53 protein-coding genes and 2 tRNA genes (2 of these 55 only partly in view) are annotated in these 56,500 nt (G+C 65.1%); 32 read left to right on the top strand and 23 right to left on the bottom strand.

Annotated elements, in window-relative coordinates; all coding sequences use genetic code 11:
• The 3 genes from M2339_RS08205 to M2339_RS08195 form a co-directional block, all read right to left on the bottom strand.
• A protein-coding gene (locus M2339_RS08205) for a translocation/assembly module TamB domain-containing protein (RefSeq protein WP_264586947.1) crosses the window boundary here: on the bottom strand, positions 1–3,560 show its 5' portion. The gene continues 703 nt to the left of window position 1, outside the view; only the first 3,560 of its 4,263 coding nucleotides appear in the window; it begins with the start codon at positions 3,558–3,560; its stop codon lies off the left edge, out of view.
• Positions 3,560–5,719 carry an autotransporter assembly complex protein TamA gene (locus M2339_RS08200; protein WP_264606291.1) on the bottom strand — a complete coding sequence of 720 codons (2,160 nt, stop codon included), beginning with the start codon at positions 5,717–5,719 and terminating at the stop codon, positions 3,560–3,562. Before M2339_RS08200 ends, M2339_RS08205 begins: the two co-directional genes overlap by 1 nt.
• A gap of 220 nt (positions 5,720–5,939) precedes the next feature.
• On the bottom strand, positions 5,940–6,458 hold the full coding sequence (locus M2339_RS08195; RefSeq protein ID WP_264586949.1) for a hypothetical protein: 519 nt from the start codon (positions 6,456–6,458) through the stop codon (positions 5,940–5,942).
• A 173-nt stretch (positions 6,459–6,631) separates the two neighbouring features.
• Here M2339_RS08195 and M2339_RS08190 point away from each other — a divergent pair, with 173 nt between their 5' ends.
• Together M2339_RS08190 and M2339_RS08185 are read left to right on the top strand one after the other, a co-directional pair.
• The gene (locus M2339_RS08190) at positions 6,632–8,071 is read left to right on the top strand and encodes an FAD-binding oxidoreductase (RefSeq protein WP_264586950.1); all 1,440 of its coding nucleotides are present in this window, start codon (positions 6,632–6,634) and stop codon (positions 8,069–8,071) included.
• An 86-nt stretch (positions 8,072–8,157) separates the two neighbouring features.
• Entirely contained in the window at positions 8,158–8,937 is a 780-nt protein-coding gene (locus tag M2339_RS08185; RefSeq protein WP_181559273.1) for a SapC family protein, read from the top strand.
• A 258-nt stretch (positions 8,938–9,195) separates the two neighbouring features.
• On the opposite strand, the gene M2339_RS08180 is transcribed toward M2339_RS08185, so the two are convergent.
• Positions 9,196–10,005: an N-formylglutamate amidohydrolase gene (locus tag M2339_RS08180; protein ID WP_264586951.1), complete on the bottom strand. Its 810-nt coding sequence runs from the start codon at positions 10,003–10,005 to the stop codon at positions 9,196–9,198.
• Positions 10,006–10,239: 234 nt separating this feature from the next.
• Here M2339_RS08180 and cpdR point away from each other — a divergent pair, with 234 nt between their 5' ends.
• Both cpdR and M2339_RS08170 read left to right on the top strand, forming a co-directional pair.
• Entirely contained in the window at positions 10,240–10,617 is a 378-nt protein-coding gene (cpdR, locus tag M2339_RS08175) for a cell cycle two-component system response regulator CpdR (RefSeq protein ID WP_264588333.1), read from the top strand.
• 53 nt (positions 10,618–10,670) lie between these two features.
• Positions 10,671–10,745, top strand: a tRNA-Val gene (locus tag M2339_RS08170).
• Between the two features lie 93 nt (positions 10,746–10,838).
• Here the strand turns inward: M2339_RS08170 and M2339_RS08165 are convergent.
• The gene (locus M2339_RS08165) at positions 10,839–11,270 is read right to left on the bottom strand and encodes a DOPA 4,5-dioxygenase family protein (RefSeq protein WP_264586952.1); all 432 of its coding nucleotides are present in this window, start codon (positions 11,268–11,270) and stop codon (positions 10,839–10,841) included.
• 187 nt (positions 11,271–11,457) lie between these two features.
• Here M2339_RS08165 and M2339_RS08160 point away from each other — a divergent pair, with 187 nt between their 5' ends.
• From M2339_RS08160 to bioB, 3 genes are read left to right on the top strand one after another with little or no spacing between them, the layout of a single operon-like run.
• Positions 11,458–12,732, top strand: coding sequence for an O-acetylhomoserine aminocarboxypropyltransferase (locus tag M2339_RS08160; protein ID WP_264586953.1), 1,275 nt, complete (start codon positions 11,458–11,460; stop codon positions 12,730–12,732).
• Positions 12,733–12,763: 31 nt separating this feature from the next.
• Positions 12,764–13,582, top strand: a complete 819-nt coding sequence (locus M2339_RS08155; RefSeq protein WP_264606290.1) for a heme-dependent oxidative N-demethylase family protein — start codon at positions 12,764–12,766, stop codon at positions 13,580–13,582.
• A 16-nt stretch (positions 13,583–13,598) separates the two neighbouring features.
• Positions 13,599–14,630, top strand: coding sequence for a biotin synthase BioB (bioB, locus tag M2339_RS08150; RefSeq protein ID WP_181559277.1), 1,032 nt, complete (start codon positions 13,599–13,601; stop codon positions 14,628–14,630).
• Positions 14,631–14,657: 27 nt separating this feature from the next.
• Here bioB and M2339_RS08145 read toward each other — a convergent pair whose 3' ends face one another.
• The gene (locus M2339_RS08145) at positions 14,658–15,341 is read right to left on the bottom strand and encodes a CDP-alcohol phosphatidyltransferase family protein (protein ID WP_264577516.1); all 684 of its coding nucleotides are present in this window, start codon (positions 15,339–15,341) and stop codon (positions 14,658–14,660) included.
• 179 nt (positions 15,342–15,520) lie between these two features.
• On the opposite strand from M2339_RS08145, the gene M2339_RS08140 reads away from it, so the two are divergent.
• The 7 genes from M2339_RS08140 to M2339_RS08110 all read left to right on the top strand — a co-directional run bounded on the left by M2339_RS08140 (position 15,521) and on the right by M2339_RS08110 (position 24,022).
• Positions 15,521–16,882 carry an exopolysaccharide biosynthesis polyprenyl glycosylphosphotransferase gene (locus tag M2339_RS08140; protein ID WP_264586955.1) on the top strand — a complete coding sequence of 454 codons (1,362 nt, stop codon included), beginning with the start codon at positions 15,521–15,523 and terminating at the stop codon, positions 16,880–16,882.
• Positions 16,883–17,011: 129 nt separating this feature from the next.
• The gene (locus M2339_RS08135) at positions 17,012–18,151 is read left to right on the top strand and encodes a glycosyltransferase (protein ID WP_264586956.1); all 1,140 of its coding nucleotides are present in this window, start codon (positions 17,012–17,014) and stop codon (positions 18,149–18,151) included.
• Positions 18,152–18,217: 66 nt separating this feature from the next.
• Positions 18,218–18,958, top strand: a complete 741-nt coding sequence (locus M2339_RS08130) for a class I SAM-dependent methyltransferase (protein WP_264572504.1) — start codon at positions 18,218–18,220, stop codon at positions 18,956–18,958.
• Positions 18,959–18,974: 16 nt separating this feature from the next.
• Entirely contained in the window at positions 18,975–20,315 is a 1,341-nt protein-coding gene (locus tag M2339_RS08125) for a hypothetical protein (protein WP_264586957.1), read from the top strand.
• Positions 20,312–21,496, top strand: coding sequence for a glycosyltransferase family 4 protein (locus M2339_RS08120; RefSeq protein ID WP_264606289.1), 1,185 nt, complete (start codon positions 20,312–20,314; stop codon positions 21,494–21,496). Before M2339_RS08125 ends, M2339_RS08120 begins: the two co-directional genes overlap by 4 nt.
• Before the next feature lie 5 nt (positions 21,497–21,501).
• Positions 21,502–22,266, top strand: coding sequence for an FkbM family methyltransferase (locus tag M2339_RS08115; RefSeq protein ID WP_264586001.1), 765 nt, complete (start codon positions 21,502–21,504; stop codon positions 22,264–22,266).
• Positions 22,250–24,022 (top strand): MFS transporter, encoded by a 1,773-nt coding sequence (locus tag M2339_RS08110; RefSeq protein WP_264586959.1) that lies wholly within the window; start codon positions 22,250–22,252, stop codon positions 24,020–24,022. The genes M2339_RS08115 and M2339_RS08110 overlap by 17 nt, the downstream gene beginning before the upstream one ends.
• Positions 24,023–24,031: 9 nt before the next feature.
• Here the strand turns inward: M2339_RS08110 and M2339_RS08105 are convergent, their stop codons facing one another.
• Positions 24,032–24,649 carry a YceI family protein gene (locus tag M2339_RS08105; protein WP_181559284.1) on the bottom strand — a complete coding sequence of 206 codons (618 nt, stop codon included), beginning with the start codon at positions 24,647–24,649 and terminating at the stop codon, positions 24,032–24,034.
• 115 nt (positions 24,650–24,764) lie between these two features.
• Positions 24,765–25,514: a sulfite exporter TauE/SafE family protein gene (locus tag M2339_RS08100; protein WP_181559285.1), complete on the bottom strand. Its 750-nt coding sequence runs from the start codon at positions 25,512–25,514 to the stop codon at positions 24,765–24,767.
• A gap of 282 nt (positions 25,515–25,796) precedes the next feature.
• Here M2339_RS08100 and M2339_RS08095 point away from each other — a divergent pair, with 282 nt between their 5' ends.
• The 3 genes from M2339_RS08095 to M2339_RS08085 all read left to right on the top strand — a co-directional run bounded on the left by M2339_RS08095 (position 25,797) and on the right by M2339_RS08085 (position 27,605).
• Entirely contained in the window at positions 25,797–25,976 is a 180-nt protein-coding gene (locus tag M2339_RS08095) for a hypothetical protein (protein WP_264586960.1), read from the top strand.
• A 3-nt stretch (positions 25,977–25,979) separates the two neighbouring features.
• Positions 25,980–26,981, top strand: coding sequence for a TerC family protein (locus M2339_RS08090; protein WP_264586961.1), 1,002 nt, complete (start codon positions 25,980–25,982; stop codon positions 26,979–26,981).
• An 84-nt stretch (positions 26,982–27,065) separates the two neighbouring features.
• Positions 27,066–27,605, top strand: coding sequence for a mismatch-specific DNA-glycosylase (locus M2339_RS08085; RefSeq protein ID WP_264586962.1), 540 nt, complete (start codon positions 27,066–27,068; stop codon positions 27,603–27,605).
• A 59-nt stretch (positions 27,606–27,664) separates the two neighbouring features.
• Here the strand turns inward: M2339_RS08085 and ilvC are convergent, their stop codons facing one another.
• The 6 genes from ilvC to miaA form a co-directional block, all read right to left on the bottom strand.
• Entirely contained in the window at positions 27,665–28,684 is a 1,020-nt protein-coding gene (gene ilvC / locus M2339_RS08080; protein ID WP_181559289.1) for a ketol-acid reductoisomerase, read from the bottom strand.
• Between the two features lie 156 nt (positions 28,685–28,840).
• The gene (gene ilvN, locus M2339_RS08075) at positions 28,841–29,353 is read right to left on the bottom strand and encodes an acetolactate synthase small subunit (RefSeq protein WP_264586963.1); all 513 of its coding nucleotides are present in this window, start codon (positions 29,351–29,353) and stop codon (positions 28,841–28,843) included.
• Between the two features lie 49 nt (positions 29,354–29,402).
• A complete protein-coding gene (locus tag M2339_RS08070; protein ID WP_264584783.1) occupies positions 29,403–29,765 on the bottom strand; it encodes a hypothetical protein in 363 nt (120 codons plus the stop codon).
• Positions 29,765–31,510: an acetolactate synthase 3 large subunit gene (locus tag M2339_RS08065; RefSeq protein ID WP_264586964.1), complete on the bottom strand. Its 1,746-nt coding sequence runs from the start codon at positions 31,508–31,510 to the stop codon at positions 29,765–29,767. Before M2339_RS08065 ends, M2339_RS08070 begins: the two co-directional genes overlap by 1 nt.
• A gap of 243 nt (positions 31,511–31,753) precedes the next feature.
• Entirely contained in the window at positions 31,754–32,959 is a 1,206-nt protein-coding gene (locus tag M2339_RS08060) for a collagen-binding domain-containing protein (protein ID WP_264572515.1), read from the bottom strand.
• A gap of 129 nt (positions 32,960–33,088) precedes the next feature.
• Positions 33,089–34,042 (bottom strand): tRNA (adenosine(37)-N6)-dimethylallyltransferase MiaA, encoded by a 954-nt coding sequence (gene miaA / locus M2339_RS08055; RefSeq protein ID WP_264586965.1) that lies wholly within the window; start codon positions 34,040–34,042, stop codon positions 33,089–33,091.
• Between miaA and serB the strand changes: the two genes are divergently transcribed.
• The 4 genes from serB to M2339_RS08035 all read left to right on the top strand — a co-directional run bounded on the left by serB (position 34,041) and on the right by M2339_RS08035 (position 37,762).
• Positions 34,041–34,949 carry a phosphoserine phosphatase SerB gene (gene serB, locus M2339_RS08050; RefSeq protein ID WP_264586966.1) on the top strand — a complete coding sequence of 303 codons (909 nt, stop codon included), beginning with the start codon at positions 34,041–34,043 and terminating at the stop codon, positions 34,947–34,949. The genes miaA and serB overlap by 2 nt on opposite strands.
• Positions 34,950–35,049: 100 nt before the next feature.
• Complete coding sequence (locus tag M2339_RS08045; RefSeq protein WP_181561377.1) at positions 35,050–35,757, top strand: ParA family protein; 708 nt, start codon at positions 35,050–35,052, stop codon at positions 35,755–35,757.
• Between the two features lie 14 nt (positions 35,758–35,771).
• A complete protein-coding gene (locus M2339_RS08040; protein ID WP_264606288.1) occupies positions 35,772–36,311 on the top strand; it encodes a hypothetical protein in 540 nt (179 codons plus the stop codon).
• Between the two features lie 5 nt (positions 36,312–36,316).
• A complete protein-coding gene (locus tag M2339_RS08035) occupies positions 36,317–37,762 on the top strand; it encodes an SPOR domain-containing protein (protein ID WP_264586968.1) in 1,446 nt (481 codons plus the stop codon).
• Between the two features lie 21 nt (positions 37,763–37,783).
• On the opposite strand, the gene M2339_RS08030 is transcribed toward M2339_RS08035, so the two are convergent.
• The 5 genes from M2339_RS08030 to M2339_RS08010 are packed head-to-tail and all read right to left on the bottom strand — an operon-like array spanning position 37,784 to position 41,923.
• Positions 37,784–39,007, bottom strand: a complete 1,224-nt coding sequence (locus M2339_RS08030; protein ID WP_264586969.1) for a dihydroorotase — start codon at positions 39,005–39,007, stop codon at positions 37,784–37,786.
• A complete protein-coding gene (locus tag M2339_RS08025; protein WP_264569985.1) occupies positions 38,998–39,987 on the bottom strand; it encodes an aspartate carbamoyltransferase catalytic subunit in 990 nt (329 codons plus the stop codon). The genes M2339_RS08030 and M2339_RS08025 overlap by 10 nt, the downstream gene beginning before the upstream one ends.
• A gap of 49 nt (positions 39,988–40,036) precedes the next feature.
• Positions 40,037–40,327 carry a DUF1294 domain-containing protein gene (locus M2339_RS08020; RefSeq protein WP_264572522.1) on the bottom strand — a complete coding sequence of 97 codons (291 nt, stop codon included), beginning with the start codon at positions 40,325–40,327 and terminating at the stop codon, positions 40,037–40,039.
• Between the two features lie 7 nt (positions 40,328–40,334).
• Positions 40,335–40,811: a Holliday junction resolvase RuvX gene (ruvX, locus tag M2339_RS08015; protein ID WP_181561379.1), complete on the bottom strand. Its 477-nt coding sequence runs from the start codon at positions 40,809–40,811 to the stop codon at positions 40,335–40,337.
• A complete protein-coding gene (locus M2339_RS08010) occupies positions 40,811–41,923 on the bottom strand; it encodes a DUF3089 domain-containing protein (RefSeq protein WP_264586970.1) in 1,113 nt (370 codons plus the stop codon). The genes ruvX and M2339_RS08010 overlap by 1 nt, the downstream gene beginning before the upstream one ends.
• A 180-nt stretch (positions 41,924–42,103) precedes the next feature.
• Between M2339_RS08010 and M2339_RS08005 the strand changes: the two genes are divergently transcribed.
• The 4 genes from M2339_RS08005 to gatB all read left to right on the top strand — a co-directional run bounded on the left by M2339_RS08005 (position 42,104) and on the right by gatB (position 47,444).
• Positions 42,104–43,921: a DUF4153 domain-containing protein gene (locus tag M2339_RS08005; protein WP_264606287.1), complete on the top strand. Its 1,818-nt coding sequence runs from the start codon at positions 42,104–42,106 to the stop codon at positions 43,919–43,921.
• A gap of 33 nt (positions 43,922–43,954) precedes the next feature.
• A complete protein-coding gene (gatC, locus tag M2339_RS08000) occupies positions 43,955–44,242 on the top strand; it encodes an Asp-tRNA(Asn)/Glu-tRNA(Gln) amidotransferase subunit GatC (protein WP_264572525.1) in 288 nt (95 codons plus the stop codon).
• Positions 44,243–44,363: 121 nt separating this feature from the next.
• Positions 44,364–45,845: an Asp-tRNA(Asn)/Glu-tRNA(Gln) amidotransferase subunit GatA gene (gene gatA, locus M2339_RS07995; protein WP_264586972.1), complete on the top strand. Its 1,482-nt coding sequence runs from the start codon at positions 44,364–44,366 to the stop codon at positions 45,843–45,845.
• 96 nt (positions 45,846–45,941) lie between these two features.
• The gene (gene gatB, locus M2339_RS07990) at positions 45,942–47,444 is read left to right on the top strand and encodes an Asp-tRNA(Asn)/Glu-tRNA(Gln) amidotransferase subunit GatB (RefSeq protein ID WP_264586973.1); all 1,503 of its coding nucleotides are present in this window, start codon (positions 45,942–45,944) and stop codon (positions 47,442–47,444) included.
• A gap of 44 nt (positions 47,445–47,488) precedes the next feature.
• Here gatB and M2339_RS07985 read toward each other — a convergent pair whose 3' ends face one another.
• Positions 47,489–47,680 (bottom strand): hypothetical protein, encoded by a 192-nt coding sequence (locus M2339_RS07985; RefSeq protein WP_264606286.1) that lies wholly within the window; start codon positions 47,678–47,680, stop codon positions 47,489–47,491.
• Positions 47,681–47,809: 129 nt separating this feature from the next.
• On the opposite strand from M2339_RS07985, the gene M2339_RS07980 reads away from it, so the two are divergent.
• The 6 genes from M2339_RS07980 (at position 47,810) to clpX (ending at position 54,205) form a co-directional block, all read left to right on the top strand.
• Positions 47,810–47,894 (top strand) — tRNA-Leu (locus tag M2339_RS07980).
• Between the two features lie 68 nt (positions 47,895–47,962).
• On the top strand, positions 47,963–49,549 hold the full coding sequence (tig, locus tag M2339_RS07975; RefSeq protein ID WP_264586974.1) for a trigger factor: 1,587 nt from the start codon (positions 47,963–47,965) through the stop codon (positions 49,547–49,549).
• A 174-nt stretch (positions 49,550–49,723) separates the two neighbouring features.
• On the top strand, positions 49,724–50,680 hold the full coding sequence (locus tag M2339_RS07970; protein ID WP_264586975.1) for a glycosyltransferase family 2 protein: 957 nt from the start codon (positions 49,724–49,726) through the stop codon (positions 50,678–50,680).
• A gap of 70 nt (positions 50,681–50,750) precedes the next feature.
• Positions 50,751–51,944 carry an acyltransferase family protein gene (locus M2339_RS07965; RefSeq protein ID WP_264586976.1) on the top strand — a complete coding sequence of 398 codons (1,194 nt, stop codon included), beginning with the start codon at positions 50,751–50,753 and terminating at the stop codon, positions 51,942–51,944.
• Between the two features lie 11 nt (positions 51,945–51,955).
• Positions 51,956–52,588 carry an ATP-dependent Clp endopeptidase proteolytic subunit ClpP gene (gene clpP / locus M2339_RS07960; RefSeq protein ID WP_181559305.1) on the top strand — a complete coding sequence of 211 codons (633 nt, stop codon included), beginning with the start codon at positions 51,956–51,958 and terminating at the stop codon, positions 52,586–52,588.
• A gap of 348 nt (positions 52,589–52,936) precedes the next feature.
• Positions 52,937–54,205, top strand: coding sequence for an ATP-dependent Clp protease ATP-binding subunit ClpX (gene clpX / locus M2339_RS07955; protein WP_181559306.1), 1,269 nt, complete (start codon positions 52,937–52,939; stop codon positions 54,203–54,205).
• 85 nt (positions 54,206–54,290) lie between these two features.
• Here the strand turns inward: clpX and M2339_RS07950 are convergent, their stop codons facing one another.
• The 3 genes from M2339_RS07950 to M2339_RS07940 form a co-directional block, all read right to left on the bottom strand.
• A complete protein-coding gene (locus M2339_RS07950; protein WP_181559307.1) occupies positions 54,291–54,779 on the bottom strand; it encodes a DUF3237 domain-containing protein in 489 nt (162 codons plus the stop codon).
• Positions 54,780–54,873: 94 nt separating this feature from the next.
• A complete protein-coding gene (locus M2339_RS07945) occupies positions 54,874–55,365 on the bottom strand; it encodes a DUF3237 domain-containing protein (protein ID WP_264572533.1) in 492 nt (163 codons plus the stop codon).
• A gap of 28 nt (positions 55,366–55,393) precedes the next feature.
• Positions 55,394–55,792 carry a nuclear transport factor 2 family protein gene (locus tag M2339_RS07940; RefSeq protein ID WP_264586977.1) on the bottom strand — a complete coding sequence of 133 codons (399 nt, stop codon included), beginning with the start codon at positions 55,790–55,792 and terminating at the stop codon, positions 55,394–55,396.
• 255 nt (positions 55,793–56,047) lie between these two features.
• On the opposite strand from M2339_RS07940, the gene M2339_RS07935 reads away from it, so the two are divergent.
• Positions 56,048–56,500, top strand: partial view of a MarR family winged helix-turn-helix transcriptional regulator gene (locus M2339_RS07935; protein ID WP_264606285.1) — the start only. It continues 471 nt past the right edge of the window; 453 of the gene's 924 nt are visible here — the first part of the coding sequence; it begins with the start codon at positions 56,048–56,050; its stop codon lies beyond the right edge, outside the window.

Here is a 56,500-nt window from a genome sequence, read left to right as displayed (position 1 = left end):
AGCCGCCAGTCAGAAGGTATGGTCTTCATCGGCTCGGGCGCGCCGGAGATGCGCTCGCGCTTGAGCGTCGGCTTGCGCCGCACGCCGGTCAGCGTCGGGACTTCCGCGCTGCCCTGGAAGACGATGCGATAGCGCGTCTCGGGCAGGGTGAGGCGCCCCGTGATCGTCGGCGGCTGGTTGGGGCCGTTGACCACCTGGATCTGGCCGGTCGCCCGCGCCTGCAGGCCATCGCTGCGCGCCAGCTGCGCATTGTTCATGTCGATGCCGAGCTGGATCGGGAAGCCCTGATCGGAATTGAGGGAGACCGATCCGCTGGCGCTGACCGTGCCATTGCCGGCATTGGCGGTGAGGCTCTCGACCTCCAGCCGGTCGTTGGTGAAGCGCCCGCGCACGGCCATGTTGGTGAGGCGGGTGCCGTAGCTGGTGTTCTCATAGGTGAGGTTGCTCGCACGCACGACCCCCGTGAGTTGCGGCGACCGGACCCGTCCGCTGAAATCAGCGGCGACCCCGACTGGCCCCTTGAGACTCTGGTCCGGCAGCGCAGCTAGTGAGAACAGCACGTCGGCCGGCCCGTTGTAGCGCAAGCCGCCGGACAGAGGCGCGGCGAGCAGGCGGGTCGACCAGCTACCCGCGCCCGGCCCGAGCGGCTGGAGGCTGACCTTCATCCGGCCGATCGCGGCGCCGCGCCGGCGGATGAGCGCATTCGCCTCGCCACCTTGCGGGATCAGCCGGCCGGCGAACTGGATATCGACCGGTTCGGAGACGGCCGCGAGGCTGGTGCGGGTGAAATCGTCGATCGTCAGGCGGGCGTCGGCGGCGGGGAAGGCCGTCTCGCTGGCCTGGGTGAAGTCGAGACTGCCGGTGGCCTTTCCGCCGAGGCCAAGGCCGGGCACGAAGGGATTGGCGATGGCGAGGTTGAGTTCCTGCATCCTGGCCTGCACGGCAATGCCGCCACCATAATGGCCGGCAAGGTGCAAGGTGCCTCCGCCGACCGTGAGCCGCGTCGGGGCGAGCGTATAGCGTCCGTTCGATGGCACGATGCGCATCGGCGAGCTTGTCTTGACGTCGACGCCGTTGAAGCGACCGTCCAGCGCGAGCTGCCACAGGTCCCGCGCCATGCGGGCGTTGGCAGCCAGGCGGAACGGATAGCGCGTGCGCCCCTCGACCAGCAGCTTCGCCTGACCGCCCCCGTCGCGATAGTTCAGCGTGCCGCGCGCGACCGCGATGGTGAGATCGCCCATCCGCGTGCCGGCAAGCTGCGCATCGGCAACGACCTGCGGCTGCTCGGTCAACAGAATGTCCGCCTTGATGAGCGCCTGCTCCACAGTGAGGCCGGCCTTGCCGGGCAGGCTGGCGTTGCGCGCGGTGGCATCTACCAGCGCGCGCTGCACGGGGCCCTGCGCGGAAAGCGCAACCCGCCCATTGATGCCGGACCCATCGGCCAGCAATGTACCCTCGAACGGGCCGGCGCGGCTTTGCGAGATGCGCCCGGAGAGGCCGACGCCGCCGAAGCTCGTGCCTTGGCGCACATCGACGGTCAAAGGCCCGCGCGCAGTCATTACAGCCAGATTGAGGTCCAGCGGTCCGTAGTCGGAGGCGCCTTCGCCCTGCACCAGATAGGTGCCGTTGTCGCCCCGCACGGTCGCCGTCAGATTGGCGAGGCCAATGCCAAGGCCCGGCCGCTCGGCTGCCAGCCGGACCAGCGGGCGATTGACCGTGCCGGTCACCTCGACGCCCAGCGGGCCATATTGATCCGAGCTTCCGCGCCCGGAGAAGCGCACGCTGCCGTCCGCGCCGTAGTGACCGCGCGCGCCGGTCATGCGGAATTGTGGCGCCGAGACGTTCAGCCGCTCGACTCTGGCCACGCCATTGCTGTCATAACCGACATCCGCGACGATCAACGCGTTGCCGCCAAGGAAGCTTTGCAGCCCGTCGTTCAGCAGGCGTGTCGAGCGCGCGGTGACGCGGCCGCCGAGGCGGAAAGAACCGTTCTGGCCGGTTTTGAGGTCCATGTCGGTTTGGAGGTTGAAGATGCCCACGCTCTCGACCTGATAGCCATTCACCCGGCCATTCAGGGCGCCTGTGTAGAGCGCGGTGTTGAGGTCGGCCACGATCACGGCGGTGGCGTCGATCCGGTCGGACCGCAGCCGCATATTATCCGAGAGGATGCGGCCATTGGCATAAGCCAGGTCGCCGTCCAGGCTGACATTGGTGAGCAGTGGCTCGATGCTGGCATTGACGCCGCTGATCCGCCGGGCGCGTCCCTCGACGGGGATCATCCAGCGGTCCTTGTCCAGCGTCGCGCTGCCCGAGACGGCGAGGCCTTCGATCAGCGTGGCGCCAAAGCCAATCTGGCGGGCGTTCACGCCATAGCGGATCGTCGGCGCGACGAAGGCGCCGTTGAGCGTGGCGTTCATCGCGATATCCGCGCCGCGCAGATTCTCCGCGATCACGCTGGGCTTGGTGAGCCGGAAGGCGAGATCGAGATTCTCCATGCGGCTGGCACCCAGATCGATGAGGCCTTGGGCGCCGAAGGTGAAGTTGTCGCTGGCCAGGCCGCCACGAATCTGGGCGCGGCGGTCTGCGAGGGCAGCGGTCATGTCGATTTGCGTCACCGGCTCGAGCATGGCGCGAGCCGGGCCGGTGAGGAAAAGCCCGGGCCGCAAGGGGCCACGCACCGTGAAGGTGCCGTCGCGGCCCGTGATCGCGACATTGGCAAGGCTTTCGCTGCCCATCCGGCCCGTCAGCTTGCCGGTCCAGCTCTGCCAGTCCCCCTTGCCGGCCAGCGCGATGGCTGTCGGCTGGGCGATGCCGGTGTAGCTTGCCAGCAAGCCCTGCGCCGGGGCGGTCACGCGCAGATCGACCGCCAGGCGGTTGGATTCCGGTACCGCGTCGAGCAGCAGCGCCAGCCTGTCACCACCCGCAACGCCCGGCGCCACAATGGCGCGCCCGTCCGCCTTGATCCGCGCGCGGCGGTCCGCAATGTGGACCGTACCGGCGAGGCCGAGCAGGTGCTTGCGGCCGGTCACCGGGGTGTCGATCTGCAGGCGGCCAATGTCGAGCCGGTTCACGTCAATGTCGAGATCGGGCAGCAGCGGCCCATCGCTGGATGGCGTCGGCTTGAATTCCGGCGAGCGATGCAGCCGGGCGGCCGGGATCAACAGGGAGCGGATGTCGACATGGCTGCGCGCATAGGCGAGCGGCCGCCAGTCCATCTCGATGAGCGGCGCGCTCAGGAACACGCCCTTTGTGTCCCGCACCTCTACATTGCGCAGGCGCATGGCGCCGAAGATCGAGCCGTCGATCCGCCCAATGCCGATCGACATGCCATTCTCGAACTTGAGTCCGGTGATCTGCCGGGTGACGAACCCCCGCCCACTGTCACTGTTCAGCCAGGCATAGCCGCCAATGATGACGGCCAGCAGCAAGGCGAGCAGCGCCCCAAGGCCGATCAGCACGCGGCGCGGCCAATTCCGGCGGCGGACGATCACGGTTTCGGCAGTCGTCTCTTCCGGCATATCCGAGGCGATCGGCGCGGGGGGTGGGGTCGGATCAGCCATCAGAAAGCCTGCCCGATGGAGACATAGACGGAGATACGGGATTCTCCCGGCTGGCGGTTGATCGGTGTGGCGACATCGAGCCGCATCGGGCCGAAATTGGTGTAGAAGCGCCCGCCTATGCCGACGCCGAAGCGCCAATCGTCAAAGCGTGGCACCTGGCTGGTATAGACCTGCCCGCCATCGATGAAGCCGACAATGCCATAATCGCCGAAGCGATAGCGCACTTCCGCCGCGGCCTCGACGAGGCTGCGGCCGCCAATGGGCCGGGCATCGGGATCCTTGGGGCCGAGTTCCTGATAGCCAAAGCCGCGCACCGATCCGCCGCCACCGCCGTAGAAGCGCCGCGAGGGTGCGATCTGCTCACGCGCCGCGCCGCCGATCATACCGACGCGCGCGCGGCCCGCCAGCACGAAGCCGTCCGAGATGGGGTAGTAGCCCGTGCCTTCCAGCATCGCGCGGGCGTAGGTTTGTGCGCCGCTGCCGAGCGATGCTTCCGGCGAGAGCCAGGCGGAGATCCGGAAGCCACGGGTCGGGTCGAGCAGGGAGTTGGATGTGTCGAACGTCACCTGACCCGGCAGCGCCGCGACATAATAGGTCCGCCGGCGCAGCTCACCGGCGTCGAAATTATAGTCCTGCTCGTTGGAGCCGAGCAGCTCGAAGCCGAAATTGTAGGTCAGCCGCTTCTGCCAGATGGGCGTGCTTTCGTAGGCGATGCGGCCATAAAGACGGCCCGTGAACGCCTCGAACGCGTCGAAATTGCTGTGCCGGGCATCGATACCCAGTTCCACGCTGCGGTCCCGCTTGCCGGCATTCGAGCGACGGAAGGAGACGCCGAGGCCTTGCTCCAATGTGCCGGCCGTACCCTGAACAATGAGCGCGCCCTCGGGTGGGAACATGTTCCGGTGCGTCCAGCTCCCCTCGACCTTGACGCCCTGGCCCGTGCCATAGCCGGCTTGGGCGGCGAGGGTGCGGGCGGGGCCGGCCTCCTGATTGACGACGAGGGTCGCATAGTCCGTGCCGTCGCCCGCGGGCTCGCCGCTCGGGCGGGGCGTCACGGATCCCACGGAGAGCAGCCCGGTGGCGATCAGCGCCTGACGCAGATCATCGATCTTGCGGCTGTCATACAGTTCCCCTTTGCGGAAGCGGGCGATCTTCTGGATATGGTCCGGCTCGAACACCGGCTTCTCGCCCTCGACGACGATGTCGCCGAAGCTGCTGCGGGGGCCGGGGGTGATCGGCAGCGTGTAGTCGCCGGCCTCCGTTTCCGGATCGAGCACGATATCGCGCTGGCCGACATTCACGAACGGATAGCCGTTCTCGGGCAAGGTCACGGCGATATTGGCTTCGGCGCTGAGAATGCGTTCGGCGACGATGGGGTCGCCAGTGCGGGGCCGGAAGGCGCGGGTGATGAGATCCTCGGGCTGCACCGGCGGCGCATCGAACCGGATCTCGCCCAGATGATAGCGCGGGCCTGGCGTGGCCTGCAGGATGACCGTGATCGGCCCCTTGCTGTCCTGCTCGGGAAGCTCCAGCGAACCCCGCACCGTGGCATCGAAAAAGCCCTGCGAGGACAGGATATCGACCAGCAATTTCTGGTCTTCCTCCAGCCGGGCATTGATCATGGCGCCATTGTCGGCCTTGCCATCGCCATCTTCGAGGGCGGAGAGCGACTTGAACTGGCTGACAATGTCCCCGCCATCCACGGGCAGCACCGGGCCGGCACCGTCCAGCGCGGAGAGACCCTCGATCTTGTAGCTGTAGCGCAGCGAAGGGGCGGGGCCCTCGTCAGCCTCGGTATACTGGCTCTCGTCGAAGGTTTCGACGTCGAAGGCGTTGAGCGGGGTGAGAGGCCGGTCGAGCTCCTCATCCAGTTCCGGCGGAGCGGGCAGGCCCTCATCCGCCGCCGATTGTTCGGCGGGGGTCGGCTCGGCGCTCACGCTGGCATCGCGGCCAGTGCTGGCCGCGCGCCGGTCTGCCTCGGCTTCCCATGCCTGGACGCTGCCGAGCGGGGCGCTTTCATCGATCGGCGGAATGCTAGCGTCGAACTCTTCGTCAGAAATGATCGGCTCAACAGGAGCCCCGTCTGAACTCCGCATCGGCTGCGTCTGCTCGGTCGCTGGGGTCTGGGCCTGTGCGGGATAGGCGAGCAGACACAGCATCCCGGCACTCGCCAGCAAGCTTCCACGCCAGGCTTTTCCAAAGTTCTGCGTGCTTGGCTTCAAGCCTGCCTTCGGTAATCTTAGTCGCAACGACGGCTCCCCTGTCGCGATTGACGCGACGTCCGCGAGCCTTGAGGCTCCCCGTCATGATAATGCGGCGGTGGCGATATGGTTTCTGGCCTCGAACGCGGGAAGCGGAATTCCGCCCGCTTATCGGCAGTTATCGGTCAGATCGCGCGCGTCTTTGGTCGTCATCAGGATCGGCGCGCACGACCTGGGGCGTGAGGCGCGAGAAGCGCTCGATCTCGCAGGCGGAGCCATTGCGAGCATGCAGCATGTCCCGCCCGGCGCACAGCACCCCATCCTTGTCGGGCGAGATGTAGAAGCCGGAATAGAAGTCCGCCGCCCGGCAGGCCCGCCCCAGATGGGCGCGGTAGCGCTCGGTGTTGCTCACCACCATCGTCACGCCATCGGCATGCGTCACCACCGCCGCGCGGATCAGGTTGAGCGGCAGGCAACGCGGACCGCGACCTTCCTTCCACTGGATGACCGGCGGCGCCGGTGCGGCTGTCCGGGGTTGCGCCGGCATGGTCGGGATGCGGATGATCACTCGCTGTTCGATGGAGAGCTGGGCGAGCTGGACCTGCTCCATGCGCGCCATGCGGCTCATCTCCGGGCCCGCCACGCGCTGCTCGGCCTCTACGGCCTGCGATGCGCCCAAAAGCAGGAGCGGCAGCAAAATAGTTGGCGACGATGCTGGCAATGAACTGACCCCAGGGGAGGAAAATGCCCTAACCCTTACCGCTTGAACAGCCGATTAATTGTATGATCAACAACGAAGGCGCGCGCTTCGCAAGCATTTTTGCGCGCAGATGGTGGTCATGCGGCGGCGCAGAGGGCATATAGGCGGGCATGATCTCCGAGACAGTTCTGGACGCCTTTCGTGCGATTGCCGGCCCCCGTGGCCTGATAGAGGATCGCGATCTGATCGTGCCTTGGCTGGGTGACTGGCGTGGCAAATATCATGGCGAGACGGCGGCCATTTTGACGCCGCGATCCACGCAGGAGGTGGCCGCGATGGTCCGCTGCGCGCACGATCATGGCGTCCCCTTGGTGCCGCAGGGCGGGAATACCTCCATGGTCGGCGGCGCCACACCCCCGGCCGATGGCAGCGCCCTCATCCTCTCACTCCGCGCGATGAACCGGATTCGCGCGATCGATCCTGCCGCCAATCTCGCCGTGTGCGAGGCAGGTGTCATTCTCTCGACGCTGCATGAGGCGGCAGCGGCGGTCGGCCGGCGGTTTCCGCTGAGCCTGGGCGCCAAGGGATCGGCAACGGTCGGCGGGCTCGTCTCCACCAATGCCGGCGGGACGCAGGTGCTGCGGCACGGGACGATGCGCGCACTGGTGGAGGGCATCGAGGCGGTGCTGCCGGATGGCTCGATCCACGATGGGATTGCCGCGCTCAAGAAGGACAATCGCGGTTACGATCTCAAGCAGCTGCTCATCGGGGCGGAAGGAACGCTGGGGATCGTGACCGCCGCGAGCCTTCGTCTAGTGCCCGCGATTGCCGATCGGGCCGTGGCTTGGGCCGGCGTGGAAGACCCCGCGCAGGCGCTGGCGCTGTTGCGATTTCTCGAACGGCGCCTCGGGTCCGTCGTCGAGGGATTCGAGGTGATGGCGCGCGACACGCTCGGCCATGTGCTCGATGTGATCCCCGATACGCGCGCGCCAATCGAGACCCGCACGCCGTGGAATGCGCTGATCGAGGTGGATCTGGACGCGGCCGACGAGGAAGAGAGCGCGGCTGCCCGGCTGGAGGCCACTCTGGCCGAGGCCTTCGAACAAGGTCTGGTCGTCGATGCGGCCATCGCCGCCAGCGAGGCGCAGACTGAGGCATTCTGGAAGCTGCGGGAAAGCGGATCGGAGGCGGAGCGGGCGCAAGGCCCCGCGCTGCAGTTCGATGTGAGTGTGCCGATTGCGGACATGCCCCGCTTCATGATCGAGGCGGCAGCGGCGTGCGAGGCGCGGTTCCCGGGGGCGACGGCTTCGTCCTTCGGGCACCTTGGCGATGGCAATGTGCACTTCCATGTCCGCGCGCCGGCCGGCACTGGCCCGGGGCAGGGGGCAGACTGGCTCGGCACGCACGGGGAAGAGGCGACACGCTTCGTCAACGACATCGTCGTGGCGATGCACGGATCGATCTCGGCCGAGCACGGGATCGGCCAGATGAAGATCGCGGAGTTTGCACGTCTTACGCCACCCGCCCAGCTGAATGCGGTGCGGGCGATCAAGCGGGCGTTCGATCCACAGGGCCTATTCAATCCCGGCAAGCTTGTGCCCCTTGCCTAGGCCCGAGCGGCCCTTTATGGCCGGGCGTCATTCAGCCGGCCCATCGGGAACGGGCTGATCCATGTCCGCTTCAGGAGACCGATGTCATGGCCAGCGCGCCACAAGCCCAGAATTTGCCTCTGCTTTACAACGATCTGGTGCCGCTCAATGTAGAGCAGCACGGCAAGTATACGCTGCGCAACTATGACACCGCGCCGCATATCGTGGGCGTCCACGCGGTCCCGCTGACGCTCGACGAGTTCGCGCAGGCCCAGCGTTTCCTGCCGATCGTGTTCTCCAGCGGCCCCAATCCCGTGCCGCTGGCGCTGATGGGCCTCAACGAGGGCGTCAACACGCTGGTCGACAGCGAGGGCAAGCTGCGCCGCGAGGACGGCTATGTTCCCGCCTATATCCGTCGCTACCCCTGGATGCTGGTGCGCCTGCGTCCGGATTCCGACGAGCTGTCGCTGTGCTTCGACCCGACCAGCGAGATCGTCGGCGAGTATGAGGACGGTCGTCCGCTCATCGAAAATGGCGAGGCCAGCGAGCTGACCAAGGAACTGCTCGCCTTCTGCCAGCAGTTCGAGGAAGCTGCGATGCGCACCGGCCAGTTCGTCAAGGAACTGCAGGAGCAGGAGCTTCTGATGGACGGCGAGCTGAGCATCCAGATTCCCGATCAGGAGCAGCCCTTCGTTTATCGCGGCTTCCAGATGGTTAACGAGGAAAAGCTGCGCGAGCTGCGCGGCGATCAGCTACGCAAGTTCAACCAGAGCGGTGCGCTTCCGCTCATCCATGCGCATCTGTTCTCGCTGCAGGGCATGCGTGAGCTGTTCTTCGCTCAGCGCGCCCTCGGCCTCGGCCCGGTGCCGGCTTACCAGATCAGCTAAATCGCGCCCCTCGCTCAGCCGCTCGATTTTTTCGGCGGGGCGAGGCGATAAGTTGAAAAAATCATCTACCTCTTGCGGCCCGGGCTTGAAAAGGCTCGGGCCGTGCCTTAACTTCGGAATACGTAATGGCTTGTTCCCCCTTTCGAGCCGTTGCGTGGGCGTCCCGCCCTTTCGGGACGTCTCCTCCCTGAACCTGGGCCACCCTGTGCATCGCACGGGGTGGTTTTTTATGGTTAAACGGAGATGGCTCGGTCTGCGCTATTCGGCCGCCAGCGGCCGGGCAAAGTCAATCAGCTCGCGCGAGAGATGCTCGGCCAATGTCACGAGAAGGGCCTGCACATCGGCAAGGCCAGGGCCGGGTTCGGCCATTGTCGCATCCAGATAGAGCGAGCGATCGAATTCGATCTGAATGGCGTGAACGTCCCGCTCGGGCCGGCCATGTCGCTCGAGAATGTGGTTACCGGCATAGGGCGCGTTGATCGCCACCGGCAGCCGGTGCCGGCGAATGACGTCCGCACACAGGTCGGTCAGCCGATCCGTTGCGCTCCGCCCGAATCGGTCGCCGATCACCACGCGCGGAGTCGGCATGTCGGTTGTGGTTGCCTTGAGCGGCGGCATGGAATGAATGTCGAGCAGCAACGCGATGCCATAGCGCCGGCGCGTCACGTCAAGCGCAGCCGCCAGCGCGGCGTGGTAGGGGCGATGCACCTGCTCGATATGCTGGCATAGGGCGGCGTAGGGCAAGGGATCGCGCCAGAGACCGCCCGTCGCCGCCAGCCGCTCGGGGATCAGCCCCAGACCACCGCGCAATTTTGCGCTGCTTTGGCCACGAAAGCTCCATGGCGCCCCCTGGATGCCACGCAGATCGACTTCCCGCTCGTCGCGATTGAGATCGATCAGGGCGCGGGGCTGGCGCGCGATCAGCACATGGTGGCCTTGCTCGATGAGCCTTTCCACCAGCAGATCGGCATAGCGGTCCTCCAGCCCTTGCAACGCCTTTTGCGAGACGCGGGCCCGCGCGAGCAGGGCGGGGGAATAGTCCCGCCCGGCATGAGGGACGGCGAACACCAGAGGACCGCAATCACCGGCTACGCCGTAGTGATGAAACGCGTCATGACTCCGGGCAGGCTTGGGTCGCAAGGGTCCTCCACGGGGCGGCTTGCGGCTGCGAAATTTTCCGCAATTGGCCGCAACTGATGGAAATTCTTAATCGCTTTTCGCATAAAGCAAGGGGTGACGCCAAGGCCTATCAGGCTTTATGGCGGTGTGATCGACGAGTATCCCGGAGGCTTCGGCACGCGCATGTTTCGCATTTTGTTGGCGGAAGACGATGACTCGATGCGGCAGTATCTCATTCGTGCGCTCGAACGCTCCGGCTATGAGGTCGTGGCGGTGGACCGGGGCACGGCGGCGGTGCCGATCATCGAGGCCGAGCATTTCGATCTGCTGCTGACCGATATCGTGATGCCGGAAATGGACGGCATTGAGTTGGCCCAGCATGTCGCGTCCGTCTCGCCGCATACGCGTGTGATGTTCATCACCGGCTTTGCGGCGGTGACCCTGCGCGCGGGGCGCGTCGCGCCGGAAGCCAAGGTTCTCTCCAAGCCGTTCCACTTGCGCGATCTGGTGATGGAGGTCGACCGAATGTTCAATCGCACCAGCGCGGAGAACCTTCTCTGATATTTGCGCTTGCGCCGCCCTCGCGCGTTGCGTAAGGGCCTCTCCTCTCAAGTGGGCGTGTAGCTCAGTGGTAGAGCACTGTGTTGACATCGCAGGGGTCGCAAGTTCAATCCTTGCCACGCCCACCATGGAAAACCCCGCCAGGTTCAACGACTTGGCGGGGTTTTTCTATGTCTGTCGCGCCGCTCCGAGAGGCGCTGCGGCGAGGGGATGCTGCCTCGCTAGATGGTGACTCCGGCGACGGGCGCGGAATTGATCTCACCGACATCATTCGGCTCTGCGCCCTCGGTTGGCAGGCGGTCGCCAAGGATCGCCTGCGGGGCGCCGATCCACAGCGCGTCCTCCAGATGATCGCGCCGCTGGTTCAGCGTATTGGGGTGGATGAGAATGCTCAGTCCACCATGGTTGAGCATCAGCCACGGCACCAGCGTGTCGAACAGGCTGCAAGCAAAGGCGATCTGAAACATGGATTGCGTGTGCGGCCCGACCAGCTGATCGTGCCAGCGCCCCAGCCGAACGGAAAATCGATCCGACACGCCCGCGCGCAGGCGCTCCGCCACCGGGCGCGTCGCGGCATCATAATAAATATGCGCATGATAGCTGCCGATCTCGGCGATCTGGCGGGGGCGGGGCGTGGAGTCCTGAATGTGCATGGCGTGTCCTGTCTGTGGTGCCTAGTTGGCGATCGGGAGCGATCTCTGCAAGCAGGTGGAGGATCATCGGTCTGTGGGCACGCGCTGGCGGTAGGCTTTACGCCGGTGAGGCGCTAAGGAGCCTTTCTGTATGGCGGTCCATGCCGCTGTCGGTCACGCTTCGCGCAAAACAAAGGAGAGCAGCCCCGTGAGCCAGAAGATCGATACCCTCGCTGTCCATGCCGGAACCGAGCCCGACCCGACCACCAAGGCGCGGATCACGCCGATCTACCAGACCGCATCCTATGTGTTCGACGATGCTGATCACGCCGCGCGCCTGTTCGCGCTGCAGGAGTTCGGCAACATCTACACGCGAATCATGAACCCCACCAACGGTGTGCTGGAAGGCAAGATTGCCGCGCTTGAGGGCGGTGCTGCCGCGCTGGCCGTGGCCTCGGGTCATGCCGCGCAGTTCCTGGCGTTCCACACGCTGCTCGAAGCCGGCGATCACATCGTCGCGGCCAAGAAACTCTATGGCGGCTCGCTCAACCAGATCGGCCACAGCTTCAAGAAGATGAGCTGGGGCTCGACCTTCGTGGATGCGGACGATCCGGCCAATATCGCCGCGGCGATCACGGACCGCACGCGCACCGTGTTCATCGAGAGCCTCGCCAATCCCGGCGGCGTGGTGCAGGATATCGAGGCGATCGCGAAGATCGCGCATGCCGCCGGCATTCCGCTGATCGTGGACAACACGCTGGCGACGCCAGTGCTGTGCCGCCCGATCGAGCATGGCGCAGACATCGTGGTGCATTCGGTCACCAAGTTCCTCAACGGCCATGGCAATTCCATCGGCGGCGTGATCGTGGACGCCGGCAGGTTCGATTGGGTGAAGTCCGGCAAGTTCCCGGCCCTGACCCAGCCCAACGACTCCTATCACGGCGCTGTGCTGAGCGATGCGGTGGGGCCGATTGCCTTCATCATTGCCTGCCGGGTGCTGGGCCTGCGCGATCTGGGGCCGGCCCTGGCGCCGATGAACGCGTTTCTCGCGCTCACCGGCATGGAGACACTCTCGCTGCGCATGGAGCGGCATTGCGACAATGCGCTGGCACTGGCGCAGTGGCTTCAGAAGCATCCCAAGGTGGAGTGGGTGCGCTATGCCGGTCTGCCGGACGATCCCTATCATGCGCTCGCGCAGCGTTATCTGGGCGGCAAGGGCGGCGCCGTGTTCACCTTCGGCGTGAAGGGTGGGCGCGAGGCTGGCATCAAGCTCGTCTCCGGCGTCAAGCTGTTCAGCCACCTTGCCAACATCGGCGATACCCGTTCGCTGATCATCCACCCTGCTTCGACCACCCACAGCCAGCTGTCCGAGGCGGAACTGGTCGCAGCTGGCGCCGGGCCGGACGTGGTGCGCGTGTCGGTTGGCATCGAGCATATCGACGACATTATCGCGGACATGGCGCAGGCGCTGGACGCGCTCTGAGGATGACAGGAGGGCACGGAGGCGGGGCGGCATGACGCTCGGCTTCTCCGTGCCCGATCTGATGGGCGCCGCGCGGATGGGCCGGGCGATGACCATGGGCCTGCGCCGCGTGCCGGAGGAGGACTGGCTCTGGCCGGACTTCGACCGCGCCGCCCGCTCGGCGGTATTCGACGCGCACCCGGATGCGGTTCAGCTGCTGCCCGGTGCCGAGGGCGCCGTCCGCGAGGTCGGCGCGATGATCGGCATTTCAGGAGAGCTGGGCGATATCGCGCGCGGCTGCTGGGAAGATCTGTGCATCATGCAGCAGGCGGAGCCGGGTGACCCGTGGCACCTTACCGCCGCTGCGGTGGGCTTCCCGACCGACTGGCGCCTTGCGGACAAGATCGGCCGACCGATGGCGCAGATCCATGCGCCCATCCATGGCTATGCCGAGCAATTGGCGCCCGGTGTCGATCACTTCATGGCAAGCTTGAAAGCGGGGCCGATATTCGCGCGGGCCAACTGGTTCATCGTGCCTTCTATGGAGTGGCGCTATCTCCCGACCGTGGACGAGGCCGCCGCGTTTGCGCATGTCACGCCGGACAATGCCGGGCAGCGGCTGATCGTCCGCTGCGAACGGCAAACGCTGAGGCGCCTGCCGGAGAGCGGTGCCATCCTCTTCACCATTGGCATCGCCCGCAAGCGGCTGTGCGATCTGCCGGGAGAATGGCCTGCGCGGCTCAGCGCGGCGCTTGCTGCGATGCCGGCCGATGAACAGGCGCGGCGGCTGGTCGGGCGCTATGCCGAGCCGCTCAGGCGCTATGCGGATGCCGCCAATGGCAAGAGTGGCTTTTCAAGCGGCTCGGCCTAAGGCAGAGGGGCAGGCTATGACACAGCTTTCATCCGCAGCCGCGCCGGTGACCACCGCCCCCCGCACCGACTGGACGCGCGAGGAAATCGCCGCGCTGTTCGATCTGCCGTTCATGGATCTGCTCTATGAGGCGCAGGGCGTGCATCGGGCCAATCATCCGCGCAACGAGGTGCAGCTCTCGACGCTGCTCTCGATCAAGACCGGCGGCTGCCCTGAGGATTGCGGCTATTGCAACCAGTCCGTCCATGCAGAGACGGGCCTCAAGGCCACCAAGCTGATGGACGTGCGCGCCGTGCTGCAATCCGCCGCGCAGGCCAAGGATGCCGGCTCGGGCCGCTTCTGCATGGGGGCAGCCTGGCGCAACCCCAAGGACCGCGACATGCCCGCCCTCATCGAGATGGTAAAGGGCGTGCGCGAGATGGGCATGGAAACTTGCATGACGCTGGGGATGCTGACGCCCGGTCAGGCGCAGATGCTCGCCGAGGCAGGGCTGGATTATTACAATCACAACATCGACACCGCGCCGGAAAAATATGGCGAGGTGATCACGACGCGCAGCTTTGCCGACCGGATCGAGACGCTGGAAGCCGTGCGCTCTGCCGGGATCAACGTTTGCTGCGGCGGCATTGTGGGCATGGGCGAGACGCGAGAGGATCGCATCGGCTTCATCCACGCGCTGGCGACGATGCCGCATCCGGAGAGCGTGCCGATCAACGCGCTGGTCCCCGTGAAGGGCACCGTGCTCGGCGACATGCTCGCCGATACGCCGCTCGCCAAGATCGATGAGATCGAATTCGTCCGCACTGTGGCGGTGGCGCGGCTCGCCATGCCGCAGGCGATGGTCCGCCTTTCAGCGGGGCGGGAGAGCATGAGCGAGGCCTGTCAGGCGCTCTGCTTCATGGCTGGGGCCAACAGCATCTTCACCGGAGACAAGTTGCTCACCACACCCAATGCCGGCGACGACAGGGATGGCGCGCTGCTCGCAAAGCTCGGCATCGTGGCGATGCAGGCTGCGTCGCATGGTCATCTGGAAGAGGCCGCCGAATAAGGCAGGCTGCGTCGGGCGCCGCGCCGTTTAGCCGCGCCGGGCGTTGTCCGACCGGGACAGTTGACGGCCCGCAACGAGCGTCTGGCTGACGAACAGCACCACGAAGATCACGCCCACGCCGCCAACGATCATGTCGAATGGCGAGATGGCCGGCGCTTTGGTGGGGTCGGTGAGCATCATGCCGATGGTCATGCCGATCAGCACGAAGCGCAGCTCCGTCGGCCCGGCTATGCCATAGGAGAGCTTGAATTCGCCCATCACCCGAGCCGCGAGATAGGCGTGGATGGAGAGCAGCAGATAGCCGACGACCGCGAACATCGCGACGTCCACCCGGACATAGGGGCTGAACCCCATGCCGCCCAGAATGAGCAAGGTAACGATGCCGTCGCAGCTATGGTCGATGAAGTAACCGTAGGATGGCCGCTCAATGTGGCGATAGCGGGCGAGGCTGCCATCCAGCGAGTCGCCGAACCACTGCATCACATAGCCGGCCATCGCCAGCCACAGCCATTGGTCGCCAAAGCTGCTGCCGGCATAACCGACGAAGGTGGCAAGCCCGCCCACCACGCCCAACGTCGTGAGCATATCGGGCGTGACCCAGCGGGGCATGATGCTGCACAGCCAGTTCAGCAGACGTCTCTCCGGCGCCGCAAGCAGGTTGTTTTGGATCCTGTTCACGGCTGGCGCTGGTCTGTTGGGGCTATGCTGCATCATCTCTCCGCGGCGTTCTGGGGTGGCCGTCATAAAAGGGTCATACACGATATTCCAGCGATGATCCCGAAATCCTGCCCCGGCGCGGGACATATGTTGCTGGAACTGCGACGGATGCCACCGCGTCGCCCACGCACAATCTCGTTGACGGCCCCCGCGCAGGGGCATAGCGCGCGGCCATGGCAGCCAAACCAGCGCAGTCGAAGGAAGCAGCACGCCTGCGCCTCTATCTGCTGAGCATCATGCTCGACATGCTGGTGCTCGGGCTGGCCTTTGCCTTAGCCAATCTGCTGGTACTGGGGTCCCTCATCGGCGAGCCGGGCAAGCCGCATGGCTTGGTGATGGCCGCGATGATCGTGCCGGTCTACGTGCTCATTGCCGTGCATGGCGGCGTCTACGGGATAAGGATGATCGGCAATCGTCGGGCGAGCGCCGCCAAGGCGGTATGGTCGCTGGCGCAAGCGGTGATGTTGACCCTGTTCATCATCTACCTCGGTAAGATCGCCGAGCAATTGTCGCGTCTCACCTTCATGGTCGGCCTCGCTTTGTCTGGTGGCGGGCTGATCGCGGTGCGTCCGCTGATCGACAGGCTGGCGATCTGGCTGGTCGGCACGGTGCCGCACATCACGGTGCTGCTGGTCGATGGGGTCGAGATCGAAACGCCGCGCGATGCCTGGCGGGTGGATGCGCAGGCGATAGGCTTCGATCCCACAGCGCGGGATGCCAAAATGGCCGAGCGCCTCGCCGATGGTGTCGGCGGCGCCGAGCGCGTGGTCGTCGCGTGCCCCGCCGAGCGGATCGCGGACTGGCGCATCGCGCTCACTTCCCTCTCCGCCAAGGGGGAAATCCTGGTGCCGGAAATGCGCCAGTTCGTGCCCGCGAAAGTGAGCGCCTTTGCCGATCATCCGACGCTGGTGGTGGCCGGCGGCCCCTTGCTGTTCCGCGACCGGCTGTTGAAGCGCCTGTTCGATCTGGCGGTTTGCGTGCCGGCGATCCTGGCGCTCTCGCCGATCCTCATTTTCGGCGCGCTGGCGGTGAAGCTCTCGGGACCGGGGCCGGTGTTCTTCCGCCAGCAGCGGCTGGGGCGCGATGCGCGGCCGTTCATGATCCTCAAGTTCCGCACCATGCATATGGCGCTGAGCGACCTCAAGGCGGACAAGCTCACCGAAAAGGACGATCCGCGCGTGACCCGCATCGGCGCCTTTCTGCGGCGCACGAGTATCGATGAACTGCCGCAGCTTTTCAATGTGTTGAAAGGCGATATGAGCATCGTCGGTCCACGCCCGCATGCCCCGGCGGCGAAGGCGGCGCAGAGCCTCTATTGGGAGGTCGATGAGCGCTATTGGGCGCGACATTGCATCAAACCGGGCATGACCGGTCTGGCGCAGGTGCGTGGCCATCGCGGCCCGACCGACCGGCATGAGGATCTCATCAACCGGCTCCAGTCCGATCTTGAATATGTGACCAACTGGTCGATCTGGCGGGACTTGCGGATAATTGTCGCGACGCTGCGGGTGCTGGCGCATGACAATGCATTCTGAGGATGGGCGTTTTGCAGAGGGGCGTTGTGCTCCTGCGAAAGCAGGAGCCCAGGGCGGCAAAGTTCATCTGCTGCGCCCTGTGCTCCTGCTTTCGCAGGAGAACAGGGAAGCCCGGAGGGGACACATGCGATGACGCCCGTCGATGTGATCCTCGCCCTCGTCATCGTGCTATGTGCGGTGTTGCTGGTCTGGCCGTTCCTGATCTATCCGCTCATTCTGCGAATGCTGCCGACCAAGCCGGTCCAGCAAGCGGGTGCAGCGGCCCCGCCCACCGTCTCGCTGCTCTTCTGCGCTTATAACGAGGCCGCATCGCTGCCCACGAAGATCGAGAATCTGCGTGCGCTTAAGGCGCGGCATCCGGGTTTACAGATCCTCGCCTTCGACGATGGCTCCGGTGATGGCACAGGCGACCTGCTGGGCCAGGCTCAGGACGTCCTGACCCTGCTGCGCGGTCCGGGCCGCAGCGGCAAGGCGCACGGGATGAAGCAACTCGCGGCCATGGCCACGGGCGAGATTCTCGTCTTTACCGACGCCAACGTGCTGCTCGACGCAAACGCTATCGATGCGCTACTGCCATATTATGCCGATCCGCAGGTCGGCGGCGTGCTCGGCTCGCTGCATTATGATGGCGCGGATCGCAGCGCTTCGGCGTCGGTGGGCGCGCTCTACTGGCGGCTCGAGGAGCATCTCAAGGATATCGAGTCGCGCACCGGCAATGTGATGGGGGCGGACGGATCGATCTTCTCGATCCGGCGCGCGCTGTATCCCGATTTCCCCGATAGCGTGCTGGACGATCTCACCGTCTCCATGGCCGTTGTCTTTGCCGGTCGGCGACTCATCAAGGCAAAGGACGTGATCGCCCGTGAGGCGATGGTGGCGCAGCGCGCCGACGAGTACCGCCGCAAGGTACGCATCGCCGCCCGCAGCTGGCACACGCACCGGCATTTGCGGCCGGGATTGCGGCGGATGAGACGGCTCGACCGGTTCAAATATGGCTCGCGCAAGATCGTGCGATGGTTCGGGGGCCTGTGGATCGGGCTGGCGGTTGTGGCGGCGCTGGCGCTCGCCTGGCGGATCACGCCGGTTGCAGCGGTCGCGCTGGTCGCGGCCGGGCTGGTGCTGGCGATGCTGGGCGCGATGGCGCGGCGCGGGCCGCTCGCGGCGATATTCGACCTGTTGCTGGCCTATATGGCGACTTTGAAGGGCGTGCTGCTCGCCATGCGCGGGCAGACCTTCACGCTATGGACCCCCGCCAAGTCCCGCGACTGAGGCCGTGCACGCAAAGATGTGCGGTTCCTCTCGCTTTCGGGGTCCAGCATTGTATAGGCTCGCGCCATGATCACCATGCAACGCGTGCGCAAGGCCGCAGGTAAGCATCTCTCGAGAGCCGAACTGGCCGTGCGGTCAGCCTTCGGCGCAGCGCGTGACCGGCATTGCCCGGCCTGCCGGCGCGATGTGGTGGGCTTCTTCCGCTACGGCGATGAAGCGGAGTGGGGATGCCTCGATTGCGGCGCATCGCCACGCGAACGGCTGATGCATCATCTCCTTGATGAAGGTGTCATCACCCTGCCGGCATGGAGCGCGGTGCTGCATTGCGCGCCGGGCGAGGCGAGCCTGATTGAGCGGTTCCGCGCCCATGCGGGCGATTATGTGCCCGCCGATATCGACCCCTCACGCTATGCCGTCCCCGGCGTCCAGCACCTGGACCTGATGGCGATGACCGAGGAGTCGCGCTACGACCGCATTTATGCCAGCCATGTGATGGAGCATGTGCCGGACGACGCGGTGGTGCTGCGCAATGTGCTGCGCGCGCTCAAGCCCGGCGGCGAGGCCTGGCTGCTCGTGCCGCTATGGGATCGCCCCAGCGAGGATGGCCCGCCGGATCTCTCTGGCCGCGAGCGGGAGCGGCGCTTCGGCCAGTGGGATCATGTCCGCCAATATGGCCGCGACTTTGCCGAGCGCATCCGCGCGGCCGGGTTCGAGGTGGACCTGATCGATGCCGCGTCCCGCCCGCCCGAAGCGGTGAGGCGGGAGGCGCTGGCCGACACGCTGTTCCGCGCCCGCCGACCGGCATGATGAGCCTGCGGGGGTGATGGCCGGCCTGATTGCGCTGGCGGGGCGTCTTGAGCGTCATTCCGGGCTGCTCGGGCTGGTGAAGCTGGGCAATGTGGCCCTCGCCATGCTGTGGGGTTTCGTCGTCACCTTCGTGTTCGTGCGCATTCTCCCCCTTGAGGAGTTTCGCGGCTTTCTGCTGCTGGTCGCGTTCGCCAACTTCACGGTGTCCGCCGAGCTTGGCCTCAGCGCCATCGCCTATGCGCGGTTGCGGCGCTTGCGCGTGAGTGGGGAGGGCGCTTTCGACCCTGCCGAGCTGGTTGCCTTGCTGTGGATTCTTGCCGGCCTCGTGGCGTTGGGCGCGGTGCTGATCGGTGGCGCCATCGCGACGGGCTGGCTCAAGACCGACTATCCAGCGCTGTTCATCACCTTCTATCTTGTCGCCGCCTTCAATCTGCTCACCCTGCTGGCGCGGCGGGCGCTGGCGGCGGTCGATCACAATCTCTGGTGGGAAGCGCTCGACAGCATCCGCCGTATCTCGGGCCTCGCGCTGCTACTGGCCGCGCTCGGGCCGCTGCCGATCCTTGCGTCGGTGCTCATTCAACTGGTCGTCGCGCTCGGGGTGCTGTGCGCCGGGCTTGCGACCTTCCACGCGACATTGGCGATGCGGCGGCGCGACTGGATTGTGCTGGGGCCGGGGCTGGCGGCGGTGCGCGCGCATTATCTCTCCGATTTCGGCCGGACCGGCATTCTCACCCTGTGTGATGTCGGCGCCTATAATGCGCCCTATTTCACCATCGTCGCGGTGACGCCGGACCCACGGCCGCTGCTGCTCTTCGATCTGGTGTTCAAGCTGTCCCGCTCGCTGTCCGCCGTCATTCGCGCGCTTGCGGAGACGGTTCTGCCCGGCCTGACCCGTGCGGCCTATCAGGGCGATGGGGCCGGCGTGCGGCGCGCTGTCCTGCGCTGCCTTGGCTGGTCGCTGGGTGCCACGATGGCAGGCAGCATAGGACTGCTGATCGCGGGAAAGCTGGTCGCCCACATCATATTCGATGGCAATCTCGACCTGCAATATTCTGAAATTGCGATGATGATTGCGCTGCTTTTTGGCCTCAGCCTCATTTGCGTCTCGGTCTATCTGCAGTGGGGACTTGGGCGGTTCGCGGCCTTGCTGCGGCCTTCGATGCTGCTTTTGCTCGGCAGTGTGCTGGCGGTTCCGCTCGCCTTGCCCATGCATGAGAGCCTCGGCTGGACTCTCTCCGCCGGGTTTCTGGCTCTCTACGCCGCTGTTCATGTTTCGCTGGGGCTGGTTCATGGGCGTATGCTGATGCATCTGACAGGAGCGCGGGGCGCAGAGGCGCAGGCAAGGGGCAGCGTGTGAAGATTTCGATGATCGATCCCTCGCTGTTCACGCCGCGCTATGATGATGGGCTGTGCGAGGCGTTGGCCGCGCGCGGCAATGACGTAACGCTGATCGGTCGGCCAATGCGCGAAACCGATGCCATCGTGCCCAAGCGCTACCGCTATGAGCCCCGCTTCTTCCGCATCGGCGAGCGGCTGCGGCCGGTGCTGGGCGATGGCCGGGCCGGGCAGATCGCCAAGGCCGCCGATTATGCGCTGGATGCCCGGCTCCGCCGCCTCGGCTCCCTGGCAGGCGATGTGGCCCATTTCCAGTGGCTGCCGCTCGCCATGGTGGACAAGATCCTGCTCGATCGGCTGGCGGGGCGGACAGCGCTGGTCCACACCGTCCACAATGCGCGCCCGTTTCATGGCGAGGATCGCTCGGGCGTGCAGGGGCGCGGCTATGAGGCGTTGCTGCGGCAGTTCGATCTGCTGATCGTCCATGGCGATCAGACGCGCGAGACGCTGCTCAAGCAGGGGATCGACCCTGCCGACATCGCGCTGGTGCCGCATCCGCCGATGACCTTGCGGGAGGCGACGGCGGAAGACCTTGCTGCCGTCCCGCGCGGAACCGTGCCGCGGATCCTCTTCTTCGGCACGATTCGACCCTATAAGGGGCTGGATTTGCTGGTGCAGGCCTGTCTCGATCTCTGGCGGGACGGGCTCGTCTTCGAGCTGGCGATTGCCGGCAAGCCGTTCATGCCGGTCGAGGCGTTTCTGCAGGCCATTCATGGCGGCGGCTTTAGCGAGCGGCTGGTGACCGATCTCGGCTTCCTCACCGAGCATCGGCTCGATGCGCATCTGCGTGCGGCGGACATTCTGGCTTTTCCCTATCGCGAGATCGATTCGAGCGGTGCCTTCCTCTCCGCGCTGCGCTATGGCGCCGCCATGGTGACCAGCGATGCCGGCATGTTCGGCGATCTTCCCGATGCCGTGGCGACGCGCTTTCCGGCGGGCAATGCCCCGGCGCTGGCCGTGGCCCTGCGCCAGCTCATCGTCGATGCGCGCCGTCGGCAGGAAGCGGGCGAGGCCGCGCGCGCTCATGGTCAGGTGATGACCGGATGGGATGTCGCCGCCGCGCAGACGCAAGAGGCCTACCAGATCGCGCGTGAGCGCTTCGCGGCCAGAACCGGCCGCTCGACCGCGGAGAGCGCGGCATGATCGACCTGCGCCGCTACCGCCGCGAACTGCGCGACCGCTGGCTGGCCGTGCGGCTGGGCCTTGTCGGCCGCCAGCATCAATATGGCGAGATCGTCTCGCTGCGCCGGCTCATTGCGCATTTCGGCATCGATTGCGTGATCGATGTCGGCGCCAATGCCGGGCAATATGCCACCATGTTGCGCAAGGATGTCGGCTTTCGCGGCACGATCCTCTCGTTCGAGCCGCACCCCGAGGTTTGCGCGAAGCTGGTGGAGATCGCCGGCAAGGATGCACGGTGGCACGTCCACAATATCGCCCTGTCGGATCGGGATGGCGAGGCGACCTTCCACCTGATGGCGGCCGACCAGTTCAGCTCGCTCAATGCCCCTCAGGATGGCCTTGAGCAGATTTTCGCCGAGCGCAATAAGGTCACGCGCACCGTGCATGTGCCCTGCGCCCGGCTCGATACGCTGCTGCCCGATCTGGAGCCGGCGCGCGATGCTAAGGCGATTCTGCTCAAGATGGATACGCAGGGGCATGACGCGCAGGTCTGGTCCGGGGCCAGCGCGGTCGCCGCGCGCATCACCGCCGCGCAGACCGAATTGTCGGTGCGCCCGCTCTACGATGGCGCGACCGACTATCGCACGATGATCGCGCTTCTGGAGCGCGGTGGCTTCGTGCCCAATGCGGTGTTCGCCAACAACAAGGGCCATTTCCCGCTGCTGGTGGAAATGGACGGCCTGTTCATTCGCGCAGATCTGGCGCGTGAGGGCAATGTCCCGATCGTCTGATCCGGCGCACGGGCGCCCGCTGGCTCTCGCAACGGCGCTGGTGGCGGGCGGACTGCTGTCCCTCGCGCTCAGCTGGGGCACCTGGATGTGGCATTTGCGCGGCCAGTATGGCCGGACCATTTCCGAATATCTGTTCGCCCGGCAGGATATGTGGATGCTGGACGCGCAGGCGTTTGGCCTTTTGGTCGCGGGTTTTATCGTCGGCCTCCGGGCGCGGGGCGGTCGGCTGGCTGACCAGCACGCAAGTGGCGGCACCTTCGCCGGGAGGGCGCTGGTTCCCGTCGGCATCCTCATCATTGTCCTGCTCGCCTGGCTAGGGCGAACCTGGGTCTTCCATGGCTACAGCGTTTCGCGCGATGAGGTGATGGTCGAGCTGACGGCGGGCGCGCTCGCCCATGGCATGATCGGCTGGCCGATTCCCGAAGCCTGGAACGCCGTCCGCCATGCGATGCAGCCGGAATTCTACAGTCCCTACGGTTCGGATACGCATTGGACCTCGATCTATCTGCCGGTCCATGCCGCAATCCGCAGCCTGTTTCAGCGGGTCGGGCTGGCTGATCTCGCCGCCCCGCTGACCCTCGGCGCGGGCCTCGTCGCGCTCTGGCATATCACGCGGCACCTCAACCCGGATCGGCGCGATGCTGCGCTGGTGACGATGGTTATGGCGCTCACCTCCGCGCAATTGCTCGTCACCGCCATGACGCCTTATGCGATGACGAGCCATTTCGCGTTCAACATGATCTGGCTGGCGCTGGTGTTGCGTGGCGGGGCGCTGGGGCATGGACTGGCGGCATTGGTCGCAGTTCTGGCCGCGGGGCTGCATCAGTGGCACTTCCCGCTGCTGTTTATCGCGCCGTTCATCCTGTGGATGGCGGCCAATCGCCGCTGGCGTCCGGCGCTGTTCCATATCTGTGTCGCGCTCGCTCTGATGGTGATCTGGGCCCGGCTCTGGCCGATGGCGCTGGCCGAGCTGGTCGGCCCGGCACCGCCAAGCGATGTCCACCGCACCAACAGCATCGTCGACAAGCTGATCAGCCTCTTCGGTCGGCTCGATAATCTCCAGCCGCTGCTGAACATTTCGCGGCTGATGGCCTGGAACAATCTGCTGCTCCTGCCGCTCGCCGGCTTGGCAGTGTTCGGCGTGCGCTGGCGGAGTGTGTGGCGTGACGTGCCGGTGACTGTACCGCTGCTGCTGGGCGTGGTCGCCGGGCTGGGGCTGGCGCTCTATCAGGGCTATGGCTGGGGCTTCCGATACATGCACGGGCAGATCGGTGCGCTCTGCCTCCTCGCCGGGCTGGGCTGGCGCGCTGTCGTGCCGCGCGATGCGCGCCATGGCCGGGTGCTGCTGGTGGCCGGTGCTCTGTTCGCGCTGCTGGGCACGCTATGGCAGGCGCGCGATACGGAGCGCTATGTGCGGGGCTATGCCAAGACCATGGCGGCCATTCGCGCGTCCGATGCCGATGTGGTGCTGGTCGATATTCGCGGTGGCTATTTCATGACCGACCTTGTGCGCTTCGGTGCAGATGGCGCGCCCGGCAAGCCGGCAGTGATGGCGCTGCAAATGCTGAAGGGCGCCGATCTGGCGGCCCTGTGCGCACGCTATGATGTGGCGGTGATGGATTTTCGGCAGTTCCAGCCGCTCGGCGTCTATCCGCTCTCGCCGATCTTCAAGGGTTATGACGGGATCGTGGCGCGCCGCGCCTATCTCCAGCGCATCGGCTGTGACCGGCCGGTGATCGCGTCACCGGCCGGATAGTCTCAGCGCTTACTTGGTGAAGCCGGCGACGATCTCGAGCTTAACCTCGTCACCCACCATCGGCAGGCCGTAAGCAATGCCAAAGTCGCTCCGCTTGATCGAGCCGGTGGCGGTGAAGCCGACATTCTCCTTGTTGCCCATGCCCATGCCGGCACCATAGAAGCGCGCGTCGAGCGTGACCGGCTTGGTCACGCCGTTCAGCGTGAAGTTGCCGGTGATCTTGGCAGCCTGACCGTCCACGACGACGCTGGTCGAGACGAAGCGGGCGTCGGCGGGCGTCGGGCCGAAGAAGTCGGCAGCCTTGCCGTCCTTGCCGGCGCGCAGCAAGTGAGCCGTCAGGCCCGCGCTGGCAGTGGTGACCTTGGAGACGGGAATGGTCACATCCACCTTGGCCGCCGAAGGGTTTTTGGGGTCGAGCTGGAGCGTGCCGGTGATGTCCCCGAAAATGCCGAAATAGGGCGTGAAGCCCAGATGATCGACCTCCCACTTCACCAGCGTGTGGCCGGGATCGGCGGTATAGGTGCCGCCGGAAATCGCGGCGGGGTCCGGCTTGCCGGGCTGTGCGACCAGCCCGCCGGTGATGCCGGCAAGAAGAAGAGCGGGAAGGGCAGCGTGAATGAGGCGCATATCTGTGTCTCCTGATCGTCTGCGAGGGGGATTGAGAACGATACGCCTTAGCATAGCGTGCCGCTCGCCGCTGTCATCAGGGGAATGCAAGGGTGCGGCGCGGAGCGCGCCGGATTTACATCAGCGCATCGGCGAGCAGTTTCACGCCCAGCAGGATCATCAGGACATAGATCAGCACATAGAAGCGCTCCGGATCGACCTTGCGGACCAGCTTCACGCCCAGCATCGTGGAGATGAGGGCGAGGGGGATCAGCGCAGCGGTTGCGAGCAGATTGGCGTGGGTGAACTGGCCGAGCGCGGCATAGGCCGGCACCTTGATCCAGTTCATCACCGCAAAGGCGATGGCGGTTGTGCCGACGAGCGTATCGCGCGGCAGCTTGCGCGGTAGCACCCACATCTGGAAGGGCGGCGAACCGGCATGGGCGACGTGGCTGGTGAAGCCCGATGCGACGCCGAACAGCACGCCCAGCCATGCCGGGGAATTGGAGGGCAGGGTGATCGCATGGCCTCGCTCGACCCACAGGCGCTGCAGCCCGAACAGGATCGAGATCGCGCCGAGTACGCCCAGCACCACATCCGCCGAGACCTGCGCGGAGAAGAAATAGCCCAGCGCCACGCCAATGGTCATGCCGGGGATCATCACCGCGAGCACATGCCCATCCCAGGTGCGGCGGAACGCCCAGACGCCCACCACGTCCTGCACGATCAGGATCGGCAGCAGGATAGCCGCGGCGCGCACCGGATCGATGGCGAGCGCAAGAATGGGCATGGCCAGCGAGCCCGCACCGGAAAAGCCACCCTTGGCAAGGCCGGAAATCACCACGGCGACCACCGCGCACAGAATGTAGAGGGGATCGAGTGGCATGGGGATCGAGACCTCGGGCTTCGCGGCCCGGCAGGCGCGATGTGATCTGGCATAGCGCCTCGGTCGCCGCTCGACGCAAGTTTTTTCGCATCGCCCTCTTGAAACCTGCCGGGATATCTCCAAAATGCGGGCTGCGGACCGGGCCCCTCTGGCGCAGCGCTCAAAAAAATGAGCGCGTCGCGATGTCGGACCGCATCGGGTGATACCGGTGCAGGTTCGGCTTTTCAGGCTCAGGCATCCAGTCATCCGATCACGTGCAAAGCACTTTGGAGGATGACGTTCATGAATATCTTCACGTTCAATTTGATGGTCCTGCTGCAGCGCGTCGATGATGCGCTGTCCAGTGAACGCTGCAAGGCGCGGCCCGATGGGCGCCTCGTCGCGCGCTTGCGTCTGCGCCGCGACGTGCTGATGAGCCGCTTGCGCCGGTCGCTGGCCGGTCCCCGGGCACTGGGGGCCTAACGCATGGAAGTTCTGGATATTCTCTGGCTCGGCAAGCCGGCGTGGATGTGGCTCATGTTCATGGGCCTTGTGCTGGCCCTGCTGGTCTTCGATCTGGGCGTGCTGCACAAGGAGGAGAAGGAAATCGGCGTGCGCGAGAGCCTCGCCATGTCCGCCTTCTACATCACGCTTGGTCTGGCCTTCGGCGGCTGGATCTGGTGGCAGCTTGGGCCGACGGCGGGCCTGAATTACGTCACGGGCTTCGTGGTCGAGAAGAGCCTGGCGATGGACAATGTCTTCGTCATCGCGATGATCTTCACCTATTTCGGCATTCCGCGCCTGTACCAGCACCGCGTGCTGTTCTGGGGCATTCTCGGCGTCATCGTGCTGCGCGCGCTCATGATCGGCTTCGGTGCCGCGGCCGTTCAGCGCTGGGATTGGGTGCTGTATGTCTTCGCCGCCTTCCTCATCTTCACCGGCATCAAGATGTGGCGCAATGCAGAAGCCGAGTATGAGGTCGGCAAATCGCCCGTGCTCCGGTGGATCAAGCGCCGCTTCCGGGTGACGGAGGAGCTGCATGGCCATCATTTCTGGGTGAAGCTGCCTGATGGTGCGACAGGGCGGACGGTCCGTTACATGACGCCGCTGTTCCTGGCGCTGCTGATGGTCGAGTTCGTCGACGTGGTGTTCGCGGTAGACTCGGTCCCGGCGATCTTCGCCATCACCACCGATCCGTTTATCGTCTACACCTCGAACATCTTCGCCATTCTGGGCCTGCGCGCGCTGTATTTCGCCCTGGCGGCGATGGTGCATCGCTTCCATTACCTCAAATATGCGCTCAGCCTGTTGCTGGTGTTCATCGGCTCCAAGATCGTCTTGGCCGATGCGCTCGGCATCGCCAAGATCCCGCCGGTGGTGTCGCTCAGCGTCACCTTCGTCATTCTGGCGGGCGGCGTGTTCTACTCCTTGTGGAAGACGCGCGGCGAGCCGGCGGTGGTGCCCAATCCGAGCATTACGAACGCGTGATGCGAACCAAAAAAAACGCCTCTCCGCATGACGGGGAGGCGTTTTTGGTCTTATACCCCCTCAGCGCACGCCTACATGAGAGCCATGACGCTACTGCCGAGATCAGGTCCGTTACCGGAAGACTTCACCGTGCCGGACCTGTTGGCACCGGGCTTGCGGCTGGTCTTCTGCGGAACGGCGCTCGGACGCCAGTCTGCACAGGCGCGCGCTTATTATGCCAATCCGACCAATTTGTTCTGGCGCACGCTGCACGAGGTCGGGCTGACGCCGGAGCGGTTCTCGCCGGGCGATTATCCGCGATTGCTGGATCTGGGCATCGGCCTTACCGATCTCGCCAAGGGCCATTTTGGCAATGATGCCGAGCTTCCGGCCGACGCGCTGGATGGGGCGGTGCTGCGCCAAAAAATGCTGCGCTATCAGCCCGCAGTCCTCGCCTTCACCAGCAAGACCGGCGCCAGCCGTCTGCTCGATCGCCCGACGGGCCGGATCGCGCTGGGCGAACAGAGTGAGCGCATTGGGACGACGCGGCTGTTCGTGCTGCCTTCGCCATCCGGTTCGGCGCGGCGTTACTGGGACATCGCCCCATGGCAGGCGCTGGGCGATCTGGTGAACGGCAGCGCGTAACAGAAAGGGCGGCGAACCAACGGTCCGCCGCCCCATATCTGGACTATACCGGAAAAGGCTCAGTTCTTGGCCTGATCCACCAGCTTGTTGGCGCCGATCCAGGGCATCATGGCGCGCAGCTGGGCGCCGGTCTGCTCGATCGGGTGGGCGGCAGCGGCCTTGCGGCTGGCCTTCAGCTCCGGCTGGCCGGCGCGGTTGTCGAGCACGAAGTTCTTGACGAAGCGGCCGGACTGGATGTCCTCCAGTACCTTCTTCATCTCCCACTTGGTCTCTTCGGTGATGATGCGCGGACCGGTGGTGATGTCGCCATATTCGGCGGTGTTCGAGATCGAGTAGCGCATGTTGGCGATGCCGCCCTCATACATCAGGTCGACGATGAGCTTCACCTCGTGGAGGCACTCGAAATAGGCCATCTCCGGCGCGTAACCGGCTTCCACCAGCGTCTCGAAACCGGCCTGGATCAGGTGGGTCAAGCCACCGCACAGAACAGCCTGCTCGCCGAACAGGTCGGTCTCGCACTCTTCCTTGAAGTTGGTCTCGATGATGCCCGAGCGACCGCCACCGACGCCCGAGGCGTAGGAGAGGGCGATGTCATGGGCATTGCCGGTCGCGTCCTGATGAACGGCGATGAGGCACGGCACGCCGCCGCCCTTCACATATTCGCCGCGCACGGTGTGGCCCGGGCCCTTCGGCGCGATCATGATCACGTCGACATCTGCCGGCGGCTCGATGAGGCCGAAGTGGACGTTGAGACCGTGGGCGAACGCCAGCGCGGCGCCGGGACGGAGATTGCCCTTGATGTCATTCTCGTAGATCGCGGCCTGATGCTCGTCCGGCGCGAGGATCATCAGCACGTCGGCCCACTTGGCAGCATCCGCATTTGCGAGCACCTTGAAGCCGGCGCCTTCTGCCTTGGTAGCCGAGGGCGAGCCGGGACGCAGCGCGATCGCGACTTCAGCAACGCCCGAATCGCGCAGGTTTTGCGCATGGGCATGGCCCTGGCTGCCATAGCCGAGGATGGCGACCTTCTTGCCCTTGATGAGGCCGATATCGGCATCGCGATCGTAATAAACACGCATTTCCCAGAACCCTTCTCTTTCAGTTCGTCGGGCCGACCTGTGTCGGCATCCATGTAAAAATCTCGTGTCGGCCCCCGCCGGCGGACCGCTCCTGCACCTTTCAGCCGGCAAAGCCAAGCCGGTGTCGCGGTTTTCTGCGGGGTGGACTGGCTAAATTCAGGCGGCGGCGCCCCGCAGCATCCCGACAACGCCGGTGCGGCCCACTTCAACGAGCCCCAGCTCGCGCATCAGGCCGACGAACGTATCGACCTTGTTGCTCGGCCCGGTGATCTCGAAGACGAAGCTCTCCAGCGTGGTATCGACCACCTTGGCGCGGAACACGTCCGCCAGCCGCAGCGCCTCGATGCGCGCCTCGCCCGTGCCGGCGACCTTCACTAGCGCCAGTTCGCGCTCCACGAAGGGGCCGATTTCGGTGAGGTCGGTCACCTTGTGCACCGGCACAAGTCGCTCCAGCTGGGCAATGATCTGGTCGATCACGCGCGGCGGGCCATTGGTCACGATGGTGATGCGGCTGACCTTGTGGTCCGCGCTCACGTCCGCGACGGTCAGGCTCTCGATATTGTAGCCGCGTGCCGAAAACAGACCCGCGATCCGCGCGAGAATGCCTGCCTCGTTGGTGACCGTGACGGACAGCACATGGCGTTCGCTGTCCTCCTGGCGGATGTGCATCACTCTTCGTCCTCGTCAAGAAATCGCAATGGGTTCAAAATCAGGTCGGTCAGAGACCGGTTGGATTGTCTGGCGTCCCGGCCGGGCCGTCACTGGCTGGCGGCGCGACCGAGAGCATGCCCGTCATCGCATAATGCCAGCCCTCGGGCGTGCGGTGGGCAATGCGCACCGGTTCGCCCAGCATCGCATCGAACACCCGGCGCAGCGGCTCTCCAACATAGCGGGGCGACACCAGAACGCTGTCATAATCCTGCTCGTTGAATTGAAACCGGCTTTCCAGTTCGATCACCCACTCGCCCGCATCCTCGTCGCCATGGTCGCGCGTCGTGCCGAACAGGTCGGCACTCTCATTGTGCCGCTCGAAATCGAACGGCTCGCTGACATGGAGGCGAAGGCGGACGGGCTGGGTCATCAGACCAGTGCCCTGGCCTCGTCGTCCATCGTCCCGGAGACCTGGCTGGGGTCGAGCAGCATATCGGTATGCGCCGCACCAGACGGGATCATCGGGAAGCAGTTGGAGAGCTTGGCCACCCGGCAATCGACAATGACCGGGCCCGGCGTGTCGATCATCCGACGGATGCCGGGGATCAGCTCGTCCATCGTCTCGATGCGAATGCCGGTCGCGCCATAAGCTTCGGCCAGCTTCACGAAATCGGGCAGGCTGTCCGAATAGCTGTGCGAATAGCGGCTCTCATAAGTGAGTTCCTGCCACTGGCGGACCATGCCCATATATTCGTTGTTCAAAATGAAGATCTTGACCGGCAGGCGATACTGGATCGCCGTGCCAAGCTCCTGGATGTTCATCTGGATCGAGGCATCGCCGGCCACGTCGATCACCAGCGAATCGGGGTTGCCGAGCTGGGCGCCGATCGCGGCGGGGAAGCCATAACCCATGGTGCCGAGCCCGCCTGAGGTGAGCCACTTGTTCGGCTCCTCGAAATGGTAGTGCTGGGCCGCCCACATCTGGTGCTGGCCGACTTCGGTCGTGATGATCGTGTCGCGGTCGCGGGTCGCGTTATAGAGCTCGGCGATGGCCCGCTGCGGCATGATCTCCTCGCCGGTCTCGACATAATCGAGGCTCTTGCGTGCGCGCCACTCGTCGATCTGCGACCACCAGCCGCTATAATCGGGCTTCTTGAACCCGCGCGCCTTGAGGCCAGCGATGATCGCCTCGATCGCGCGGCCGACATCGGCAACGACGGGCACGTCCACCGGCACGATCTTGTTGATCGAGCCGCGGTCGATATCGACATGGATCTTCTTGCTGAGCGGGGCGAACGCATCCAGCCGGCCGGTCACGCGGTCATCGAACCGCGAACCCAGCGCCAGAATGAGATCAGCCTTGTTCATCGCGAAATTGGCTTCGTAGGTACCGTGCATCCCCAGCATGCCCAGCCATTGCGACGAGGCGGCGGGGTAGGCGCCCAGGCCCATCAGCGTCGAGGTAACCGGTGCGCCGAGCATGTCGGCCAGCGCGCGCAGCGCTTCGCTGGCCGCGGGGCCGGAATTGATGACGCCGCCGCCCGTATAGAGGACCGGCTGCTTGGCATCGAGAATGAGCGTAATGGCCTTGTCGATCATCTCCGCGTCCGGCTCGGTTTGCGGCCGGTAGCTGGGATGGGCGTTCAGCGAGGGCTTTTCATAGGCGGCGGTGGCAACCTGCACGTCCTTGGGAATATCGATCACGACCGGACCGGGGCGGCCGGAGGTCGCGATGTGGAACGCCTCGTGCACCGTCGCGGCCAGATCGGCCGGGCTCTTCACCAGATAATTATGCTTAGTGCAGTGGCGCGTGAGGCCGACCGTATCGGCTTCCTGAAACGCGTCCGTGCCGATCAGCGTCGTCGGCACCTGCCCGGTGATGACGACCATCGGGATGGAATCCATCAGCGCATCGGTGATGCCGGTGATCGCGTTGGTCGCGCCGGGGCCGGATGTGACGAGCACGACGCCGGGCTTGCCGGTCGAACGGGCATAGCCCTCGGCGGCGTGGGCCGCAGCCTGCTCGTGGCGGACGAGAATGTGCTGGATCTTCGGGTGATCGTAGATCGTATCATAGATCGGCAGCACCGCGCCGCCAGGATAGCCGAACACGGTGTCGACCCCCAGATCGAGCAGGCATTGAACCAGAATGTCGGCGCCGCTTCTCTCGGCCACGGGAAACTCCTTGAAAACCATTAGCAGCGCCCTTGGTCGAAAGGAGCTGCCCTGACAAGGTTGGTGCCTCTATGGATTATAAAATGCCGTGTCAAATCAATATTGAGTAATAAAATTACAATAACGGAAAAATTTGCAACATTTTATTGGACGGGCATGCTCTCGCCAGCGGCCCAAATGGAAACGGCGCCGACCGAAGTCAGCGCCGTTCCAGCTTTTCAAGGATGATGAAGATCGTGGCCGTCAGGCGAAGGCGACGGTCTTCGCGCGGCGACGCATCGCCAGACCGGTCAGGCCCAGGCCCATGATCATCATCGCCCAGGTGGAAGGCTCGGGCACGGGCACCAGATTGAGGTTGCCGTTGAAGGTGCCGAGGTGGATCTCGCCGCCATTGCCATCAGTATAGCGCCCGACCACGACCGAACCTTCGATCGGGGTGTGGATCAGCAGGCTGGCGCTGGGCGCCAGGACCGAGCCATAAAAAATGTTGCCGGAGAAGTTGAGCGTCTCTGCGTTCACGAAGTTCCAGATGACCTGCTGGTTGTTCGCCTGATTTGCGCCGTTGGAGTTGAAGCCTAGGTTCACATCGGTGCCGAACACATTGATGATGACCGGCGTCGTGCCCGAGAAGTTGTACTTCAGGCTGTTGATCGAGGCGAAGTCGGCCGCATTGAAGGAGAACAGCGCATAGCCGGCGCCATTGTCCACGGCGTTCAGCGTCATGGCCGTGCCGGTGATGTCGAAGCCGCTCGGATTGCTCGCCATGTTGAGCGAGGCGAGCGCGGTCGAGAGCGCGCGCACATCGTCGGAGACCTTGGTCACCGTCGCCGTGATGGGTGCCGAGACCGAGGCCGCATAGCCGGAATTGCCGGAGGCGAGATTGAAGTTGCGCGTGCCGCCGTTGAAATTGCCCGAGGCCGTGCCGCCGACATTCAGCGTGCCGCCACTCTGGTTGATCGTCCCGCCGGAGAAGCTGCCGCCGATCGTATAGACGTCGCCATTGCCGATGTTGGGATTGCTGCCCGTGAAGTTGCCGCCGACCGTCACGGTGCGGGGGGTCGAGTTCATCGTCAGCCAGCTGTTGCTGACATTGCCCGCGACCGAGGCGCTGCCGCCGCTGGCGATGGTGCCGACGCCGCCATTGGATCCGTTATGCACCTTGATATCGGCATTTGAGATATTGCCGCCTACTGTCAGAACGGGAATACCGGCATTCTTTGTCTGGCCTTGGCTCGAATTGCCGATGCCTACTTGGCTCGCGCCGGTCAGGTTGCCGCCGACCAGCATCTTGCCCTCGACATCATGCTTCAGGTTCACGTCACCCAGCACGATGAGATTATAGTTCTTGAGCGCTTCAAGGCCCGCAGCGGCATCGCCGGACGCGAGGGCGGGGGCGCTGGCAAACGCGGCGAGGCCGAGCGCGATGGCAAGGGACGAACGCTTGAGCATGAAACAGGTCTCCGTCGGTGCGGGATAGCGAAAGATGAACGGCCTTTATACCATTTGTCAGAGCGTTGAAGCGTTCATCTTGCACGTCGAAAGCCGTGTCCGGTTTTGGTACAGACGAGCAGGTGGCCGTTAATGGCCCTCCGGCGCGATGCTGCTGAAGTCTTCGATGGTCACCTCAGCCTGCGGATCGATGGTCGTCCAGCCGGCTTGCCGGCCCCGAGCCCATGTCCGCTGCCGCTTCTGGTAGGCAATGGTCTGCTGGAGGATGGCTGCCCGTGCTGTCGCCCGGTCGATTTCGCCCGCCAGCATCGCGGCGAGTTCGCGAACGCCGAGTGCGCGCAGCACCGGTCGATCAGGCGGAATGTCCCGGCGAACGAGCGCTTCGACCTCCTCGATGGCGCCATGCGCCAGCATGAGATCCAGCCGTTGCTCGGCGCGTTCGGCGAGCACCTCGCGCGGGAGCATCACCACCGCACCGTGAATGCGCATGTGTCCCGCAAGGCCGCCTTCGCGCCGGGCCTGCCATTGGGGGAGCGGCGTCCCGGTCGAGCGGACCACCTCCAGCGCCCGCGCGACGCGCGAGGTATCCGCCGGATTGAGCCGCCCTGCACTGACTGGGTCTTCCAGTTCCAGCGCGGCATAGCTTTGTGCCACCGGCAGCGCGCGCACGGCATCGCGAATCGCGGGGTCGATCGCCGGCACCGGTGCGATGCCATGCAGCAGCGTGTGCAGATAAAGCCCGGTGCCGCCCACGAGAATGGCCGGAACACCCTTTGCATGGGCGGCATCGATTTCTGCCTTGGCCTCCTGCGCCCAGCGCGCGGCTGAGCAATCTTCCATGCCGTCGATATGGCCAAAGAGGCGGTGCGGGGCCTGGGCGAGATCTTCCTCGGGCGGGCGGGCGGTCAGCACATTCAGGTCCGCATAGACCTGGCTGGCATCGGCATTGATGATGATGCCGCCCGTCGCCCGCGCGAGCCGCATCGCGACTGCGCTCTTGCCGCTGGCGGTCGGCCCGGCAATAAGCGCGACCGGCGGCCGCTCCCGGTCGCGTATTTCGGGCAGGGAATCAGGATCAGGCATGGCTGGCGGCATTTCGGACGGACGGGACATGATTGCGACCTTAGTCGCGCATGACGGACTTGGGCAGGGGGACGTGACCGCCGCGCGCGATGCGCTGGCGCAGGCGGGTCTCGATGTCGCCGCGCCGGTCTGGATCGAGGCGGGTGAGGCTGTCGACCTGCCCTTCGCCGGTGACCGGGCCGTTGCGCGCGCGGCGCTGGAAGCGCTGGCGCCGCCCGCCGACCTTTTCGTGCTCGCGGCGGCCAATCGCGACTGCCGTCTGTTCGTGGCGGATATGGATTCGACGATGATCACCGTCGAGTGCATCGACGAGCTGGCCGATTATGCCGGCCTCAAGGAAGAAATCGCGGCGGTGACAGAGCGGGCGATGCGCGGGGAACTGGATTTCGCGCAGGCGCTGACCGGCCGTGTCGCGCTGCTCAAGGGGCTCGATGCGACGATGATCGATCGCTGCCGTGCCGAGCGGGTGCGGCTGATGCCCGGCGCGCGGGCGCTGGTGCAGACCCTGCGGTCACGCGGCGCGCGCACGATCCTGGTGTCCGGCGGCTTCGTGCCATTTGCCCAGCCGGTGGCGCAGGAGATCGGGTTCGATGTCGCCATTGCCAACACCCTGCACATCGCGGACGGCAAGCTTGCCGGCACGGTCGGCGAACCGATTGTCGATGCCGCACGCAAGCGCGCCGAACTGCTCGGAGCGGCGGAGCAGGGCGGATTGTCGCCCGCGCAGTCCATCGCCATTGGCGACGGCGCGAACGATATTCCGATGATCGAGGCGGCCGGGCTAGGCGTTGCCTATCATGCCAAGCCCAAGACGCGCGCCGCTGCCGATGCCGCCATCGAGCGGGGTGACCTCAGCGTCCTGCTGCATGCCCTGGGCATCGCTCGGGCGCAGTGGGTGACGGGCTAGCCGGGTCGCGGCCTATGCAGGCCGGGCAGCGCACTTAACCGAATCTTAGAAGGAAGCGTGAGATTTCCTTGCCCGATCCATGATCGAGCGGGGGAATGTCGTGCGGATATTGGCGCTAGCATCTCAGAAGGGCGGTTCGGGAAAGACCACGCTGTCTGGCCATCTTGCGGTTCAGGCGCAGCGCGCTGGCGCGGGGCCGGTCGTCCTTATCGATATCGATCCGCAGGGTTCGCTCTCCGATTGGTGGAACGAGCGCAGCGACGATTACCCCGCCTTTGCCCAGACAAGCGTCGCGCGTCTCGCCGGCGATCTTGAGGCGCTGCGTCAGCAGGGGTTCAAGCTGGCGGTCATCGATACGCCGCCGGCGATCACCATGGCCATTCAGAGCGTCATCGGCGTCGCCGAGCTGATCGTGGTGCCGACCCGGCCCAGCCCGCACGATCTGCGTGCCGTGGGCGCGACGGTCGACCTGTGCGAACGCGCCGGCAAGCCGCTTATCTTCGTGGTCAATGCGGCAACGCCGCGGGCGCGCATCACCTCGGAAGCCGCGATTGCGCTGTCGCAGCACGGCACGGTGGCACCGGTCACCATTCACCAGCGCACCGATTTTGCGTCCTCGATGATCGATGGGCGCACGGTGATGGACTTCGATCCCAAGGGGCGCTCGGCGCAGGAAGTCGAGCAGCTCTGGAGCTATGTGGCCGATCGGCTCGAGCGGAATTTCCGGCGGACGGTGTTCTCGCCCACGCATGTCGCAGCGGCGATGTCGCGCCAGACGGGCTTCGGTCGTCGGGTGGTGCAGGGATGAATCGCGATAATTCCATGACCGAGCCGCGCTCTGCGGCATCGCTGACGGCGAGCCTGCTCGCGCGGCGGGGCACTGCGCGCCCGGCCATGCGTCGCCCGGCGCTGCCGGGTCTCTCGACCGCCCCGACCCTCCATGATGACCTTGGCTGGAATGACATGGGGGAGGGCTCTACCCATCACATGACAGCGCCGGTCACCGGGACGGAGGCTGCGGTGCCGATCAACGCCAATGTGTCCGTGGCTGAAAGCAACCCGGCGCCGGTCTCCCCGGCCAAGCAGCAGATGCTGGCCCTCGCCGAGCAAATCAGCCTGCGCGTCACGTCGCCGAAGGTTCCGTCCAAGCGCCCGGCCAGTCTGGCGGGCGTCGGGCGCAAGGCGGCGTTCACGCTGCGGCTCGATAGCGAGAGGCACCTGCGCCTGCGCTTGCTGAGCGCGGTCTCGAAGCGCTCCGCCCAGCAGCTTCTCATCGAGGCGCTGGACCGGATGATTGCTGCCGACGCGCATGTGCAGGCGCTCGCCGAAGAGATTGAATCCAGTTCGGGACTGGAGGCGTGAGGCATATGGCGCGCTCCGTAAAAATGCCTTTGCTGCTGGTGACGGTGGCGCTCTCCAGCGTGACGCTGGGCGGCTGCGCACAGCTGGGTCTCCAGTCCGATAGCGCGCGCGCGACGCCCTCGGTTGCGCAACTTTCGCCCAAGATCGAGTCAGCGCTCGCGGATCGCAAGTTCGCCCACGCGCTCGACCTTGCCGAGGCGCTGGTCGCCGCCGACCCGGCTGCTGCAGGCCATCGCGTCTTGCTGGGCCGTGCCTATCTCGCCAATGGCCGCTATCGCTCGGCACAGGCGGCGTTCACGGACGCCATGGCGCTGGGCAACAGCGATGTCCGCACGATCATCAGCCTGGCCTTGTGCGAGACCGCGCTGGGCAATGACAGCACGGCCCAGGCTTTGCTCGCCGACAACGCTGCCACGCTGCCCGCCTCGGACTATGGTCTCGCCATGGCCATGGCTGGCGACGTGCAGGAGGGCGTGCGCGCGCTCGTTTACGCGGTGCGCCAACCTGACGCCTCGGCACAGACACGGCAGAACCTCGCCTTTGCCTTGGCGCTGGGTGGCGCCTGGGGGCAGGCACGGCTGATCGCCGGGCAGGACCTGCCCGCCAAAGAGGCCGAGCAGCGCATCGGGCGCTGGTCTCGGGCTGTGGCGCAGGCTGAACCCGGTGCGCGGGTGGCTGCCCTGACTGGGGTTGCGCCCCGTGCCGACGATGCCGGGATGCCGTCTCGCCTCGCGCTGCGCAGCTTCGAGCTTCCCTCCGTTGCGGAACTGACGCCCCCAAAGGCTGTCGCCCCGTCGCCAGCGAAGACGGCTGAAGCGGCTGCACCAGCGGCAGCGGCCGATGCTACGCGCGCAGCACCCGCCGTTCAATCCGTCGCGATCCCGCCCTCGAGCCGGTCCTCAGACCCGGCTGGCCCGGCAAAAGCCAATCCTCCCGTCGCGTCCCCGGCGAACGCGCCCTACGGCGCGCCGTCCGCCGAAATCCTCTCAGCAGCGCCTTTGCTGGTCCTCCAGCCAGCGCCAAGGGCGCCCGACATCGCTCAGATTGCCTTTGCGCCGGCTGCATCCAGCCCGTCGATGGGGGTAAAGATCGCCGCCGCGTCCCGCGCGGTGCCGATCCTGCCGGTCAGGCCAGGCCGTGCTTCGGGCGACTGGGTGATCCAGCTCGGCGCCTTCGACAGCGCAACGATGGCGCGGGTGAAATGGCAGGATATGCGCCGTAACCCGCGTCTGGCTGGCTATCGCGAGATCGTTACCGCCGCGAGTGTCAATGGGCGCACCTTCCATCGCGTGGCGGTGGGTGGCTTTGCCAGCCGGGGCGCGGCCAGTTCCCTGTGCCAGACTTTGCGCGGCGAGGGGCAGGCTTGTTACGTGCGCCGCGATGACAGCAATGCATCGCGCATGGCGCGCGCCGGCGCCTCGGCCGGCGGGCCGCAATTCGCATCGCGGTGATGGGGCCGGCGGGCGATCCGCTCAGCGGATCACGCCGCCTTTCATGATCATCCGCGCCCGGCCCTGAACCGGCAGCTTGTCGAACGGCGTGTTGCCGGCCGCCGCTGCCATTTTGGCCGAATCGACGATCCAGGGCGTATCAGGCGCGATGAGGATGAGGTCCGCCGGCGCGCCCGGCGCCAGCCGTCCCGCGTCGAGGCCGAGGATTGCGGCGGGATTGGCCGCGAGCAGGGCCATCATCCGCGTCTCAGTGATCTTGCCTTCACGCACCAGGTTGAGCGCAAGGGGCAGCAGCGTCTCGGCGCCGGCGATGCCGGGCAGGGCGTCCGCGAAGGGCAGGCGCTTGTCTTCCGGGCCGCGCGGATCGTGGCCCGAGCACAGCACGTCGACGGTGCCATCCGCGACCGCCTCGATCGTGGCAAGCCGGTCCCGCTCATCGCGCAGAGGCGGGGAGAGGCGTGCGAAGGTGCGGAAATCGCTCACCGCCGCATCGTTGAGGAAGAGGTAGGAGGGGCTGGTGCCGCAGGTCACCTTCAACCCTTCGGCCTTGGCCGCGCGGATGAGCGCGAAGCCCGCCGCGGTGGTGACGAGGCGGACATGCAGGCGCGTGCCCGCCTCCCGCGCCAGCGCGATATCCCGCGCAATGGCCATCGCTTCGGCGCTGGCGGGGGCGCTGGGAAGGCCGAGGCGCGAGGCCGTTTCGCCATCCGTCGCCACGGCGTTGGCCGTCAGGCCGCCATCCTCGGCATGGGTGATGACCACCAGGTCGAGCGCGGCAGCATAGTGCAGCACGCGCAGCATCACGCCCGAGTCGGCAATCCAGCGCCGGCCGGTCGCGATGGCGCGGGCGCCAGCGGACTTCATCAGCGCCATTTCCGCCAGTTCGCGCCCCTCCAGGCCGCGCGTCGCGGCGCCGAGCGGATGCACCCAGAAGTCCGGCTTGCCGGCCCGAGCGGCGTGCTGGATCAGCCCCGGCTCATCGAGAACGGGCGACTGGTCCGGCATCAGCGCGGCGCGGGTGATGCCGGCGAAATGGAAGGCCGGCTTGTCGGTGCGGAACACGCCCAGATCGATGATGCCCGGCGCGAGGATCATGCCCTTGGCATCGACGATTTCGGCGCCGTCAGGCACCTTTGCCGCGCCGACGGCTGCGATTGTCGCGTCCTCCACGAGCAGCGCACCTTCGGAGAGGGTGCTGGCGGTCGGATCGCACAGGCGTGCGTTGACGATCGCGGTCAGGCCCATCCTTCGACTCCCCGGGCTGTGCGGGTGAGGACATCGAGGCAGGCCATGCGCATGGCGACCCCCATCTCGACCTGCTCGGTGATCGCCGAGCGATCCGGATCGTCCGCCACGCTGCTGACGATTTCGACGCCCCGGTTCATCGGGCCGGGGTGCATGATGATCGCGTCGGGCTTGGCGCGCTTCAGCCGCTCGGGCGTGAGGCCATAGAGCGCGTGAAATTCGCGGGCCGAGGGGATGAAGGCTCCGTCCATCCGCTCATTCTGAATGCGCAGCATCATCACCACATCCGCGCCATCCAGCGCGGCATTGAAATCATGGAACGGCGTGACCCGATAGCGCTCAACGGCCGGGGGCATCAGCGTCGGCGGCGCGCAGACGCGCACCTGGGCGCCGAGTGCAGTGAGGCAGAGCATGTTGGAGCGGGCGACGCGGCTGTGGAGAATGTCGCCGCATATCGTGACGATCAGCCCCTCGAAGCTGCCTTTGCGCCGCCTTATGGTCAGCGCGTCGAGCAGCGCCTGCGTCGGGTGCTCGTGGCGGCCATCGCCGGCATTGAGCACGGGGCAATCCACCATGTCGGCGATCAACTGCACAGCGCCCGAACTCATGTGGCGGATCACCATCACGTCGGCGCGCATCGAGTTGAGCGTCACGGCGGTATCGATGAGCGTCTCGCCCTTCTTCACGCTCGATTGGGCGGCGTGCATGTTCACCACGTCCGCGCCCAGCCGCTTGCCCGCAACCTCGAAGGAGAGCAGCGTGCGCGTGCTGTTCTCGAAGAAGGCGTTCATCTGCGTGAGGCCGGCGAGGCGCCCATCATGCTTGCGGCTGCCGGCACGGTTGAGCGAGGCCCATTGCTCGGCTTCATCCAGCAAAAAGCGGATTTCATGCGGCGCCAGATTGGCGATTCCCACCAGATGCCGGTGCGGGAAATTGTCCCGGCCGATGAGGCCGGTGGCGGGAGAGGGCGATATTGTCATTAAAGCGCCTCGTTAGTGGAGCGGCGGGGCGGACTCAAGCGCTGATGTATCAGCTCGGGGTTGTCCAGGCATTGAGATCGAGCAGGATGATGAGCGCGCACTGGGCGGCGGCGATGAGGAACAGCGCGCGGGAGAAGTCCCGCTTGCGGGTCTTGTGCCGGAAAAGTCGCATGGCGAGCCAGGCGCCAATCGTCCCGCCGATCGCCGCCAGGGTCAGCAGATCGCGCTCGCGCATGCGCGGTCCCCCGGCAATGGCGCGCTGCTTGTCATGGCGGAAGGCGGCGAGGGTGATGAGGTTGATCAGCACCAGCCAGCCCCAGATGATGTGCGTTTCCGTCATGCGCCGGTCAGCCCATCGTCAGGCCGTCAATGGCCCCCTGCAGGATGAGGGCGGCGGCGTGGGCGTCGATCTTTTCAGCGCGCTTGGCCCGGCTCATGTCCTGCGCGATCATCGCCCGCTCGGCAGCGACGGTCGACCAGCGCTCGTCCCACAGCAGCACCGGCAGGCCGAGTACGGCGATGTTGCGGGCAAAGGCGCGTGCAGCCTGGCTGCGCGGGCTCTCGCTGCCATCCATATTGAGCGGCAGGCCGATGACGAGGCCCTTGACCGACTGCTGGGCGATGAACTGGGCGAGCACGTCCCGGTCCTTGCTGAACTTGCCGCGCTTGTGCGTATGGGCGGGGCTGGCGATGCTCCAGCCGGCATCGCACAGGGCAAGGCCGATGGTCTGGGTGCCAAGGTCCATGCCGAGCAGGCGTCCGCCAGCCGGTAGCGCCTGCGCGAAGGACGCCTTGTCGAGCGTAATCAGCGTTTCCCCGACCATCAGCGCTGCCACGCCGCCAATCGGCCAAGCGCATCGGCACGAATGTTCGCCCAGAACAGGGGATAGTCATAAACGTGGTAATTATTGCCCGGCAGCACGAAGGTGCCGAGCTTGGGCGCGCTGTCCAGCATCAGGAAGCCACGGCCAGCGCAGCGCGCGCCGATCTCGCCGGGCGTGAGCAGCACGGTCGACGCCGCCTCGCCATCACCGCGCAGCACGCCCAGATTCGCATCGCCCGGCGCATCGGGCGCCGCGCCGCCATTGAGCGGATTGGTGCACAGCATGGCCGACCCGGCGCGCGATTGGCCGTCCAATCCACGCTCGCGGTCGAACGTTGCTTCCACCGCGGAGGTGTCTGCGGGCGCGGCAAAGCTCTGCCAGCTCAGCACGCAGCCGGTCGTGCCCGGCCCCGTGCAGGCGGGCAGGCCGAGAGCGGGCAGATCATGCTCCACGGAGACTGGCCAGCCGACGACATAGGCCGCGACCAGCCGGGCCTTGAGCGCACTGTTGCCCGCTTCCTCATGCAGCAGCCGCAGCAGGTGGCGACTGCCCTGACTGTGCGCGGCGAGAATGATCGGCCCTTGCGGATTGGCAGCGAGGAACTGTGCGAAGGCGGCCTTCACGTCCGCATAGGCTCGCTCAAGCGCCAACGCGGCGTCTGCCTTTTCGGTAAGGAAGGCACCGAACACGGCCTGCCGGTAGCGCGGCGCCCAGATGTTTCCGGCTGCCGCGAAGGCGCTGGCTTGAATGCGCACGAACCGCCCGGCCTGCGCCTTTGCGATGCGGTCGTTGATCGGGGCGTTCCAGTGGAGCGTCTCGAACGAGCTGGTGGGGTGGACGAAGAAGATCGCCGCTTTCTGCGCTGGCGCCGCCTCGGCAAGCTTCGTGGCCGGTTGCCAGCGAGCGGGATCGTCGCGGCGCCCGTCCGGCCGGCTGATCCATCCATCGCCACCTGAATAGAAATTCGCGGGCAGGGCAGGCGGTTCGCTGAACCCGACATGCGGCACCAATGCGCTCTGCATCAGCCGGGGGCCGAAGAAGGAGAAGGCGATCATTCCCGCGATCGCCAGGGCTGTGAAAAACGCGACGACATACAGGAACTTCCGGGCCAAAGGGGCACGACTCCATCTCTGTGGCAAGCTGGGCAGTGGCATGGCTCATGCCCGCTTGGGTTCCGCGAGGCAAGCGAAGGCAGCAGGCGAAGGTCCAACAGGCGAAGGTCCAATTTGCCTTGCGAGCGGATCGTGATAGGTCGGACCGGTTCAGGATCGGACGCGGCGGGGAGCAGGATGATGGCCAGCAACGCATCGACGGCGCAGACGGTATGGCCGCTGCGCACCTGGGTGCTGTGTGTGCTCGGCGCGCTTGTCGGTCTGGCGATCGACCGGTTTTCCGATCCCGCGCCCATCGAGCCCGAGTTTCTGCGGCGGGTGATCGCGGCGCTGCCCATGTTCCTTTCGACCGCCGCTCTCGCCTTTGGCCTCGGTTGGCGCCGGCGGCGACCGGTCGCGGCTCTTGTCGTGGCGCTGATCTGCGGCCTCCTCGGCGGCGGCGTCTTTCTGTGGAACGGGGTGCCCGGCCATGGATCGAGCGTCGATCTCTGGCATCTCGTCTGCGGCGCCATCGCCGCGGCTGCGCTGCTGGTGCTGTTTCAGGCAGCGCAGGATCGCAGTCTGGCCGGCGGCGCGCCCTCCGCGCCGGCCGGTGTGTTGCCGCGCGCCGTACGGGCCTGGTCGCGCCAGGCCATCCATTATGAGGATGTTCACGGCCATTTGTGGACGAATGCGCTGCTGATCGGCGCAAGCGCGCTGTTCATGCTGCTCAGCTTCGGCATCGCCCATTTGCTGGCGCAGATGTTCATGCTGGTGAAGCTCCCGTTCCTCCGCGATGCCTTGCGCGAGTCTGCTGTGGTCGCCATGCTGTGCGGCGCCGCGTTCGGCGCGGCGCTTGGGCTGTTGCAGGATCGCGGGGCGATCATCGCCGCCCTGCAGCGCGTCGCCATGCTGGTGCTGCGCGTGCTGGCGCCGGTGGTGGCGCTGGCGATCGGCATCTTCCTGGCGGCCTTGCCTGTCACCGGCCTGGCGCCGCTCTGGGCGACGGGCGGCACGACGCCGATCATGCTGGCCGGAGCGGTGCTGGCGCTGTTTCTCGCCAATGCGGTGGTGGGCGATACGGCGCTTGAGGAAACCCGCTCGGTGTTGCTGGGTGCCAGCGCGGCGGCGCTCGGCCTGTTCCTGCTGCCGATGGTGGGTATTGCGGTCTTCTCCTCGGGCCTGCGCATCCATCAACATGGCCTGACGCCAGAGCGGCTGTGGGCGCTGGCCTTTCTGATCGTGGCGAGCATCACCGCCATTGCCTATGCCGTCGCCATCCTCGGCGCACGCGGCTGGTTCGCCCGGCTGCGGCGGACCAATCGCATGCTCGTATTCGTGATCGCCGGCATCGCGCTGCTGCTCTCCACGCCGATCTTCGGCTTCGAGCGGATCGCGACCGCGCACCAGCTCCAGCGCCTCGCGGGCGGGCAGGTGGCGCCAGACAAGTTCGACTACCGTGCCTTGTGGTTCGATTTCGGGCCGGAGGGGCGGGCTGCGATTCGACGGCTGGCGAGCGGCTCGGCGGACGCGACGATCCGCCGTCATGCCGCCGAGACGATGAAGCTGACCGACCGCTGGGCCGTGCCGCCTATGGTCGTCGCCGCGCGCAGTGGCGAATTGCTGGACGAGCGGCTGACGATCCTGCCCATCCCGGTCGAAATGCCGCCAGCGCTGCGCAAGCGGCTGGTGCAATATGATGCCTGCGAGGAGACCGGCCCGTGCCTGCTGCACTATGTGCCCGGCGAGGATCTGGCGATTGTTGTGAAGCTGCCCGCTCCGGAATGCGGCGATTGTGCCCCAACCGTGCGCCTCATCCGGCAGGAGAATGGCGAATGGGGCAATGACAGCCGCTATCTCGCCCAGGGTGACGCGGCCCGCCGGCTGGTCGCGCAGATCCGCGCCGGCGCCGTGGACCTCCGCCCCGTGATGGCGCGACAACTCTACATCGGTGGCGAACCGGTCGGCGAACCGCTGTCGACGGCCGCCAATGGGGCCGAAACGGCGGAAGCGCCTTGATGACCGCCGGAGCCAGTGCTAGCGCGCGCTCCCATGAGCGTAGACCTGACAACCGTAAAAAAGATCGCCAGCCTCGCGCGCCTCGCTGTCAGCGAGGATGAAGCGCAGGCGTTGGTGCCCGAACTCAACGGCATTCTCCACTGGGTGGAGCAGCTGGGCGAAGTGGACGTGACCGGCGTCGAGCCGATGACCGCCGTCATCCCCAACACGCTACGCCTGCGCGAGGACGCCGTGACCGATGGCAATGTCCGCGACAAGGTGCTGGCCAATGCGCCTCAGGCCGAACATGGCTTTTTCGCCGTGCCTAAGGTGATAGAATGATGACGGGACGGCATCATTCGATCATCCCGGACAGCCGCGTAGCGGCGACCGATCCGGGATCCAGAAACGAGAGACTCAACAAGCAGCCCTTCGACAAGCTCAGGGCGAACGGAGCGGGATCGTGACCGATCTGACCAACCTCACTGTCGCGCAGATCCGCGATGGCTTCCGTGCGGGCGAGTTCTCCGCGCGGGAAGTCGCCGAAGCGTTCAACGCCAACGTCGCGGCCGCCAAGGCGCTCAACGCTTTCATCGTCGAGACGCCCGAGCATGCGCTGGCCGCTGCCGAGCAGGCGGACAAGGACCGCGCTGCCGGCACGCTCAAGCCGCTTTCCGGCGTGCCCATCGGCATGAAGGATCTGTTCTGCACCGAGGGCGTGCAGACGACCGCCGCCAGCCACATGCTGGAAGGCTTCACGCCGACCTACGAGTCCACCGTTTCGCAGAAGCTGTGGGATGCCGGCGCGGGGATGCTCGGCAAGCTCAATCTCGATCAGTTCGCCATGGGCTCTTCCAACGAGACGAGCTATTTCGGCAATGTGATTTCGCCCTGGCGCCGCAATGACGGCAGCAATGCCGCGCTGGCACCGGGCGGCTCCTCGGGCGGCAGCTCGGCGGCGATCGCCGCACGGCTCTGCCCGGCGGCGACGGGTACGGATACCGGCGGGTCGATCCGCCAGCCTGCGGCCTTCACCGGCATTTCCGGCATCAAGCCGACCTATGGCCGCTGCTCACGCTGGGGCATCATTGCCTTTGCCAGCTCGCTCGATCAGGCCGGGCCGATGGCGCAGGACGTGCGCGACTGCGCGATCCTGCTGGAGAATATGGCGGGCTTTGACGCGAAGGACTCGACCTCGCTCAACCTGCCGGTGCCGCAGTGGGAAGCTGGATTGTCCAGCGATCTCAAGGGCAAGCGCATCGGCATTCCCAAGGAATATCGCGTCGAGGGTCTCGATGCCGATGTGGCGCGGGCGTGGGACGATGGCATTGCCTGGCTGAAGGATGCCGGCGCCGAGATCGTCGAGGTCTCGCTGCCGCACAGCAAATATGCCCTGCCGGCTTATTACATCATCGCCCCGGCGGAAGCCTCGTCCAATCTCGCCCGCTATGACGGCGTACGCTATGGCCTGCGCGATCTGCCCGATGGCGCGAACCTGCAGGATATGTACGCCGCGACGCGGGCTGCCGGCTTCGGCCCGGAGGTCAAGCGCCGCATCATCATCGGCACCTATGTGCTCTCGGCGGGCTTCTACGACGCCTATTACACGCAGGCGCAGAAGGTGCGGGCGCTGATTGCGCAGGATTTCGCCAAGGCTTTCGAGGCCTGCGACGTCATCCTTGCGCCCACTGCGCCCAGCGCAGCCTTTGGCCTCGGCGAAAATGTCGACGATCCGCTGAAAATGTATCTGAACGACGTGTTCGCGGTGCCGGCCTCGCTGGCGGGTCTCCCCGCCATGTCCGTGCCCGGGGGGCTCAGCAAGGACGGGCTGCCGCTCGGCCTGCAGATCATCGGTCCGGCCTTCGATGAGCAAGCGGTGCTGAACGCGGGTTTCGCCATTGAGCAACGGGCGGGCTTCACCGCCCGGCCTGAGGCGTGGTGGTAAGTGTTTCGTGCTCCTGCGCAGGCAGGAGCCCAGGGCAGCCAAGGGCTGCACTCCCCTGGATTCCTGCCTTCGCGGGAATACTGTAAGGACTGAAGAATGACTGAGACGAGCTATCGCATTCGTGGCGCCACCGGGGACTGGGAGGTCGTCATCGGCCTTGAGGTTCACGCGCAGGTGGTGAGCCAGGCCAAGCTGTTCTCCGGTGCGGCGACGGCCTTCGGCGCGGAGCCGAACACGCAGGTGAGCCTTGTCGATGCCGCGATGCCCGGCATGCTGCCGGTGCCCAATCGCGAGTGCATCCGTCAGGCAGTGCGCACCGGCCTTGCGATCAATGCGCAGATCAACAAGTGGAGCCGGTTCGACCGGAAGAATTATTTCTATGCGGACTTGCCGCAGGGCTACCAGATTTCCCAGCTTTATCATCCGCTTGTCGGCGAAGGTTCGCTGACGATCGAAGCCGACGAGAAGGCCGGCATTCCCGCCGACAAGGCCATTGGCATCGAGCGCATCCATGTCGAGCAGGATGCCGGCAAGCTGATGCACGATCAGCACCCGACCCGCTCTTATGTCGATCTCAATCGCTCGGGCGTGGCGCTGATGGAAATCGTCAGCCGCCCGGACATGCGCTCGCCGGCAGAGGCGGGGGCCTATCTGCGCAAGCTGCGCGCGATCCTGCGCTATGTCGGCTCGTGCGATGGCAATATGGAGGAAGGCTCCATGCGCGCGGACGTGAACGTCTCCGTGCGCAAGCCCGGCGAGGAATTCGGGACGCGGACCGAGACGAAGAACGTCAATTCCGTGCGCTTCGTCATGCAGGCCATCGAATATGAAGCCCAGCGCCAGGTCGACGTGATCGAGGGTGGCGGGCGGATCGTCCAGGAAACGCGGCTGTTCAACCCGGATACCGGCACGACGCGGTCGATGCGCTCCAAGGAAGACGCGCATGATTATCGCTACTTCCCTGACCCGGACCTGCTGCCGCTGGTGCTGGAGGACAGCTTCATCGAGGATTGCCGGCACTCGCTGCCCGAACTGCCGGATGCCAAGCGCACCCGCTATGTCGAGGTGCTGGGGCTCTCCGAGTACAACGCCCGCGTGCTGACCGCGGAGGCGGAAACGGCCCGCTGGTTCGAGGCTTTGCTCGCGGAAAGCGCGCGCATCCAGAAGAAGAGCGAGGGTGAGGTGGCCAAGGCCAGCGCCAACTGGCTGCTATCCGAGCTTTACGGCGCGCTCAATCGCCTCGGCAAGACTCTTGAGGACAGCCCGGTCAACCCGGAGCGCGGCGCGGAATTGCTCGCCCTGGTGGCCGATGGCACGATTTCGGGCAGCATCGCCAAGCAGGTGTTCGAGATTATGCTGGAGACCGGCGAAGCGCCTGCCGAGATTGTCGAGAAGCGCGGCCTCAAGCAGACCACGGATACCGGTGCGATCGAGGCGGTCGTTGCGAAGATTCTCGCCGACAACGCGGACAAGGTCGAGCAATATAAGGCTGGAAAGGAAGCTTTGTTCGGCTTCTTCGTCGGTCAGACGATGAAGGCCATGCAGGGCAAGGCCAATCCGCAGATGGTCAACGAGTTGATTAAGAAGGCATTGGGCTGATCGCATCCCGGCCGCACCCAGAAGGCGAAGCCGGGAAGCAGGGATCAGTCGGGTGGCGGCGCGATGGACGGCAGTTCGTCAGGACCGCGGCCAGGTTCACCGATATTGGGCGTTTCCGGCGCGATTTCCGGCGGTTCGCGGAAGGGCGTCTCGTCCGGCGATTCCATGGGCGGAAGTTCGTCAGGTGACTGCGGGGTGATGGTATCGGGGGGCGGAATTTCCGGCTGGCTGGCCATGGCTTTGCGTCCTTTCGTTGCCCTTTTCAACGGGCGGGACAGGTGATCGTTCCGGATCGACACGGCAAGGCGCGCACAGCCTTGCCCTTTCCCAGGCTTTGCACTATGGCCCGCCGACCGGCGACCGATGCGGGCGTGGCGAAACTGGTAGACGCGCCAGATTTAGGTTCTGGTATCGCAAGATGTGGGGGTTCGAGTCCCTTCGCCCGCACCAGTTGCGCAGCCTGGCCCCGGTCGTTCCAAGAGATTTCATCCTAGCCTGGAAAGCGTCGAGTTAGAGATATGCAGATTGTCGAGACATTGAATGAGGGCCTCAAGCGCGCCTATACGCTGACCGTCACGGCCAAGGACATCGACGCCCGCGTCGAAGAGGAAGTGAAGTCGATTGCGCCGCAGGTGCGGATGCCCGGTTTCCGGCCCGGCAAGGTGCCTGCCAACCTCGTCCGCAAGATGCACGGCCCGGCCCTGCAGCGCGAGGCGCTGGACAAGTCCATCCGTGAGGGCGTCGAGAAGGTCATCGCCGAGAACAAGCTGCGTCCCGCGATGCAGCCGAGCGTCGAACTGACCGCCGATTATGAGGACGGCAAGGATGCCGAGGTCAAGGTCGCGCTGGAAATCCTGCCGGAGGTTCCCGCGCCCAAGATCGAGGGCATCAAGCTGGAGCGTCTCGTCGTCGATGTGACCGACGAGCAGATCGACGAGGCGGTTGGCCGTCTCGCCGCGCAGAGCCAGCGTTATGAGGACGCGCCCAAGTCCGCCAAGGCGAAGGAAGGCGACCAGGTCGTCATGGATTTCGTCGGCAAGGTCAACGGCGTGGCGTTCGAGGGCGGCACCGGTTCGGATATGGCGATCGCCATCGGCTCGGGCAATCTGATCCCCGGCTTCGAGGATCAGCTGGTCGGCGTGAAGACCGGCGACGAGAAGACCATCAACGTGACCTTCCCCGCCGAATATGGCTCTAAGGAGCTGGCCGGCAAGGATGCGACGTTCGATCTCGTCATCAAGGCGGTCAAGAACCCCGTCGAGAAGCCCGCTGACGACGAGTTCGCCAAGCAGCTCGGTCTCGAGAGCCTCGAGAAGCTCCGTGAGCTGTTCAAGGCGCAGATCGAGCAGGAGCACGGCAATCTGACGCGCACCTACATGAAGCGCCAGTTGCTCGATCAGCTGGCTGCGGGCCATGATTTCGAGGTGCCCCCGGGCATGGTCGAGGCCGAGTTCGGCCAGATCTGGCAGCAGCTTGAGCATGAAGCCGGTCACGAGGAAGATCCCGAGGCGGCGCTCAAGGAAATGGAAGCCGATCGCGACGATTATCGCAAGATTGCCGAGCGTCGCGTCCGTCTGGGCCTGCTCCTCTCGGAAATCGGCCAGGCCAATGGCGTGGAGATCACGCAGGCGGAAATGAACCGCCTCGTGGCCCAGGCCGCGCAGCAATATGCCCCGCAGGACCGCGAGCGGTTCGTCGAATATGTCCGCAACGAGCCGATGGCCGCCGCGCAGCTGCGTGCCCCGCTCTATGAGGACAAGGTCGTCGATTATCTCTTCGAGAAGGCCGATGTGAGCGAGCGCACCGTTGCGCGCGCCGATCTGGAAGCAGCGATCGAGAGCGAAGAGGGCGGTCACGTCCACGGACCGGATTGCGGCCACGATCACAGCCATGACGCCAAGCCGGCCAAGAAGGCTGCCGCCAAGAAGCCGGCTGCCAAGAAGGCTGATGCCGAGGCAGAGGCCGCTCCGGCAGAAGAGGCCAAGGCGCCAGCCAAGAAGGCTCCGGCCAAGAAGGCCGCTGCTGCCAAGGCCGACGAGGGCGAGGCGGCCGAGAAGCCGGCCAAGAAGCCCGCTGCCAAGAAGGCCAAGACTGCCGAGGCCTGAGGCCTCACTGCAGATCGCATGAACTGATCAGAAGCGAGCCGGAGCGGGATGCCGTTCCGGCTCGCTTTTTCTTTGGATGCATGGCGGCGGGCTCGTGCAGAAGGTGCCGCCGGGCGCTGGGGTCGCAAAAGACCATTGCAACCATGCGATCTGTTGCCATAAGCCCGCAGTCCCATGCATCCAGACCCGTCCAGCCCGATGACAGGCGTGCGCATCGCCGTCCTGCTGCCTTGTTATAACGAGGCGGTCGCCATCGGGCAGACCGTCACCGCGTTCGCGCAGGCCTTGCCGCAGGCGGCTATCTACGTGTTCGACAATAACAGTTCCGATGACAGCGTCGCCGTCGCGCGCGCCGCCGGCGCGATCGTCTACAGCGTGCGGCAACAGGGCAAGGGCCATGTCGTGCGGCGGATGTTCGCGGACGTGGATGCGGACATCTACGTGCTCGCCGATGGCGATGCGACCTATGATGCGAGCGCGGCGCCGGCGCTGGTCACCGCGATGCTGGACGGGCCGCTCGACATGGTCGTCGGCGCCCGCAAGTCTGAGGTAGAGGCGGCTTACCGTCCGGGGCACCGGCTCGGCAATCTGCTGCTCACCGGGCTGCTGCGGCAGCTTTTCGGCCGCAGTTTCACCGATATCCTCTCAGGCTATCGGGTGTTCTCCCGGCGGTTCGTCAAGAGCTTCCCGATCCTCTCGGAAGGCTTCGAGATCGAAACGGAGATGTCCGTCCACGCCCTCGAATTGCGCATGCCGGTGGGCGAGGTGATGACGGCCTATGCGGCGCGGGCGGAAGGTTCGCTCTCCAAGCTCAACACCTTCCGCGACGGCTGGCGCATCCTGCGCACGATGATCCAGCTCTATCGCGTGGAGCGGCCCTTGTGGTTCTTCGGTTTCATTGCGCTGGTGATCGCGCTGGTTGCCGGACTGATGGGCGTGCCGGTCATCCTGACCTATCTGGAGACGGGGCTTGTGCCCCGCTTCCCGACCCTCATCACCATCGTGGGGATGGGCGTTCTGTCCGCCCTGTGTCTGCTTACCGGCCTCATCCTCGATACGGTGACGCGCGGCCGGCAGGAAATGAAGCGCCTTGCCTATCTGGCGCATACCGCGCCGGGGATGGCGCGTTAAATTTCATTAACCCAGTTGATCATGAATAATTGAGTCCATAAACTTTCCCGACAGGCTCGGGGGGGCAGGTATGGAGGGGGTTGGTCCATCGCGGCACCATTATAAGGTGCTTGATAGCTTGCGCGGCATTTGCGCGTGCATGGTGGTCCTGCTGCATGTGAAGACGCAGGGAGGAATATCGAACGCAGCGCTGGTTGAGCATGCGTCTCTTTTCGTCGATTTCTTTTTCGTGCTTTCCGGCTTTGTCATCGGCGCGAGCTACGGGAAGAGGCTCGTGGACGGTTATTCCGTCGGCCATTTCATGCGCAAGCGGATCGCCCGCGTCTATCCACTGCATTTGGCCATGGTGGTCTGCTTCGTCTTGTTCGAGCTGTGTCTCCTCATCTTCGGTGGGGATAGGTTAGGCAGGCCGGCCTTCGAGGGCTTACAGTCGCCCAAGAATCTGATCGACGCCCTGCTGTTGATCCAGATTTTCCCGGGCGGCGATCCGACAGCGTGGAATTTCCCCAGCTGGTCGATCGCAGCGGAAGTCTGGATTTATCTGGTCTTTGCGTTGGTGCTGCGGTCAGCTGGACGGCATCTGACGCCGATTTGTCTCGGCGTTGCGGTCGCCGTTCCGTTGCTGCTCCTCAGCCAGCCGGATTTCAGTCCGGTCATGTACCAGAACGCGTTGCTGCGTTGCGCGATGGGCTTCGCGCTCGGCCTCGTCGGTTGGCGCTGCATGGATCGGATCAAAACGATGCAGCTTCCTGGTTGGGCTGATCAGGGGCTGGAACTGGTGACGGTGATTGCGCTGCTTGCCTTCATATCCTGCCTGGGAGGGGGCAGGCTGTCGGTTCTGTCACCCTTTCTCTTTTTGATCGCGGTACTCGTGTTTGCGCGTGAGAAAGGGGTGGTGAGCGACTGCTTGAAAAGGCCCAAGGTCGTGAAAATCGGAGCGCTCTCCTACTCGATCTACCTTATCCACATCTTTCTATATTACCGTCTGCTCAACTTTTTATCGGCAATCGATCGTTATGTCGCTGTCGATCTGGTGGTCGATACGCAGACCGGGAAAGCCATCGGCGGCGGGGTCTGGATCGGCGATGGGATCAGCATCTTCTTTCTGATCTTCGTCATGGGCTGTGCCTCTCTGAGCCGGCGACTGATCGAAGGGCCTGGGCGCGCGCTTTTCGAAACGTACCTGTCCGCACCCGGTGCCCAGCCTGCGCATCTTGAAGTCAGTGCCCAAACGTCCGATGTAGTGGCCGCAGACGGCCAGTAAGAAAGAGAATCATGACCGATAATTTTGATCCGCTCGGGGCACTTGTTCCTATCGTTATCGAACAGTCCAATCGCGGCGAGCGCAGCTTCGATATCTACTCGCGCCTGTTGCGGGAGCGGATCATTTTCGTGACCGGCCAGGTCGAGGATCACATGGCCTCGCTGATCGTTGCCCAGCTGCTGTTTCTGGAATCGGAGAACCCGAAGAAGGACATCTGGATGTACATCAACTCGCCGGGCGGCGTGGTGACCAGCGGCATGGCGATCCATGACACCATGCAGTATATCCGCCCCAAGGTCGGCACGGTGTGCATCGGCCAGGCCGCGTCGATGGGCAGCTTCCTGCTCGCGGCCGGCGAGCCGGGCATGCGCTTTGCGCTCAGCAACGCGCGAATCATGATCCACCAGCCGTCTGGCGGCGCGCAGGGCATGGCGTCGGATATCGAGATCCAGGCCAAGGAAATCCTTCGTATCCGCCGTCGCCTGAACGATCTGTACGTGAAGTACACCGGCCAGCCGCTGGAGAAGATCGAGGCCGCCATGGATCGCGACACCTTCCTGGAAGCGGAAGAAGCGCTCGCGTTCGGCCTTGTGGACAAGGTGTACGACAAGCGTCCCGGCACCAGCGAAGAAACGCCTGCTTAATGGGTTCGGCCGGCCGCTCACGCGGTCGGCCTTTGCATCCCGGCGGCGGCGTGCATCGTCGCCGGACTTTGGGCTGTGCCGTGGTCGAGTGAGCGGCCAGCTTGTTTCCGCCGCTAAAATCTCTCTGTTCGCAGCCTGGCCGAGTCCGGCCAGCATCTCCCATTGCAAAGCCGGACCAGCCCTCCCATCTTCTTTCCATTATGGCTTTTGAGCCGGCAATGTCTGGCTTACGCTATTTGGCGACATTTTCGGCACTTGTGATGCTGCAAGAAGCCGGTCTAGGATGACCGACGGAAAGAGCATCTGGGCAATTGGCGCGAGACGGCGCCAGACCAAGGAAGAGATTGAATGACAAAGCTCACAGGATCGGATTCGAAGAGCACGCTCTACTGCTCGTTCTGCGGAAAGTCGCAGCACGAAGTGCGTAAGCTCATCGCCGGCCCAACCGTTTTCATCTGCGATGAATGCGTCGAATTGTGCAACGATATCATTCGTGAAGAGACCAAGGGTGGTCTGGTCGGCCGCAAGGAAGGCGGCGTGCCGACGCCCCAGCAGATTTGCGATGTGCTGAGCGATTATGTGATCGGCCAGCAGCGCGCCAAGCGCGTGCTCTCGGTCGCCGTGCATAACCACTACAAGCGCCTTGAGCATGGCGGCAAGGCGGGCGATGTCGAGCTGGCCAAGTCCAACATCCTGCTGATCGGCCCCACGGGTTGCGGTAAGACGCTGCTCGCGCAGACGCTCGCCAAGACGTTCGACGTGCCGTTCACCATGGCGGATGCGACGACGCTGACCGAAGCTGGCTATGTCGGTGAGGATGTCGAGAACATCATCCTCAAGCTGCTCCAGGCGTCCGACTACAATGTCGAGAAGGCGCAGCGCGGCATCGTGTATATCGACGAGATCGATAAGATCAGCCGCAAGGCGGAGAATCCCTCCATCACCCGCGACGTGTCGGGCGAGGGCGTGCAGCAGGCGTTGCTCAAGCTGATGGAAGGCACGACCGCCTCGGTGCCGCCGCAGGGTGGCCGCAAGCATCCGCAGCAGGAATTCCTGCAGGTCGATACGACGAACATCCTGTTCATCGCCGGCGGTGCCTTTGCGGGGCTGGAGAAGATCATCGGCGACCGGCTTGAGGGCAAGTCGATCGGCTTTGGCGCGCATGTCGCAGCGCCGGACGAACGGCGTACCGGTCAGCTGCTGAAGCAGACCGAGCCGGAAGATCTGCTCAAATTCGGCCTTATCCCCGAGTTTGTCGGTCGTCTGCCGGTCATCGCGACGCTGGAAGATCTCGACATCGCCGCGCTGGTGCAGATCCTCACCGAGCCCAAGAACGCGCTGGTGAAGCAGTATCGCAAGCTGTTCGAGCTGGAAGACGTCGAGTTGACCTTCACAGACGAAGCGCTGACGGCGATTGCCCAGCGCGCCATCGAGCGCAAGACGGGCGCGCGTGGCCTGCGGTCGATCATCGAGGCGATCCTGCTCGACACCATGTTCGATCTGCCGACGATGGAAGGCGTGACCGAAGTCGTGGTGGACAAGGATGTGGTTGAGGGCCGTAAGGACCCCGTCCGCGTCTTCGGGGCGGAAAAGCGCCAGGCGGGTGACGCGGCCTGATCGGATAATCTGATCGGCATGAAAAACGCCGCCGCCGGGGCCTGAGGGCTCCAGCGGCGGCGTTTTCGCTTGTTCAGTCAAATGCTCAGTCGAGCGTCTGCTTCACCGCATAGTAAGTGAAGATCGAGTGGTCGGGATTGGACCGGCGGCTGCCGGTGCCGATGATCAGCGTCTTGCCCATCCAGTCATGCGGCCCCTCGGGCACCACGAATGTGGGCGAGAAGCAGAAATAGGCCGGTTGCGGCGTGCCGTCATCCAGTCGCGCCTCGCCCGGCTTGGCCGGGATGAGATAGCCATTGTTGTTGATGTAAATCTTGGTGCCGTCATCGGCCTGCAGCATATAGTGCGACTTGATGACGATGGTGCCGTCGCCCCGCACGGTGGCGTAATCGGCACCGCTGTCCGGGATGATGATGCCGGACAGGCGCGGGCCGTAGATCGTGCCGCTGGCGCAGGGCGTGTAACCCTGATAGCCGCCACCCGGCAGCGGGCCGACCGTGCAGCGTTCAGGGCGGAAATTCACCCGCATTTCGAACACATATTCGAGATGGGCGGGGACTTGCGGATCGTTCATCGCATGCTCTCCTCTTGGCTGGAAAAGGCACTGCCGCCGCCTTGCGGAAAGTGCAAGGCGGCGGCAGCTGGTTTTGTTTGGAAGGCGTCAGCCGTCAGAGCAGCATGAAATAGTGGATGCGGTTGGCCTTCGGGATCTTCTCGGCAACGCCGACGAAGATGTGCTTGCCCAGCCATTCGTGCGGGCCTTCCGGCACGTCGAACTTGGGGCTCACCCGCATATAATATTCGTCCGGCCCCACATCTTCGTTGCGGGCCATGCGCTCCATGGCGTCACCTTCGGCCCAGCGATAGCCGCGGCTCTGCAGATAGATCGGCGTGCCGTCATCGGCTTCCAGCATGTAGCGCGCGTCGAAATCGATCACGCCATTGGGGCGGGACAGCGGATAGTCGCCGCCGCTCATCGGGATGACCCGACCGCGAATGCGGGGGCCTTCGAAGGTGCCTTGGGCTGCCCACACGGCAGCGCGGGTCGCGCCCATGCTGGTGGGGGAAATCCACACCGCCGGTGTCAGGTCGATCGACACCGTGAAGGCGAATTCGAACTTTGGCGCGAAGGGATGGGGGGCAATCTCGGGCGTTACCATGAAGTGCAATCTCCTTTTTCGATGACTATCAAACAGCAGCTGTGGCGGGCAGCGTCTTGTACCGCGCGCCGAGAATCTGCGCGAACTTGCCGTCGCGCAGATAATAGAAGCCAAGGCTCTCGATGTTGAGGGTTTGCCCCTTCATCAAGGGGCCGGCGATGAAGTCTGGCCAGTCTTCCAGGCCATAGAATTCGGTGCGAACATGGCAGGCGAGGGTGTCCGGACCGGCTGCGACGGCGAGAATGTCGAGCGTTTCGCGAACCTTCGACTTCACTTCGCGGTAGAAATCCAGAATGGCGGAACGACCGATAATCTGACGCTTTTCGCCCAGGTTGAACACCACGTCATCGCAATAATAGCGGCCGAAACCTTCGAAATCGTTCGCATTGAAGCGGGCGATGTAGTCGGCATAGTCGTCCTCGGTCATCCTGCGCTCCAAGAAAATTCTTGTTGTTGATTCTTCAACAGCTAAGCGGGTGGCCGCTTGGGTTCAACTGAAAAACGTCGACCCGCTCGACCGATATGCTTGCCAAGCCCTGGAATCTGGCCGATTGTTGCGCATGATAACATTGCCCATCACGGGGTCCGCCTGTTTGTGACGATGCCTGCAAAACAAGTTGCCGTTGCTGCACCTGAGATTGATTGGGCCGTAGAAAGACCGCGTGTTCCGCTCGATCAGGTCATGCGGGTGTTCCTGCGCAAGCCGGGGTTTCTGCTCAATCGCATCGATCAGATCGCCAATGCCTTGTATGGATCGGTGGCCTGCGGGGGCGAGACCTTGTCGCAGGCGGAAATGATGCTGGCGATTGCCGAGCGTCCGGGGAGCGATCAGGTCCGCCTCGCGCGGGCTTGTGGGAGTGACACGTCGACCACGGCGATTGTGCTGCAGAACCTCGAACTGACGGGCCTCATCGCCCGCCAACAGGATGAGCGGGATCGGCGGCGCAGTCTGCCCGTGCTGACGGCGGCCGGGGAAGCGCGCATGGACGAAATCCGGTCGTCCTTCGCCCAGCTTCAGGCGTTGCTGCTCGATCCGCTGAGCGATGACGAGCGCGCGGTAGCCATGGCGCAGCTCTCCAGCCTGGTGGAGGCCGGCAATGACGGCGCGCCGCGGTGGGACAGGCAGGACTCCTAT

This window comes from Sphingobium sp. B2D3C (genome assembly GCF_025961835.1).
Lineage (GTDB): Bacteria > Pseudomonadota > Alphaproteobacteria > Sphingomonadales > Sphingomonadaceae > Sphingobium.
This window is presented reverse-complemented; position numbering and strand designations above follow the sequence as displayed.

Bases quoted from the DNA above. Each gene is read 5' to 3' on its own strand.
- M2339_RS08200 (WP_264606291.1), bottom strand. From the start codon at position 5,719: ATGCTGTGTCTGCTCGCCTATCCCGCACAGGCCCAGACCCCAGCGACC.
- M2339_RS08190 (WP_264586950.1), top strand. From the start codon at position 6,632: ATGATCTCCGAGACAGTTCTGGACGCCTTTCGTGCGATTGCCGGCCCC.
- M2339_RS08185 (WP_181559273.1), top strand. From the start codon at position 8,158: ATGGCCAGCGCGCCACAAGCCCAGAATTTGCCTCTGCTTTACAACGAT.
- cpdR (WP_264588333.1), top strand. From the start codon at position 10,240: ATGTTTCGCATTTTGTTGGCGGAAGACGATGACTCGATGCGGCAGTAT.
- M2339_RS08165 (WP_264586952.1), bottom strand. From the start codon at position 11,270: ATGCACATTCAGGACTCCACGCCCCGCCCCCGCCAGATCGCCGAGATC.
- M2339_RS08155 (WP_264606290.1), top strand. From the start codon at position 12,764: ATGACGCTCGGCTTCTCCGTGCCCGATCTGATGGGCGCCGCGCGGATG.
- bioB (WP_181559277.1), top strand. From the start codon at position 13,599: ATGACACAGCTTTCATCCGCAGCCGCGCCGGTGACCACCGCCCCCCGC.
- M2339_RS08145 (WP_264577516.1), bottom strand. From the start codon at position 15,341: ATGCAGCATAGCCCCAACAGACCAGCGCCAGCCGTGAACAGGATCCAA.
- M2339_RS08140 (WP_264586955.1), top strand. From the start codon at position 15,521: ATGGCAGCCAAACCAGCGCAGTCGAAGGAAGCAGCACGCCTGCGCCTC.
- M2339_RS08135 (WP_264586956.1), top strand. From the start codon at position 17,012: ATGACGCCCGTCGATGTGATCCTCGCCCTCGTCATCGTGCTATGTGCG.
- M2339_RS08130 (WP_264572504.1), top strand. From the start codon at position 18,218: ATGATCACCATGCAACGCGTGCGCAAGGCCGCAGGTAAGCATCTCTCG.
- M2339_RS08125 (WP_264586957.1), top strand. From the start codon at position 18,975: ATGGCCGGCCTGATTGCGCTGGCGGGGCGTCTTGAGCGTCATTCCGGG.
- M2339_RS08110 (WP_264586959.1), top strand. From the start codon at position 22,250: ATGTCCCGATCGTCTGATCCGGCGCACGGGCGCCCGCTGGCTCTCGCA.
- M2339_RS08105 (WP_181559284.1), bottom strand. From the start codon at position 24,649: ATGCGCCTCATTCACGCTGCCCTTCCCGCTCTTCTTCTTGCCGGCATC.
- M2339_RS08100 (WP_181559285.1), bottom strand. From the start codon at position 25,514: ATGCCACTCGATCCCCTCTACATTCTGTGCGCGGTGGTCGCCGTGGTG.
- M2339_RS08095 (WP_264586960.1), top strand. From the start codon at position 25,797: ATGAATATCTTCACGTTCAATTTGATGGTCCTGCTGCAGCGCGTCGAT.
- M2339_RS08090 (WP_264586961.1), top strand. From the start codon at position 25,980: ATGGAAGTTCTGGATATTCTCTGGCTCGGCAAGCCGGCGTGGATGTGG.
- M2339_RS08085 (WP_264586962.1), top strand. From the start codon at position 27,066: ATGACGCTACTGCCGAGATCAGGTCCGTTACCGGAAGACTTCACCGTG.
- ilvC (WP_181559289.1), bottom strand. From the start codon at position 28,684: ATGCGTGTTTATTACGATCGCGATGCCGATATCGGCCTCATCAAGGGC.
- ilvN (WP_264586963.1), bottom strand. From the start codon at position 29,353: ATGCACATCCGCCAGGAGGACAGCGAACGCCATGTGCTGTCCGTCACG.
- M2339_RS08070 (WP_264584783.1), bottom strand. From the start codon at position 29,765: ATGACCCAGCCCGTCCGCCTTCGCCTCCATGTCAGCGAGCCGTTCGAT.
- M2339_RS08060 (WP_264572515.1), bottom strand. From the start codon at position 32,959: ATGCTCAAGCGTTCGTCCCTTGCCATCGCGCTCGGCCTCGCCGCGTTT.
- serB (WP_264586966.1), top strand. From the start codon at position 34,041: ATGGCTGGCGGCATTTCGGACGGACGGGACATGATTGCGACCTTAGTC.
- miaA (WP_264586965.1), bottom strand. From the start codon at position 34,042: ATGCCTGATCCTGATTCCCTGCCCGAAATACGCGACCGGGAGCGGCCG.
- M2339_RS08040 (WP_264606288.1), top strand. From the start codon at position 35,772: ATGACCGAGCCGCGCTCTGCGGCATCGCTGACGGCGAGCCTGCTCGCG.
- M2339_RS08035 (WP_264586968.1), top strand. From the start codon at position 36,317: ATGGCGCGCTCCGTAAAAATGCCTTTGCTGCTGGTGACGGTGGCGCTC.
- M2339_RS08030 (WP_264586969.1), bottom strand. From the start codon at position 39,007: ATGGGCCTGACCGCGATCGTCAACGCACGCCTGTGCGATCCGACCGCC.
- M2339_RS08025 (WP_264569985.1), bottom strand. From the start codon at position 39,987: ATGACAATATCGCCCTCTCCCGCCACCGGCCTCATCGGCCGGGACAAT.
- M2339_RS08020 (WP_264572522.1), bottom strand. From the start codon at position 40,327: ATGACGGAAACGCACATCATCTGGGGCTGGCTGGTGCTGATCAACCTC.
- ruvX (WP_181561379.1), bottom strand. From the start codon at position 40,811: ATGGTCGGGGAAACGCTGATTACGCTCGACAAGGCGTCCTTCGCGCAG.
- M2339_RS08005 (WP_264606287.1), top strand. From the start codon at position 42,104: ATGGCCAGCAACGCATCGACGGCGCAGACGGTATGGCCGCTGCGCACC.
- gatC (WP_264572525.1), top strand. From the start codon at position 43,955: ATGAGCGTAGACCTGACAACCGTAAAAAAGATCGCCAGCCTCGCGCGC.
- gatB (WP_264586973.1), top strand. From the start codon at position 45,942: ATGACTGAGACGAGCTATCGCATTCGTGGCGCCACCGGGGACTGGGAG.
- M2339_RS07985 (WP_264606286.1), bottom strand. From the start codon at position 47,680: ATGGCCAGCCAGCCGGAAATTCCGCCCCCCGATACCATCACCCCGCAG.
- tig (WP_264586974.1), top strand. From the start codon at position 47,963: ATGCAGATTGTCGAGACATTGAATGAGGGCCTCAAGCGCGCCTATACG.
- M2339_RS07970 (WP_264586975.1), top strand. From the start codon at position 49,724: ATGCATCCAGACCCGTCCAGCCCGATGACAGGCGTGCGCATCGCCGTC.
- M2339_RS07965 (WP_264586976.1), top strand. From the start codon at position 50,751: ATGGAGGGGGTTGGTCCATCGCGGCACCATTATAAGGTGCTTGATAGC.
- clpP (WP_181559305.1), top strand. From the start codon at position 51,956: ATGACCGATAATTTTGATCCGCTCGGGGCACTTGTTCCTATCGTTATC.
- clpX (WP_181559306.1), top strand. From the start codon at position 52,937: ATGACAAAGCTCACAGGATCGGATTCGAAGAGCACGCTCTACTGCTCG.
- M2339_RS07950 (WP_181559307.1), bottom strand. From the start codon at position 54,779: ATGAACGATCCGCAAGTCCCCGCCCATCTCGAATATGTGTTCGAAATG.
- M2339_RS07945 (WP_264572533.1), bottom strand. From the start codon at position 55,365: ATGGTAACGCCCGAGATTGCCCCCCATCCCTTCGCGCCAAAGTTCGAA.
- M2339_RS07940 (WP_264586977.1), bottom strand. From the start codon at position 55,792: ATGACCGAGGACGACTATGCCGACTACATCGCCCGCTTCAATGCGAAC.